Source organism: Alkaliphilus crotonatoxidans (assembly GCF_054658015.1).
In genome coordinates this window covers 1211104-1268774 of the sequence record NZ_BAAHXS010000004.1, presented here as the reverse complement: position 1 = coordinate 1268774, position 57671 = coordinate 1211104, and the positions used below count along the sequence as shown (strand labels likewise).

The 57671-nt window shown below is 41.9% G+C and carries 50 protein-coding genes and 1 riboswitch (2 of these 51 only partly in view); of the genes, 2 read left to right on the top strand and 48 right to left on the bottom strand.

Annotation, left to right across the window (positions count from 1 at the left end):
* From ACYQ1I_RS08510 to ACYQ1I_RS08430, 17 genes are all read right to left on the bottom strand, one after another.
* Nucleotides 1–100: the 5' end (the start) of an ABC transporter ATP-binding protein gene (locus ACYQ1I_RS08510; RefSeq protein ID WP_459764292.1), read on the bottom strand. 587 nt of this gene lie to the left of the window's left edge; the window shows 100 of its 687 coding nt (coding positions 1–100); it begins with the start codon at nt 98–100; its stop codon lies off the left edge, out of view.
* A gap of 19 nt (nt 101–119) precedes the next feature.
* The gene (locus ACYQ1I_RS08505) at nt 120–1415 is read right to left on the bottom strand and encodes an ABC transporter permease (protein ID WP_459764290.1); all 1296 of its coding nucleotides are present in this window, start codon (nt 1413–1415) and stop codon (nt 120–122) included.
* Nucleotides 1354–2550 carry an ABC transporter permease gene (locus tag ACYQ1I_RS08500; protein WP_459764288.1) on the bottom strand — a complete coding sequence of 399 codons (1197 nt, stop codon included), beginning with the start codon at nt 2548–2550 and terminating at the stop codon, nt 1354–1356. Before ACYQ1I_RS08500 ends, ACYQ1I_RS08505 begins: the two co-directional genes overlap by 62 nt.
* Before the next feature lie 22 nt (nt 2551–2572).
* Nucleotides 2573–3796, bottom strand: a complete 1224-nt coding sequence (locus ACYQ1I_RS08495; RefSeq protein ID WP_459764286.1) for an efflux RND transporter periplasmic adaptor subunit — start codon at nt 3794–3796, stop codon at nt 2573–2575.
* A gap of 82 nt (nt 3797–3878) precedes the next feature.
* Nucleotides 3879–4331 carry a ribosomal protein S18-alanine N-acetyltransferase gene (gene rimI, locus ACYQ1I_RS08490; RefSeq protein WP_459764284.1) on the bottom strand — a complete coding sequence of 151 codons (453 nt, stop codon included), beginning with the start codon at nt 4329–4331 and terminating at the stop codon, nt 3879–3881.
* Nucleotides 4332–5048: a tRNA (adenosine(37)-N6)-threonylcarbamoyltransferase complex dimerization subunit type 1 TsaB gene (gene tsaB / locus ACYQ1I_RS08485; protein ID WP_459764282.1), complete on the bottom strand. Its 717-nt coding sequence runs from the start codon at nt 5046–5048 to the stop codon at nt 4332–4334.
* Complete coding sequence (tsaE, locus tag ACYQ1I_RS08480; protein ID WP_459764280.1) at nt 5045–5503, bottom strand: tRNA (adenosine(37)-N6)-threonylcarbamoyltransferase complex ATPase subunit type 1 TsaE; 459 nt, start codon at nt 5501–5503, stop codon at nt 5045–5047. The genes tsaB and tsaE overlap by 4 nt, the downstream gene beginning before the upstream one ends.
* A gap of 155 nt (nt 5504–5658) precedes the next feature.
* Nucleotides 5659–6273, bottom strand: coding sequence for an ECF transporter S component (locus tag ACYQ1I_RS08475; protein WP_459764278.1), 615 nt, complete (start codon nt 6271–6273; stop codon nt 5659–5661).
* A gap of 121 nt (nt 6274–6394) precedes the next feature.
* Nucleotides 6395–6518, bottom strand: a riboswitch (FMN riboswitch).
* 86 nt (nt 6519–6604) lie between these two features.
* The gene (locus ACYQ1I_RS08470; RefSeq protein WP_459764276.1) at nt 6605–7087 is read right to left on the bottom strand and encodes a hypothetical protein; all 483 of its coding nucleotides are present in this window, start codon (nt 7085–7087) and stop codon (nt 6605–6607) included.
* Between the two features lie 35 nt (nt 7088–7122).
* Entirely contained in the window at nt 7123–8280 is a 1158-nt protein-coding gene (locus tag ACYQ1I_RS08465; RefSeq protein ID WP_459764274.1) for an amidohydrolase, read from the bottom strand.
* A gap of 235 nt (nt 8281–8515) precedes the next feature.
* A complete protein-coding gene (locus ACYQ1I_RS08460; protein ID WP_459764272.1) occupies nt 8516–8935 on the bottom strand; it encodes a hypothetical protein in 420 nt (139 codons plus the stop codon).
* Nucleotides 8936–9194: 259 nt separating this feature from the next.
* Complete coding sequence (locus ACYQ1I_RS08455) at nt 9195–10499, bottom strand: MFS transporter (RefSeq protein ID WP_459764271.1); 1305 nt, start codon at nt 10497–10499, stop codon at nt 9195–9197.
* A 21-nt stretch (nt 10500–10520) separates the two neighbouring features.
* Complete coding sequence (locus tag ACYQ1I_RS08450) at nt 10521–12680, bottom strand: Tex family protein (protein ID WP_459764269.1); 2160 nt, start codon at nt 12678–12680, stop codon at nt 10521–10523.
* Nucleotides 12681–12822: 142 nt separating this feature from the next.
* Nucleotides 12823–13287, bottom strand: a complete 465-nt coding sequence (fliS, locus tag ACYQ1I_RS08445; protein WP_459764267.1) for a flagellar export chaperone FliS — start codon at nt 13285–13287, stop codon at nt 12823–12825.
* An 11-nt stretch (nt 13288–13298) separates the two neighbouring features.
* Nucleotides 13299–14114 carry a flagellin N-terminal helical domain-containing protein gene (locus ACYQ1I_RS08440; protein WP_459764265.1) on the bottom strand — a complete coding sequence of 272 codons (816 nt, stop codon included), beginning with the start codon at nt 14112–14114 and terminating at the stop codon, nt 13299–13301.
* Between the two features lie 32 nt (nt 14115–14146).
* The gene (locus ACYQ1I_RS08435) at nt 14147–14452 is read right to left on the bottom strand and encodes an EscU/YscU/HrcU family type III secretion system export apparatus switch protein (protein ID WP_459764263.1); all 306 of its coding nucleotides are present in this window, start codon (nt 14450–14452) and stop codon (nt 14147–14149) included.
* A 10-nt stretch (nt 14453–14462) separates the two neighbouring features.
* Entirely contained in the window at nt 14463–17090 is a 2628-nt protein-coding gene (locus ACYQ1I_RS08430; RefSeq protein WP_459764261.1) for a DUF6240 domain-containing protein, read from the bottom strand.
* A 137-nt stretch (nt 17091–17227) separates the two neighbouring features.
* On the opposite strand from ACYQ1I_RS08430, the gene ACYQ1I_RS08425 reads away from it, so the two are divergent.
* Nucleotides 17228–17677, top strand: coding sequence for a YaaR family protein (locus tag ACYQ1I_RS08425; protein WP_459764259.1), 450 nt, complete (start codon nt 17228–17230; stop codon nt 17675–17677).
* A 39-nt stretch (nt 17678–17716) separates the two neighbouring features.
* Here ACYQ1I_RS08425 and ACYQ1I_RS08420 read toward each other — a convergent pair whose 3' ends face one another.
* The 15 genes from ACYQ1I_RS08420 to ACYQ1I_RS08350 all read right to left on the bottom strand — a co-directional run bounded on the left by ACYQ1I_RS08420 (nt 17717) and on the right by ACYQ1I_RS08350 (nt 38502).
* Nucleotides 17717–20086, bottom strand: a complete 2370-nt coding sequence (locus tag ACYQ1I_RS08420) for a methyl-accepting chemotaxis protein (RefSeq protein WP_459764257.1) — start codon at nt 20084–20086, stop codon at nt 17717–17719.
* A 201-nt stretch (nt 20087–20287) separates the two neighbouring features.
* Nucleotides 20288–21392 (bottom strand): peptide chain release factor 2 gene (gene prfB / locus ACYQ1I_RS08415; protein WP_459764255.1). Its coding sequence is split into 2 segments (ribosomal slippage): nt 20288–21316 and nt 21318–21392, totalling 1104 coding nucleotides; the frame shifts between segments, so codons are not numbered across the junction.
* 12 nt (nt 21393–21404) lie between these two features.
* Nucleotides 21405–24077, bottom strand: a complete 2673-nt coding sequence (gene secA, locus ACYQ1I_RS08410; protein ID WP_459764253.1) for a preprotein translocase subunit SecA — start codon at nt 24075–24077, stop codon at nt 21405–21407.
* 268 nt (nt 24078–24345) lie between these two features.
* A complete protein-coding gene (locus ACYQ1I_RS08405) occupies nt 24346–24978 on the bottom strand; it encodes a DUF5317 domain-containing protein (protein WP_459764251.1) in 633 nt (210 codons plus the stop codon).
* Nucleotides 24979–25228: 250 nt separating this feature from the next.
* A complete protein-coding gene (locus ACYQ1I_RS08400) occupies nt 25229–27304 on the bottom strand; it encodes a methyl-accepting chemotaxis protein (RefSeq protein ID WP_459764249.1) in 2076 nt (691 codons plus the stop codon).
* A 513-nt stretch (nt 27305–27817) separates the two neighbouring features.
* Nucleotides 27818–29113: a TRAP transporter large permease gene (locus tag ACYQ1I_RS08395; protein WP_459764247.1), complete on the bottom strand. Its 1296-nt coding sequence runs from the start codon at nt 29111–29113 to the stop codon at nt 27818–27820.
* Between the two features lie 16 nt (nt 29114–29129).
* Nucleotides 29130–29627, bottom strand: coding sequence for a TRAP transporter small permease (locus tag ACYQ1I_RS08390; protein ID WP_459764245.1), 498 nt, complete (start codon nt 29625–29627; stop codon nt 29130–29132).
* Nucleotides 29628–29767: 140 nt separating this feature from the next.
* The gene (locus tag ACYQ1I_RS08385) at nt 29768–30787 is read right to left on the bottom strand and encodes a TRAP transporter substrate-binding protein (RefSeq protein ID WP_459764243.1); all 1020 of its coding nucleotides are present in this window, start codon (nt 30785–30787) and stop codon (nt 29768–29770) included.
* 96 nt (nt 30788–30883) lie between these two features.
* Complete coding sequence (locus ACYQ1I_RS08380; protein ID WP_459764241.1) at nt 30884–32419, bottom strand: response regulator; 1536 nt, start codon at nt 32417–32419, stop codon at nt 30884–30886.
* Nucleotides 32412–33905 carry a sensor histidine kinase gene (locus ACYQ1I_RS08375; protein ID WP_459764239.1) on the bottom strand — a complete coding sequence of 498 codons (1494 nt, stop codon included), beginning with the start codon at nt 33903–33905 and terminating at the stop codon, nt 32412–32414. Before ACYQ1I_RS08375 ends, ACYQ1I_RS08380 begins: the two co-directional genes overlap by 8 nt.
* A gap of 367 nt (nt 33906–34272) precedes the next feature.
* The gene (gene hpf, locus ACYQ1I_RS08370; protein ID WP_459764237.1) at nt 34273–34809 is read right to left on the bottom strand and encodes a ribosome hibernation-promoting factor, HPF/YfiA family; all 537 of its coding nucleotides are present in this window, start codon (nt 34807–34809) and stop codon (nt 34273–34275) included.
* Nucleotides 34810–35552: 743 nt separating this feature from the next.
* Nucleotides 35553–36041, bottom strand: a complete 489-nt coding sequence (locus ACYQ1I_RS08365; RefSeq protein ID WP_459764235.1) for a flagellar protein FlgN — start codon at nt 36039–36041, stop codon at nt 35553–35555.
* A gap of 4 nt (nt 36042–36045) precedes the next feature.
* The gene (gene fliS / locus ACYQ1I_RS08360; RefSeq protein WP_459764233.1) at nt 36046–36429 is read right to left on the bottom strand and encodes a flagellar export chaperone FliS; all 384 of its coding nucleotides are present in this window, start codon (nt 36427–36429) and stop codon (nt 36046–36048) included.
* A gap of 27 nt (nt 36430–36456) precedes the next feature.
* Complete coding sequence (gene fliD, locus ACYQ1I_RS08355) at nt 36457–38070, bottom strand: flagellar filament capping protein FliD (protein WP_459764231.1); 1614 nt, start codon at nt 38068–38070, stop codon at nt 36457–36459.
* 78 nt (nt 38071–38148) lie between these two features.
* Nucleotides 38149–38502 carry a flagellar protein FlaG gene (locus ACYQ1I_RS08350; RefSeq protein WP_459764229.1) on the bottom strand — a complete coding sequence of 118 codons (354 nt, stop codon included), beginning with the start codon at nt 38500–38502 and terminating at the stop codon, nt 38149–38151.
* Between the two features lie 134 nt (nt 38503–38636).
* Between ACYQ1I_RS08350 and ACYQ1I_RS08345 the strand changes: the two genes are divergently transcribed.
* Nucleotides 38637–39485: an aminotransferase class IV gene (locus ACYQ1I_RS08345; protein WP_459764227.1), complete on the top strand. Its 849-nt coding sequence runs from the start codon at nt 38637–38639 to the stop codon at nt 39483–39485.
* A 376-nt stretch (nt 39486–39861) separates the two neighbouring features.
* Here ACYQ1I_RS08345 and ACYQ1I_RS08340 read toward each other — a convergent pair whose 3' ends face one another.
* From ACYQ1I_RS08340 to ACYQ1I_RS08265, 16 genes are all read right to left on the bottom strand, one after another.
* Entirely contained in the window at nt 39862–40494 is a 633-nt protein-coding gene (locus ACYQ1I_RS08340) for a hypothetical protein (RefSeq protein ID WP_459764225.1), read from the bottom strand.
* Nucleotides 40495–40766: 272 nt separating this feature from the next.
* Nucleotides 40767–41321 carry an O-acetyl-ADP-ribose deacetylase gene (locus tag ACYQ1I_RS08335; RefSeq protein ID WP_459764223.1) on the bottom strand — a complete coding sequence of 185 codons (555 nt, stop codon included), beginning with the start codon at nt 41319–41321 and terminating at the stop codon, nt 40767–40769.
* Between the two features lie 614 nt (nt 41322–41935).
* Entirely contained in the window at nt 41936–42814 is an 879-nt protein-coding gene (gene speE / locus ACYQ1I_RS08330) for a polyamine aminopropyltransferase (RefSeq protein WP_459764221.1), read from the bottom strand.
* A 254-nt stretch (nt 42815–43068) separates the two neighbouring features.
* Complete coding sequence (locus tag ACYQ1I_RS08325) at nt 43069–44151, bottom strand: DUF871 domain-containing protein (RefSeq protein ID WP_459764219.1); 1083 nt, start codon at nt 44149–44151, stop codon at nt 43069–43071.
* 51 nt (nt 44152–44202) lie between these two features.
* The gene (locus tag ACYQ1I_RS08320) at nt 44203–44508 is read right to left on the bottom strand and encodes a PTS sugar transporter subunit IIA (protein ID WP_459764217.1); all 306 of its coding nucleotides are present in this window, start codon (nt 44506–44508) and stop codon (nt 44203–44205) included.
* 23 nt (nt 44509–44531) lie between these two features.
* Nucleotides 44532–45842, bottom strand: a complete 1311-nt coding sequence (locus ACYQ1I_RS08315; RefSeq protein WP_459764215.1) for a 6-phospho-beta-glucosidase — start codon at nt 45840–45842, stop codon at nt 44532–44534.
* Between the two features lie 63 nt (nt 45843–45905).
* The gene (locus ACYQ1I_RS08310; RefSeq protein WP_459764213.1) at nt 45906–47189 is read right to left on the bottom strand and encodes a PTS sugar transporter subunit IIC; all 1284 of its coding nucleotides are present in this window, start codon (nt 47187–47189) and stop codon (nt 45906–45908) included.
* A 58-nt stretch (nt 47190–47247) separates the two neighbouring features.
* The gene (locus ACYQ1I_RS08305; RefSeq protein WP_459764211.1) at nt 47248–47556 is read right to left on the bottom strand and encodes a PTS sugar transporter subunit IIB; all 309 of its coding nucleotides are present in this window, start codon (nt 47554–47556) and stop codon (nt 47248–47250) included.
* A gap of 32 nt (nt 47557–47588) precedes the next feature.
* Nucleotides 47589–47852 carry an HPr family phosphocarrier protein gene (locus ACYQ1I_RS08300; protein WP_459764209.1) on the bottom strand — a complete coding sequence of 88 codons (264 nt, stop codon included), beginning with the start codon at nt 47850–47852 and terminating at the stop codon, nt 47589–47591.
* Between the two features lie 197 nt (nt 47853–48049).
* Nucleotides 48050–50749, bottom strand: coding sequence for a sigma-54-dependent transcriptional regulator (locus tag ACYQ1I_RS08295; RefSeq protein WP_459764207.1), 2700 nt, complete (start codon nt 50747–50749; stop codon nt 48050–48052).
* 243 nt (nt 50750–50992) lie between these two features.
* The gene (locus ACYQ1I_RS08290; RefSeq protein ID WP_459764205.1) at nt 50993–51706 is read right to left on the bottom strand and encodes an ABC transporter ATP-binding protein; all 714 of its coding nucleotides are present in this window, start codon (nt 51704–51706) and stop codon (nt 50993–50995) included.
* On the bottom strand, nt 51699–52469 hold the full coding sequence (locus ACYQ1I_RS08285; RefSeq protein ID WP_459764203.1) for an ABC transporter ATP-binding protein: 771 nt from the start codon (nt 52467–52469) through the stop codon (nt 51699–51701). The genes ACYQ1I_RS08290 and ACYQ1I_RS08285 overlap by 8 nt, the downstream gene beginning before the upstream one ends.
* Nucleotides 52469–53530, bottom strand: a complete 1062-nt coding sequence (locus ACYQ1I_RS08280) for a branched-chain amino acid ABC transporter permease (protein WP_459764201.1) — start codon at nt 53528–53530, stop codon at nt 52469–52471. Before ACYQ1I_RS08280 ends, ACYQ1I_RS08285 begins: the two co-directional genes overlap by 1 nt.
* 2 nt (nt 53531–53532) lie before the next feature.
* Nucleotides 53533–54426 (bottom strand): branched-chain amino acid ABC transporter permease, encoded by an 894-nt coding sequence (locus tag ACYQ1I_RS08275; RefSeq protein WP_459764199.1) that lies wholly within the window; start codon nt 54424–54426, stop codon nt 53533–53535.
* A gap of 76 nt (nt 54427–54502) precedes the next feature.
* On the bottom strand, nt 54503–55687 hold the full coding sequence (locus tag ACYQ1I_RS08270) for an ABC transporter substrate-binding protein (protein WP_459764197.1): 1185 nt from the start codon (nt 55685–55687) through the stop codon (nt 54503–54505).
* A 418-nt stretch (nt 55688–56105) separates the two neighbouring features.
* Nucleotides 56106–57671 carry the final stretch of a right-handed parallel beta-helix repeat-containing protein gene (locus ACYQ1I_RS08265; protein ID WP_459764195.1) on the bottom strand. The gene runs 3240 nt beyond the window's last position, so 1566 of the gene's 4806 nt are visible here — the last part of the coding sequence; its start codon lies beyond the right edge, outside the window — the gene reads right to left on this strand; its stop codon occupies nt 56106–56108.

The following is a 57671-nucleotide window of genomic DNA, read 5'->3' as shown; positions in this document are numbered from 1 at the left end:
CAAATTCACCTTTACCAATGGTCAAATTGACATTTTTTAATGCCTGAACAGATATACTTCCATTTTGATAGGTTTTATTAAGATTTTCTATTTGAATCATTTTATCGCTCCCTTTTCCTTTATTCGTAACGCAGGGCCTCTATTGGATCAAGCTTTGATGCCTTCTTAGCCGGATATACCCCAAAGAAAACCCCCACCAGCACAGAAAAGATAAAGGCAAGTAAGATGGCGTTGCTGGAGATAATAAAGGGTAGATTTAACAGCTTAACGATTAACATCCCAATTCCCCCGCCCAGGGTCAACCCAATGAAGCCGCCTAAAACCGAAAGGGTAACCGCTTCAAATAGAAATTGAAGTAAAATAACAGCAGGCTTAGCGCCAATGGCCTTTCGAATACCAATTTCACGGGTACGCTCCGTTACTGACACCAGCATGATATTCATAATGCCAATGCCCCCCACCAGCAGCGATATACCGGCAATCCCTGAAATGATTCCAGTAAGTATTCCCAGGGTGGAATCAATTTGACTTAAATCACTTTCCATAGTATAAACCCTTAATACCTCTTGATTTTTGTTTCTTCTTCCCATCAAGCTTAAAATCCTGGTACCCACTTCATTGACGTCGAAGGCTTCCCTGGCCTGTACCAGAACCCGTGGGTAGCGATCGATATAAAACATTTGCTCGGCAACGCTAATAGGTATGTAACCAGAAAAATAACTACCCCTAGTCATTTTCATAATGGTTGAATCGGCCAATTTATCGACGCCAATTATCATCATTTCCACCGTTCGATAGCCGGCGTTGACGGTAACAATCTCCCCCAGACAATCGGTGGTGCCGAAAAGATCCGTGGCGGCATTTTCATCTATAATGATTACATTCCTTCTTCCCTGAATATCCTCTTGTGAAATGAATCTGCCATTCAATAAATTAACGCTTTGTACCTGATCATAATTATTGTCCACTCCATACAGATCCACCATTAAACTTTTACCCTGATATTTGATATCTACATATATGCTAATCTCGGGGGAGGCCGCCTGGATATCATCTAAATTGGAGATGGAGCCTATATCCTCCTCTGTAAAATAATCTCTTAACAGGGCGGTTTGCTCTGAGTTTGACCGGACATTAATGGCGAGCTTTCCTTTACTTTGCTCTCCGAAGGCCTTAGTCATATCTGCCTTGGCGGCATTTCCCAGGGTGGTAATCACCACCACAGCTGTAATCCCAATTATCAGCCCCAGCATGGTTAAGCACGATCTCATTTTATTGACCCAAATATTTTGAAGGGATACCTTCAGTATTTCAAAGATTATCATTGAAAAATCATCCTTTTTATTGTTTTCCTTATTCATACCGCAAAGCTTCGATTGGGTCAAGCTTTGCAGCCCTGTTTGCAGGGTAAACACCAAATATGATACCGACTGATATGGCCAAAATACTGGAGGTTGTAATTTCCTTGACACTGATCAGCAATGGCATATCCAATAAAACAGAGGCAGCCAAGCCAAATAAGAAGCCGAAGGCAATTCCCAACAGACCCCCGGCCAGGGAAATCAAAGCCGATTCTGTTAGAAATTGAGAAAGAATAACCCTTTTCTTGGCTCCAATGGCCTTCTTGACCCCTATTTCTCTGATTCGCTCTGTTACGGTAACCAGCATGATATTCATAATACCAATGCCCCCTACCAACAGGGCTATACCAGCAATTAATGCCAGCACCAGGATAATGGTACTAAGTACACTGTCTACGGTTTCCAAAGCCTCTTCCAGATTGTAGACCGTATACATATCCTGATTATTATGAATTCGCTCTAGAACAGTCACAACCTGCTGTCCGATTTGGTCCATCTGCTGCCGGTCCGTTACCTTTAAATTAACACCATAATATACATCCAGATTATAGTGGCGCATAATGGTGGTCATGGGGACATAAACACTGCCATACATGCCGCTTCCAGTAAACTGGCTTTCCTCCAGCCTGCTTATTCCCACCACCTGGAAATCCAGGTCACCTCGAGGTGTTTTTAAAGTAACCACCTCGCCAATTACATCTAATCGGCCGAAGAGCTCCCGGGCATCCTTTTCTGAAATAACAATGGCCCTTCGAAATTGATTCAAATCTTCTTCATTAATGAATCTTCCCATTAGAAGCTCCACATTACTAATAATTTCACTGTCGGCATTGGCACCATAGAGCAATACTTCATGTTTTTTATCCTTGAGAGCAATTTCGTTATATTCCTCATAAAGGGGAGCCATTGCCTCAATTCCTTCAATGGATTTTAAGGCCTCCAGGTCTCGATCCGTCAGATAATCTCTTCTTCTTAAATCTTCATTGCTCCAATTCATATAAATCATCAATCGATTGGTACCAAACTGCTCCAGACTTTTTTGTATTTGATACTTTCCGCCATTTCCGATTACAGAAATAGCAACCACAGCCGAAATACCAATAATCATCCCAAGCATTGTTAAAAAGGTTCTCATTTTATTGGCTCTGATGGAGCTGAGGGCAAGTCGTATATTTTCCAGTAAATTCATGGCAATCCATCCTTTTATTTTCCTATCGAATAATTACTCTATCTCCATCCTTCAGAGAAGCACCAGGCCTTAATATGATTGTTTGCCCGGCTTCAATTCCCTGGGTGATCTCTACTTCAAAGTCTGATTCAATTCCGGTTTGTACCTCTTTGGCTGCAGCAGTACCATCTTCTTTAACAATATAGACTAGCTTTTTACCATCGGGCTGGATTTGAATGGAATCAAAGGGTACCACCAGGGTATTTTCCCTTTTGTCACTGATGATTCTGGTCTTGACAGAAAAGCCTGGCTTCAGCATTTCGTGTCTTTCCATCACCTTTATTGTCACCTCTACAGCAGTTTCAGTGGTTTGTCCTGTAGACAACTTACTGGCTACAGGTGCAATTTTTTCTACAGTTCCTTCAAAAACAGTTCCCGTCAGGGCATCTGTTTCAATTTCCACCTGCTGTCCCACCTCTACCCTGGCAATATCATATTCGTTTACATTAATTTTAATTTCCAGCTGGTCTAAATTTGAAACCACAAAGCATGGTGAGGTGGGGCTGACAACAGTTCCTCTATCAATGTTAACGGCAGTAATCACACCATCTATGGGGCTGGTAATGATCCCTCCCAGGCGGGTCTGCTCCTTGGTTAAATCGTCAATATTTAATTGAGACACTTCTATTTGCTTCTTGGTATGCTGGATTTCAAAATATAAAGAATCCTCATTATTTTGATATTGCTGATATGTAGTTTGAAGTTCCTCCAGGGCATCTTGGCTCTTTTCCAGCTCTGCCTGAGAAAGACCTCCGCTTTCAAATAAGGCCATATTTCTTTCATGCTGCAGCTGAGTACTTTCTAACGATTTTCTTGCCTTCTCCATTGCTTCCTTCCTGGACTTTTCAAGCTTCGCAAGATTAAGGCGTTCCATTTCAAGCTGGGTACTGGCAATGTTAAGCTTATTGCCAAATTCAGATTCATCCAAGCTGGCCAGGATTTCACCCTTCTTCACAAATTGGCCAACCTCTACTTTAATTTCAGCAACCTTTCCCGTACCCTCATAGAAAATGGATGCCTTCTCTAATTCTTCAAGGGTACCCGTGGCCGGTATCTTGACAGCAATATCCTTCTTCTCAACCGTCATGACCTCTGCAAAAACACCCTGATTGGATGCCTTTGATGAGCGAACCGCCATAAAGGAAAGGCTCGCCAAAACTACTACTGCAATTAACAGAACTATCATTTTCTTCTTTTTATTTTTCACGCTTGAATCCTCCTTAGACTGGTACTAAACTTTTTTTGCTCTATTATTGATACGTAAATAAATAGAAAAGGTCTGACTTTTTTTATTCAGTCAGCTCCTTCCACATAATTAAAGCATCTTCACCGTTGTCTTCATAATAGCCTGGTCTTACACCACAGCAGGCGAAACCCAGGGATTGATATAAATTTTGTGCCACTAAATTAGACCGCCTAACCTCCAGGGTCATCCTTAACATACCCAGCTCCCTTGCCCCTTGAATCATGCCCTGAACCAGCTGCCTGCCTAGGCCTAATCCTCGATAATTGGGGTCTACTGCTATGTTGGTGACATGGGCCTCATCAATAATCAACCACATTCCGCCAAAGGCCAGTAATTGATTTTCCCGTTCCAATACGATATATTTGGCCAGACGATTTTTTTTAATTTCCTTTTCAAAGGCCCCCCGGCTCCAGGGAACAGGGAAGGAGCGATTTTCAATATCGGCCACCTGCTTAATATCCCTTAATTCCATAGGCCTGATCATTAACCCTTCCATTTATCCTGATACCTGTCCTTTCATTTTCTCTTCATACTGTTTTTCGGCCTGGGATTTCCTCATATATATTGGCAGCAGCTCACTGGCAGTCTGAAGTTTTCCCTCCTTGGCCCTTATTCTGGCCAGTTCACCCACCATTGCTGCCCTAATCATAGACATGGGCTCTGGTGCAAAGGTAGCCGCCTGACCAAGGGAATCAGCCAATGTACCTTTAAATTTAGCCTGGGCATCTCCTGTAAATAAGACTCCTTCTTGATAGGACTTTAGTATTTCCACCAATTCCTTTATCTCAATAACCCTTGGTTCCATTAGCTGAACCAGCCCTTCTTCCTGGCGCCTATAAAGGGCTGTATAAACCGATTCCCGCTGTGCATCGATGATGGGGCATATCATACTGCTGCAAAAGGGAAATTGGTAGGCCAGGGCCTGAAGGGTAGAAATACCCACTACAGGTTTATCAAGGGCCTGGGCCATGGCTTTAATGGTAGTAAGGCCAATTCGTAAACCCGTGAAGGAGCCAGGTCCCAGGGTTGATGTAAAGATATCAATATCTGACGGCGTCAGGCTGCAATGTTCCAGGGCAGCCTTAATCATGGGTACCAGCTTTTCTGAATGGGTTCTTTGATGATTAATTACGATTTCTGTCAACAGCCTTTCTTCCTCCAATATCGCCACAGAGGCGGCTATAGAGGATGAATCCAGCGCTAATATTTTCATTCCTTAAACAACTCCTCAATCATATTCTGATAATAATCATTGGTTCCCCTTACACATAAATTTCTTTCTGATTCATCAACTACGGTTAAATCAATCCAGAGATAGTCTTCAGGAAGCAAAGGCTCAATTTGGGTGGGCCATTCTATGATGCACACCCCATCGCCATAAAAATATTCCTCATAGCCGATATCTTCCATTTCAAAGGGATTGCTAATGCGATAAACATCAAAATGATACAATGGAAGCCTGCCATCATATTCCTGGATAATGGTAAAGGTAGGACTGGTAACAGCCTCTGATATTTGAAGCCCCCTGGCAAAGTATTGGGTAAAAGTGGTTTTTCCAGCCCCTAAATCTCCCGATAGACAAATGATGTCTCCGGGATTCACCATTTCAGCCAGTCTTATCGCCACTGCCGCTGTGGCCTCTTCGTTATAGATTTTTTTACAGATCATACTACATCTACACCTACTTATCGTCATTTTTTAACTTTATTATAATACTATCCATACTATACACTATTTTAGTATATTTTATTTTCTCATAACAGAAAAGCATAAGTAGACAAAAAAAATTCCAGTAGGGTTAAACACTACCGGATTTTTTTACCCTACCTTCTTAGCAGGGGAGAGATTCTTTTATAGATTAATGATGTCACCAGGGCAATCAACAGGCCTTTAAAGAGATTAAAGGGGGTGATCCCGTAGATCACCAGGGTTTTTAAGTCTACTATATGACGATTAACGGCTGTACCCATACTGATAATCCCTTCAAAGGGCATAAAATTGGCATAAAAGGGAATTAAAAGATACAGGTTTGCCAGTACCCCCACTGCACACATAGCCACTGTTCCTGCAAAAACCCCCATTAGGGCATGTAATTTATCTTTTTTCAAATGATAAATTAAAGTGGCTGGCAAAACATAGGAAACACCAATTATAAAGTTTGCCAGTTCTCCTACACCACCGGTTTGGGTCTTTGTGATAAAATGTAGAAATACCTTAACCAGTTGGATTAGTACACCCGCCATTGGTCCCAGGGCAAAGCCTCCTACCAGGGCCGGAACATCACTTAGGTCAATTTTCAAAAATCCCGGAAAAATGGGCAGGGGAAAATCCATCGCCATTAATAAGTAGCCCATTACCGCTAAAATTGAGATCTTAACTAAACTGCTGGTTGATAGCTTATTCTTAGTTATGCCATAGGTTCCTTCTACTTTTTGCATACTGCTGCCTCCTTGTCTCACCTATTCTTCTTTATTTTGTAGTCAGGAGAAAACCACATAAAAAACACCCGAAGGATTTTCTTCAGGTGTTGAATAGACATAGTTTTCATACTAAAACAAAACTAATCTTCTCCCATCCAGACTTTACTGTCGATACTGGAATTTCACCAGTTCAATCGATTTTAACAATCGACTCGCGGATTTTAACCGCCGGTCGGGAATTTCACCCTGCCCTGAAGAATAGATATCTTTTATTTATTTTTAATATTATTATAACCCCAACAGAGGAATTTTGCAAGAAAATTACATTTGTTTAATTAAAAAACTTAAATTAGTTAGACGCCCTTTTCATATAGGATATTTCCTCTTCAAGGGTAAAGTTATATCGCTTCAATAAAAAAAGAATTCCCAATAGGATCATCAGCTTAGGCGTAAAGTATAAAATTCTAAGCCAGCTTCTTGACATAATTTCGCCAATTGACCAACCCGTGAGCTTTAAAGCCACCAGGGAATAGGGTGTTTCCACCAGGGCGTTAATCACCAGACCGATTAAACAAGAAAAGAAGCTGGCTCGAATACTAATCCTCAGTACAATTAAAGTAAGAATAACCAGTGTAAGGGCCTGACATAGCATGTGGATTCCAAAGCTCATGTATTTTCTAATGAAATAAGAGGCAATCCCCTGAAGAATACCGATCAGTATGATTCTTTTAGGGGGAATCTCCTTCCCCAATAAATGCAAGCCTAAGGTAACAATTAATATTGCCTCTGGTATAGAACCCAATAGAACAAAATTCCAAGGCATCGTATCCATTATTGATCTCCTTTACACTTCCTTTTCCCCATGTACTATTTCTGATAAACAACCTCTCCGTTGATAATGGTATATTCTACAGAAGCCTGAATATCAAAGGGGTGTTTATCCCAAATGACAATATCAGCATCCTTACCGATCTCAAGGCTGCCGATTCGATCTGCCAGACCAAGAATTTCTGCCGGGTAAATTGTGATCGCCTTTAGGGCCTCCTCCTCGGCCATTCCGGCCCCCACCGCCAAAGCGGCGCACATTGGCAAGTGCTGCAATGGAATAACCGGATGATCTGTCATGATTGCCACTTTCACTCCAGCTTTATTTAAAATACCTGGGGTTTCAAAGGTTTTATTTTTCAATTCAAATTTTGAGCGTTCACCAAAGCTGGGCCCCACCACAGCAGGATAGCCTTCCTTTGCCAGCTCATCAACAATTAAGTGCCCCTCCGTGCAATGCTCTAGGGTTAGCTTCAGGCCAAATTCCTTGGCAATTCTTATGGATGTAAAAATATCATCGGCTCGATGGGCATGGGCCTTTAAGGGTATTTTCCCCTCTAAAACAGGAAGCATTGCCTCCAACTTCATATCAAAGCCAGGATACTTTGTTAAGTCTCCCTTGGCCTCTTGAATTTTTTCCTGATAGCGTTTGGCCTTCATTAGGGTTTCCCTTAAAATGGCGGCCGTTGCCATTCTTGTCATGGGAGACTTTTTCTTTTCATGATAAACCCGTTTTGGATTTTCACCAAAGGCCACCTTCATTGCAATACTTTCATCAATTATCATGTCATCAATTCGTTTACCGTAGGTTTTAATGGCAGCAAATTGACCACCAATAACATTGGCACTTCCTGGGCCTGTGGCAACGGTTGTAATACCACCCTGATAAGCTTCTTCAAAGGTTCTATCCATAGGATTAATTCCATCAATTCCTCTAAGCTGAGGTGTTACAGGATCAGCCATTTCATTGCCGTCGGCCCCCTCAAAGCCTATGGCATCCTCCCACATCCCCAAGTGGCAGTGGGCATCAATCATCCCAGGAAATACCAGTTTACCCATGGCATCGATGATCCGAGCATCTTCAGGTGCCTCTACATTTGGGCCAAGGGCTTTAATTTTACCCTCTGCCACCAAAATATTTCCCTTCTCAATTCTTTCCCCCACAATCGTATAGATTTCTGCATTTTTTATTAGTAACATTTCATCCCCTCCTAGTATATGTCATTAAATACATATTCAACAAATGTTCCTATAAACCTTTCGGGAATAAAAATATTTTTATATGTCAACCTATTTGATAGACGAATGAATCCAAAAAAAGGTTCCTTAGATCATGGATAAATATGGAATAATGAAAAAGGCCTCAACTAGAATAATGCCACTGAATACTTTTCCTCAAAATATATTTCTGGCAAAATAATAACATAGAGTTTGTTTATTCTTTAAAAATCAATTTAATTTCTACTTCACGGGCCATTTTAGAGCTTAGCTTTAGCTCATAGGTACCTGCCTTAAAGTCATCTTCAAATGTATCTATATACGATTCCCCTTCCCTCAGGGTTTTCTCAAATATTGGCTGATCATTAACATCAAAAAATGTTATTTCAATATCGCCCTGTTCAATCTTCATCTCAACCTGTAATATCTTCGCTTCTTCAAATTTAATGGAATTGTTCAGGGTTCCCTTAAATTTCCCAATGGTAATCAATCGCTGCTGAGGGTCATTGTTAAGAACCATGCTTAAATATTTTGTAGCCTGATATCGATTAGAATTACAACCACCCATAATACTGCCGATTAAAATCATGATTACTAAAATTAAAGAATAACTGCTGCTTTTTTTCATATTATCCACTACCCTTCCTTCCTTTTTACACCCTTATTCATACTGTTTGCTCCAGATAGTAATTATACAACCACAACCATTTTTTATTTTGTCATAAATCTTCTATTAATTATGTCGTAATTTGTATAGCTTACAATATATTTATATTTCAATTAAGATAAAATTATATTACCGTTAAGTATCAATGCCTCCTTTATCAATTAACTTGATAGAATACCTATTTTAATATACAAAAACACCCCTTAAGCCTTCTCAAGGGGTGCTTCATCTAAGCAAGCTCTTTGTATATATTTTTACAACGGGTTTCCTTAACGGTGAAGGTAAAGAGATAACCTACAATAACAAAGATAAAACAATATAAAAAGGCTTTTTGATACAACTGTACCGGATCCAACTGACCGCTGTAGGTATCGAAGACCCGACCTAAAAGGGGCGGAAGAATGGCACCTCCTAAAAAACCTCCTATATTTACAATGGATGTACTGATTCCTGCAATAGCTGGGTGATTCACTTCTTTCCCGCAGGCCCACCCCACTACAAAGGCTGGGCAGCTAAAGCCAAGGATGAAAAATAACGGATATAGTATTCCCAGGGGCGGCTTACCACCACCTGCAAAGACAATAATGGCCCAGCAAAGGGTATAGATTCCGCCAAATAAAATCATTGGCAGCTTTCTTTTTTGAAGGCTGTCTGACAGCTTACCGATAGCAATACTGCCGATGGCCATCCCCAATACCGCCATACTCAGGTAATTGGGAGCTACTCCGGGATCTAGGCCGTATACCTCCACTAAATAGCTTTGGCCCCAGGTACCGGTTAGGGTCACATAGGCACCGAAAAATCCAGTAAATACAATGAAGCTAGGCCAGGTATACCAGTTTGTGAGGGCCTGTATCAACCCTTTCACCAGCGGGGGCCTTTCCATCATCTGGCCCGTCTTTGTTTTCCCTTCAATTTCCTCAATGGTGGGCAGCCCCATTTCTGCCGGTGTATTTCTTACCACCAAATAGCATAAAACGGCTAAAAATATACTGACGATTCCAATGGCGGCAAAGGTGCTGCGCCATGTAAAATAACCTACCATCAGGGCTAAAGGGGTTTGGGCAATAATTCCCCCCATATTGCCAACGAAGGAGGTAATGCCGGACATGGTGCCAAATTCACTTTCTTTAAACCATTGGGATTGAACCTTTAGAATAGCTATAAAAACAACCGATACCCCAATTCCCACCATTAGACGCCCCAGGAAAACCATGGGTAAATTGGGAGCCAGACCAAAGACAATAGAACCCAGGCCCGCCAGAAGGGTTCCAAGGGTAACGGTTTTTCTGGCTCCGAGGGAATCAGCCAAAATTCCCGATGGAATTTGCATTAGCATATAGGCATAAAAATAGGTTGAACCGATATTGGCAAAGGTGGTACCCGAAATATTAAAGGCATTTACCAGATCCTCCCGAACGACTCCGATTGCCAGCCGGTGAAAGAAAACAATGATATAGGCCAGGGCCAGTACACCCCATACGACCCAACGGTAGGTCATCATTTTGTTTATACGCTGCTGATTTTCCTTCATTGTCCTGCTTCTCCTTTATCATCACTTATTTTGTTGTATTCCCTTCATACTTAAGGATACTCTACCCTTTTTAATATCAATTCCAATCACCTTTACATTCACAATATCACCGATGGAGACCACATCCATGGGATTTCTGATATACCGGTCGCTTAACTCAGAAATATGAACTAACCCATCATTTTTGATTCCAATATCCACAAAGGCGCCGAAGTCAATGACATTTCTTACGGTACCGATTAAAATCATATCAGGCTTAAGGTCTTCGATCTTTAACACATCGGTTCTGAATATAGGCTTGGGCAGCTCTTCTCTTGGGTCTCTACCGGGCTTTCTCAGTTCCCTGACCATGTCTCTCAAGGTTGGCAGGCCAATCCCCAGCTTTTCAGCAGCCTTGGCTTCATTAAGTCCCTTCAAGGCTTCCCCAAGGGCCTTCAATTCCCTTGTAGTCAGCTGAGCCCTGTTAAAGCCCATCAGCTCAATTAATTTTTCGCAAGCTTCATAGGATTCAGGGTGAACACCGGTGTTATCGAGAATATTATCACCATCGGTGATTCTTAAAAAGCCTGCACACTGGACAAAGGCCGCCGGCCCCAGCCGCTTGACTTTTTGAAGCTCTCTGCGATTTTTAAATTTCCCATGTTCTTCTCGATGTTTAACAATGTTCTCTGCCGTTGTCTTGGTGATTCCAGCAATATATTGAAGCAGAGCGGCTGAGGCTGTATTTAAATCAACCCCTACGCTATTAACGCAATCCTCCACTACACCTCTTAGGGCTTCATCCAGACGTTTTTGATTGACATCATGCTGATACTGGCCCACACCTACATGCTTGGGATCAATTTTTACCAGTTCCGGCAGGGGGTCTTGCAGACGGCGGCCAATGGAGATGGCTCCCCTTAGGGAAACATTAATATCGGGATACTCCTTGGCAGCCAGCTCTGAGGCTGAATAGACCGACGCTCCGGCTTCACTGACGATAACATAATAGACACTGCGGTCAATTTCCTTTATAAGCTCTGCCACAAAGGCCTCTGATTCCCTGGAGGCTGTACCGTTTCCAATGGCAATCACCTCAACGCCATACTTTTCAATCATGGCCTTTAGCTTCTGCTTACTGCCATCAATGTCATTTTGGGGCTTGGTTGGATATACCGTAGCAGTTTCCAGCAGCTTTCCCGTTCCATCCACTACGGCAATTTTACACCCTGTTCGATAAGCAGGGTCAAAGCCCATTACCACTTTGTCTTTAATCGGCGGCTGCAGCAGGAGCTTCTTGAGGTTTTCACCAAATACCTTAATGGCTTTTTCCTCTGCCCTTTCTGTCAGCTGTGACCTGATTTCCCTTTCTATAGAGGGGGCAATCAATCTTTTATAGCTGTCCTCTATGGCCGCTGTCAGGTATTCATTTTCATTGGCCTCGGCCTTGGTAATTTTTCTTTTTAGATAATAATGCACCTTGTCTACTGCAATATCTACCTTTAACTTTAGGAAGCCCTCCTTTTCACCACGGTTAATGGCCAAAATTCGATGATCGGGAATAGATTTGACCGCTTCCTGATAATCATAATACATTTCATAGACCGATTCAGCTTCCTCCTTGACTGCCTTTGATATTATCAGTCCTTCAAGGTAGGTAATTTTCCTGATTTCCCTTCGATAATCACCATTATCTGAAATCATTTCAGCTACAATATCCATGGCACCATTAATAGCTTCTTCAAGGGAAGAAACGCCATCGGAGGTGATAAAGCCCTCGGCCATGGAGATAAATTCTGATTTTGTACAGTTTTGCTGAATCAGGGCCATGGCCAGGGGCTCCAGCCCCTTCTCCTTGGCAATAGTTGCCCTGGTCCTGCGTTTTGGCCTAAAGGGCAAGTAAATATCTTCAACCTCCTGCAGTGTTACAGCCCCTTGTATTTTCAATTCCAATTCAGGTGTTAATTTTTCTTGCTCCTGAATAAGGCGTAAAACCTCTTCCTTTCGCCCCTCCAGGTTTCTAAGATATGTAAGCCGCTCACTCAGCTCCCTTAATACGGTGTCACTCAGTTCCCCAGTCTGTTCCTTTCGATACCTGGCAATAAAGGGAATGGTGTTGCCTTCATCAATTAGCTGAAGGGTGTTGACCACCTGATGCTCCCTCAACTGAAATTCCTTCATCAGCTGCTGAACAATATTCATATTTTTTCCTCCCTTATTTTTCATAAGGCTATTATACCACAGGCATAATTAAATCATAATATTAAATTTGCCATTATTTTTGAAGGGTAAAAAAAAATATGTAAGGAGCGATCCCTACATATTTCTGATTTTTAAGTTATTCTCAACCCTTTTTCCAACGCTCATCCTGATTGACCACATGGTCGGTAAGCTGTCCCTTTCCATAGGTAAAGCCCGAAACAATGGCAGGGCCCTGATTGCCTCCCTCGCAATTTAAGGATTCTCCCAATTGGCACCAGCCCTCATACAGGGGCCTTAGAACGGCCTGGGCATCTTGAAGCCTGAGGGGCTCCTTTTTGTTAACTGCCTCTGTGATCAGTTGATTTACGTATAGATAGAGGCCCCTGAGCTGATTGGCTATTTCTTCATTTCCCCTGAGGGTTGCCAAGAGCTCAGCCAATATATTTCTACTTTTATCAATTTCCTGCATAAGAGCCTGTGAATTGTCATCGGTTAAAGCTTCCTGGGCATCCGCCAAAGACTCCATTAACCCTTCATATAGGATTGCCACCAATTGGGCACCGTTGGCTGTGGCCACACGATTGGCCAAATAATCCTTTACTCCCATTACGGCCACCTCTAGCTACCTAACAGCTGAAGAACTGACTGGGGCCGTTGGTTGGCCTGGGCAAGCATGGCGGTACCGGCCTGGGTTAATATGTTCAGCTTGGTAAAGGTGGACATCTCAAGGGCCATATCAAGGTCTTCAATTCTTGAAAGGGCCGCAGTGATGTTTTCTGCTGTATTATCGACGTTGGCAATGGTATGCTCAAGACGATTTTGAATGGCCCCCAGTTTGGAACGGGTGGCAGACACCTTGGCGATTGCATCATCCAAGTCTGAAATAGCCGCCGAAGGTGCTGTTGATAGATTAATATTATTAATGCTCAGGGAAGAGGTACATAGCCTTTCGATGGTAAAGACCATTGTATTACCTGCATTGGCCCCAATTTGAAGTTGAATTCCTGTAACGGCCAATGAGCCGTCTAAGATCATTTTATTATTAAAGTTGGCTGATTCCACAATATTATCAATTTCAGCCAATAGCTGGGCAACCTCACTTTGGGTGTTTTCTCTGTCTTCGTCCTCATAGGTGCCATTGCTGGCTTGAACCGCCAGCTCTCTCATTCTTTGCAGCATGGCATGAATCTCGTTCATGGCCCCTTCTGCAGTTTGAATGAGAGAAATACCATCCAGGGCATTTCGAGAAGCCACTTGAAGTCCCTTCACCTGGGCCCTCATCTTTTCTGATATGGCTAAACCGGCTGCATCATCGGCGGCACGATTGATTCTTTTTCCTGAAGATAACCTTTCCAGAGTTTTAGCAGTTAAATTAGAATTATGACTTAGTAGCCTATGAGCATTGAGTGCTGGTATATTATGATTAATTCGCATTGTTTTTCCCCCTCATCGTTTTCAATTTGCTATTATTTATATCGGTCGATTCTCGGCATTACTTTAGCATTGTTTAGCTTTTCATCAATTCCTTCAACAAAAATTAATATTTGCGAGACGATTTCATAAAGCTCTGGCGGAATTTCAGTACCTACCTTAAATTGAATTAGCTCCTTGACAAGCTTTTCATCGAAATGAATTGGTACCTGGCTCTCTTCTGCCACCTTCAGCATGTTATCTGCCGTAATCCCTTGGCCAGTGGCAATAATTTTGGGGGCTTGGTCCTTTTCAACGTCATAATGCAAGGCTACGGCCTGCTTCTTTTTCTCCTGTTTCATGGCTTCACTCCTAAATCATCATGTCAATAAAATGTCTGGCTCCTGTTTGTTTTTCTTCAGCCCCGTCGATGGTCGTTAAAAGGTTTACTTCTTCTTCTACTCTGAAGGTCAGTTCCTTTACCCCATAGCCGATTTCCTCAAGGAGGCCTTTAATTTCAGATGCTCGGGCTTCTATCATTTCTTTATAGGCCTTCAAGGCTACCCCTACCTTGAGGGTGATCTGTCTTTGGGCTACCCCCACATAAACATTAACATTCCCTAAGTTGTTGGTGTCCATATTGAGCAAAATCGACATATTGCTAGGGTCAATCTTTTTACTGCCACGCTTTTCATTCATAACGTAGATTTGAAGGTTTTTAAGCTGATTATCCATTATAAATGGAAATTGCAGCATTACATCCCGGTGATTCAGGCTATTTTGGGTTTGAACTGACTGAAGCATTTTGTCAATTTCCTTGCTGACAGCCTCCCGATTGGCGTGACCATTGGATTCTAGCTTTTCCGTCAGTTTTCCCATTTCCTTCACCAATTGCTTTTCAAACTCCTCCAGGTTGATTTTTCCTTCCCTAAGCCCCTGGCTCAAGTCCTTTATCATTTGCTTCAGATCGTTAACCTCCCGCACATATGGCTGACCGTCAGCCTGCTCCAGCAGTTGAATAATTTCTCCTAGCTGGTGCCCAAGCTGCTGCTTGTTATGAATGAATGAGGATAATGCCTGAAGCTCCTTAAGATTTGGCGGAATTTGGTTTTTTAGCATCATAGCCAGCAGATCGCTTCCTCCTTGATTAATTTTAGGCAGCTGATCCACCAGGGTTTGGGCGGATACATGATTTTTTCTGAATTGGTTCATATGGGCCATCAGCTGGCCGATATCCATCTTTTCAAATTGAAGCCCTTGTTGCAGTCCCTTCTGAAGCAGTAGGCTGGTCATGTTAGTTCGAATGAATTGAAGCTTACCTTGAATATCAATTACACGCCTGACATTTCCCTCATTTAAATCCATTTCATTGGACACAATGGCCTGGGCCAGCTCCACATGACCGGGATTTTCTGAGGATAATCCGGCGGCCTTCATTTGGAATTGACTCAACCTCAATGCAATTGGGTTTGTCTGATTCCCTTGATTCATGGCCAGGCTTTCCAGGGTAATAGGCTGATTTTGGCTTAAATGCTGGGCAATGTTGTTGAAATTAACCGTCTTAATGTCATTTAACAGATTGATCATTTTAATGGTGGGGCCATATCCTTCATCGATGGATTGCCGGGCCTCCCCAAAGAGGATTCTTTCTATATCCGATAGCTTTAAATCAATATTTCTGTTAAGTAATAGCAATAGATCCTTGTCTTGAATTTCACCGGTACGCTCAAGCTTTCCCAGGATATCCTCGATCTTAGCGGAATCCATCTGTAAGTTTGCAGCTGTCAATTGGCTGTTTTCAAGGTTGTCCAATTCCCTTACCATTTTAATCAGATCAGCTATTTTGGTCTTTTCTACATCTGTTCCTGACTTTAACAGATGCGTTATTTTTTCATGGCTTAGTTTTTCTGCCAGCTCCTTAAGCTGACCCTTCAGGGCTTCGATCTTTTCAATATAGTCCTTGCTTACATCAATGCCGCCCTTAATCATTTCCTTAGCTAATTGTACCCTTTCATCGGTGACCTCAAGGTCTTCCCTTACCAGAAGCTCCTTAATATCTCCTTCCATGCGCTCCAATTCCTTATTGGTTACCGGCTGCCCCTTCGACTGAAATTGATCGTAGGCCCTGGCAGCCAATTGACTTACCTTTTCTTCTACAGCGATAACACCCCTTTTAATTGAGTTCTTGATTCGATACAGCTGATCAATATTGGCTTCGGGATTCTCCTTTAGGGCCTCTATCATCCCCTCACTGCTGATTTCCTTTGCCTGATGGAGCTTTGTAAATACTTCATTAACCCGGTTGATATTTTTTCTGGTTATATCCATGCCGGCCCGGTGCAGGGCTTTAATAATATCGGTAATGTCCTTTCCCATTTTGCTGCCGAATATTTTTTCAGCTATTTTTTCAGCTTCTTCTGTACTAATGCTTTTAAATTTAGCTATAATTTTGGCAATGGAAAAGCCCCCTTCTTCCTGCTTCGCCTCTTCTACTGCCTGGTTAACCTTTTCCAGGGGCTCCTTGTCGATATCAACCTCTTGATCCATGATCTGTATGGCTGTATCGTAATCCAACCCCTCCACCAGAGTATTCAATTGACCTTTTAAGGAGACAAAATTTAATAAAGTATCCTTTGATAATTGTATTCCATGTAAATCAAGGGTCTTGAGGGCCTCCATCAGATCATTACGCTGGGGAAGCTCCATGTTTTTCAGAAGCTGTGAATATTTCCCCTCTTCCTCTGGCAATATGGGGGCAGCTGTGGTATCCTCTACCCTTGAATGGAGGATATTTTTTTTATCAATCACTACTGTATCTCCCAGCTTGGCATTCAGCTCTCCCTTTAGGCTGATACTCAATATTTTTTGATCGCCTACATCCAGCTTAATATCGGTACCATTTTTAAACACCAGGGTTCCCCTTATTTTAAAAGAGTTCATTTGCTTGCTGTAGGCCTGATTAACACCGGTATAGTAGGGTTTTTGTATTCCATGATACATAATGACACCACCTTTTATGTCTTCCTGATCTTATATTTATATCGACACAAATTCAGCTTGTCTTTAATCATTTAGCCCTAATGACTTTCGATAACTTTGACGATATAATATATATAAGCTGAAAGGAGGAATACTCCATGAAGAGAATTGAGAATCTAACTCCAATAGAGTTTCGGGAAATGGTCAATGCCACCACCACAAAAAGAACCCCCGCCAAGCAGGCCGAGTTTATTTCCAGGTTTCAAGAGGTTAAATCTGAACAGGTCAGAGACCATCTTAAGGGCCTGTACGAAGAGATTGTAAAGCAGTCTGATCGAATTGGCGACAAGCTGCACCTTAGCGAAGTGATTAAATATAAAAAACTGGTACGGGAGTTTTTAGATGTGGCGGTGAAAAATTCTCATCAATTTTCCAAGCAAAACTTTTTAGATCGCCGAGGCCGGCATCGAGTTTATAGTATTGTGAAAAATGTTGACCGGGAGCTGGAAGCCTTAACGAAGGAATTTTTAAAGGATGAGGTGGACCGTCTGTCAATCATTAAGCGTTTAGATGACATACGTGGTATGCTTTTCGATGTTTTCATGTAAAAATCCCCCTTCCTAAGGGAATAGGACGGGGGATTTTTTTTATTCAGCTTCCTTTTTTTCCAGATCGATCTCTGAATCGGTCTCTTCCTCTGGAATTTCCTGACCCTCTGCTTCTTCTATATCATCATATGTTGGAGCATCAGGATTTGGAGGTTCTATTTCACTGGTATCTGTCCTTTGTTCTTCCTCCTCCACTTCATCAGGAATAAATTCCTCATAAGCTGCAGCTAAAGTGGATGCTTGTGTATCTTCTTTGATTACTTCATCAATAGCATCATCATCAGTTGGCTTGATTTCATGGTCTATCTCATTAAACTCCTGGGGCCCTTCTACTGGCTCTTGAAGGTCAGCAAGCTTAAATTGTGTAGTAATCTCCTTCAGCTCCTGAATCATCTGCTCAAGGGTTAAGGCCGAGGTAGTCATATATTGAATAGCCGAATCCTGCTCTTCGACGCTGGCCAATACTTCCTCTGCTCCTGCGGCAGTTGACTGGGAAACCCCAGCAACCTCCTGCATTGCTTCCTCCACTGACATCACCTCTTGGGCCATTTCCTGAATGACGGTGGATAGTTCCTTCATGGATTCAGCCACTGCATCGGTTTCTTCTTTAATGGATACAAAGGAATCGGCGGTTTGATTAATCACTTCATTTCCTGCCTCAACTCCCTTGATTCCTTCCTCCATCGAGACCACGGCCCGGTTTGTTTCTTTTTGAATTTTTTCAATTAAGCTAATGATTTCCTTGGAAGCATTTCGGGATTGCTCCGCCAGCTTCCTGACCTCTTCAGCCACTACGGTAAAGCCCCTGCCGTGCTCTCCGGCCCGGGCGGCCTCAATGGCTGCATTCAAGGCCAATAGATTTGTTTGGTCTGAAATCTGTGTAATTAACTGACCAGCCCTGTCAATCTCACTGATATGCCGGTTCAAATCCATAATCAGGGTGGAGGTATTTCCCACCAGATTAGAGATGGTTCCCATGGTTTCTTTAATTGCTTCAATTCCCTTGACCCCTCCGGCTGCCAATTGTGAGGTATGCTCGGTGGAGGCAACAATGACATTGGCATTTTCCGTAACCTGTTTTACGTTATTTACCATTACCACCATGGCATTGGCTGATTTTTCAACACTGGTCATCTGTTCAGATGTTCCTGCCGCCACGTGCTCAATGGTCTTGGAAATTTCTGAGGCGGCCATGGCTGTCAGCTCAGAGTTTTTCCACAAATCTTCAATGCTCTTGGCTACCTCACCGGTGGTGATAATAATTTGCCTTACAATCCCGGCCAGGGAGGATGCCATATCATTAAAGGCCATTTGGAGCTGTCCAATTTCACTTTTGCTTTTTATCGTACCCTTTACTTCGATTTGCTCTGTTAAATCACCATCTTTGATTTTATTTGCGCTCTCAACCAGCTTGGCAATAGGTTTCACAAAAACACTGGCAAAGCCTGCTAAAAACACCAGGGAACCAAGGGTGAATAAAACGGCAATTGTCAAGCTTCGGTTAAGGGATGAACGGGTCATGGCCAGTACCTCTCGTTTTTGCTGCTCAACGATTACCCGCCAGCCCAGGTCCCCTACGGTAGCCCCGGAAAACAGCATGTTAACATCTTCATGATTTAACCCCTCGGCTATATTTTGCTGTCCTTCAAGCACTGAAGCAAGGGCCCCGGAAGAATTTTCAATCATATTATAGCGATTCATTACATATTGCGAGGCAATTCGGTGCCCGATTACATAGCCGTCGGAATCAACAACATAAGCATGGCCGGTTTCTCCGATGGAAACCTCTCTAACAATACGATTAATGCTGTCAAAACCCATTACTGCCATTAATACCCCGGAACGATTGTTCATATGATCTCTATAGGGCAGGGCAATTTTAATACCATAGGTATTGATTTGCTCTTCAAACCCCGACTGGGTAATCACCGTTTCACCGGCCATGGCCCTTTGAAACCATTCCTCATTGGCAACACTGTAGTTTCTTTGCCTGGTGGTTGAAATCTTCACCGTTCCCTGGGCATCAACCAGATAAAAGGCCTTAAAATCTTTATTTTGAAATATGTAGCTGTTAAAAAGATTATTAGCCCTATACTCGTCGATTGTTGAAAAATCCTGACCCGCTGGCATCAGCCGCACCATGTTTAACACTGAATCCATATAAATACCAATTTGGGAAGCGACTGAATCGGCCATATTTTGATTGGTGACTTCCGTATTTTTCATGATGTTTTTAGAGTCGTAAAAATAAGATATACTTGTAATGGTAACAATGGGAATCAGTATTAGTAAGCAGCTAACAAAAACCAGCTGCCTTTTTATACTTTTCTTCTTTCCAATGGTACTATTAATAAAGCTCCATTTTTGTTCATCTCGATTGGGTGTCCTTTTTTGAAAAAACTTCCCCATCAGTCTTCCCCCTTCACTATCATTTTGCAGCCCCATAATTTCAAGACTATTTTGTTTTTGGGTTTATATGTATAAATAAATTCATATATACAGCTTAACTTTGGTGTTGTACTATTTATTCGACAACAATAGCAAAATACCTTTAGAATTATCAAAAATTTTGGCAAATTTTTCATTGATATTTAAAAGAAAATCCAGGCTTTAATCACCTGGATTCTGCTTTAAATATTCATTGATAAAAATGTCAATTTCCCCGTCCATAACGCTTTGAATATTCCCTACCTCTACGTTGGTTCGGTGATCCTTCACAAGATTATAGGGATTAAACACGTAGGATCGAATTTGACTTCCCCAGGCAATTTGGCTATACTCTCCCTGCAGGTCCTCAATCCTTTCCTTATGCTCCCGTTCTTTAAGCTCCACCAGCTTAGCCCTTAGCAGGGCCATGGCAGTGTCTTTATTACTGTGCTGAGACCGCTCATTTTGACACTGTACCACAATCCCTGTAGGTAAATGGGTAATCCTTACCGCCGAGTCAGTTTTATTGACATGCTGTCCGCCGGCTCCGCTGGCCCGAAAGGTGTCAATCTTTAAATCAGTAGGCTTGATATCAACCTCTACCTGGTCGTCAATTTCCGGCATGACATCCACCGAAGCAAAGGAGGTATGCCGCTTTCCGGAAGAATCGAAGGGGGAAATTCTCACCAACCGGTGTACACCCTTTTCTGGTTTTAAAAAGCCGTAGGCATTTTCCCCCTCCACCATCATGGTGACACTTTTAATTCCTGCCTCCGGGTCTTGAAGCAAATCCAGATGCCGCACCTTAAAGCCTTTAGCCTCTGCCCAACGGGTATACATCCTTAAGAGCATCTTGGCCCAATCCTGGGCATCCAGGCCCCCTGTGCCTGCATGGATGGAAATAATGGCATTATTACTGTCATAGGGTCCCCTCAGGAGGGTAGCCAATTTCAGCTCCTCCAGATTGGCTTCCAGCTTTTTGAGTCCATTTATCAAATCTTCTTCAAAGCTCGACTCTCCCTCTTCAATAAAAAGAATGGCGGTTTCCAGCTCGTCGTAGATCTTTAACAGCCCTTCATAGCTCTCGATTCGATCCTTCAAAGCTTTGGCCTTTTTCAATAACTCCTGGGCCCCTTGGGGGTCATCCCACAGATTTTCGGAGGCCATTTGGGCCTCGTAATCCTCCAATAGAATCATCGCCTGATCGATGTCAAAGAGAAGCCCTCATTTCGTTGATTTCTTCCTTTGACCTCAGTAATTGTTGTCGATATAGATCTAAGTTAATCATCTTTTCACCCCATTATTGCCCACAGCATTTTTTATATTTTTTACCGCTGCCACAGGGGCAGGGGTCATTTCTGCCGACAGTATCTTCCTTTACCACTGTTGATGGTTTGCTGCCTTCCCCATGGGAGGCCTCAACGGGCTTTGCCACCTGTTTTCGTTCCACCACGGTTTCCTTCTGAATATTGAAAAGGTACCGGATCGTTTCCTCCTGAATACTTTTTATCATCTCCTGGAACATATCAAAACCTTCCATCTGATAGGCCCGCACCGGGTCCACCTGACCAATGGCCCTCAAGTTAATTCCCTGTCGCAGCTGATCCATGGCATCGATATGGTCCATCCATTTGGTATCAATTACCTGAAGCAATATAATTCTTTCAATTTCTCGCATTCTTTCAGAGGTAAATTCCTCTTCCTTGGCCTGATAAATTGCCTGGGCTGTTTCCATGACCTTAGCCTTTAAATCCTCCTCGGTCATTTCGGTTAAATTATCCAGCTTGAGGGAATCTTTGGGCAGGAAGATTTTTTGCAGATAATCCTCTAATCCTGGAATATCCCAGTCCTCAGGATACTTGGCTTCGGCCGTATATAGCTTAACAGCATCATCTATAATATTACTTAACAGATTCATTATATGCTCATACATGTTTTCTCCGGAAAGAACCTTTTTACGTTCTCCGTAGATGATTTCCCGCTGTTTGTTCATAACGTCATCGTATTGCAATACATGCTTACGGATTCCAAAGTTACGGCCTTCCACCTTCTTCTGGGCATTTTCGATGGATTTGGTCAGCAGGTTATGCTCAATGGCTTCATCCTCCTGAAGACCCATTTTTTCAACAAGGCCCTGCATCCTGTCGCCACCGAACAGCCGCATTAAATCATCCTCCAGGGAAATATAAAAACGACTTGAACCGGGGTCACCCTGACGTCCTGCCCGGCCCCGAAGCTGATTGTCAATTCGCCTTGATTCATGCCTTTCGGTACCGATAATTTGCAAGCCTCCCAGGGCCACCACCTCATCATGCTCCCGGTCGGTTTCCATTTTGAATTGATCATGAAGCTGCTGATATTCCCTTCTTGCTTCTATCAGCTCCTGGTCATCGGTATCGGCATGGCTGGTAACAAAGGTCAGCTGTTCGTCGGTATAGCCCCGCTTTTTCATCTCCCGCTTTGCCAAAAATTCAGGATTTCCCCCCAGTGTAATGTCAGTACCCCGACCTGCCATATTGGTGGCAATGGTTACGGCGCCCTTCCTTCCTGCCTGGGCTACAATTTCTGCCTCTCGTTCATGCTGCTTTGCATTCAATACCTCATGGGGAATTCCTCTTTTTTTCAGCAGCCTGGAAAGCTCCTCTGACTTTTCAATGGAAATGGTACCCACCAGGATCGGCTGCTGCTTCTTGTGCTTTTCTTCAATATCCTTAACCAGGGCGCTGAATTTCCCCGCCTCGGTTTGATAGATGCTATCGGATAAATCCTGCCGGATAACGGGTTTATTAGTTGGTACTTCAATAACATCCATACCATAAATGGAAATAAACTCTTCTTCTTCAGTTTTGGCGGTACCGGTCATCCCCGCCAGTTTTTGATACATTCTAAAGTAGTTTTGGAAGGTAATGGTGGCCAGGGTTTTAGATTCCCGTTGAACATTTAAGCCTTCCTTTGCTTCAATTGCCTGGTGAAGTCCGTCACTGTACCGTCTACCAAACATTAAACGACCGGTAAACTCATCAACAATGACCACCTCTCCATCCTTTACCACATAGTCCTTGTCCCGCTTCATAAGGGTATTGGCCTTCAGGGCCTGGTTTACATGGTGTGAAAGCTCCATATTGGCTACATCTGACAGGTTTTCTATGCCAAAGTACTTTTCTACCCGCTCAACCCCTTCTTCCGTAAGGGCTACGGTATTGGCCTTCTCATCAATATTATAGTCTTCCTCTGCCTTAAGGGTTTTAACAAAATGATTGACAGTGGAATACATTTGCGTTGACTTTTCCCCCTGCCCGGAAATGATCAGGGGAGTTCTGGCCTCATCAATTAAAATACTGTCAACCTCATCGACAATGGCATAATTCAATTCCCGCTGTGTCATGTTATGCCGATGAATAACCATATTATCCCTTAAATAATCAAATCCAAATTCATTGTTGGTACCATAGGTAATATCAGCATCATAGGCCCTTTTACGGTCCTGTGGTGTAATACCATGAACAATGACTCCAACGCTTAGGCCCAGGAACTGGTAAACCTTTCCCATCCATTCCATATCCCGCTTTGCCAGGTAGTCGTTGACAGTCACCACATGGACTCCCTTGCCTGTCAGGGCATTCAAGTACACAGGCAGGGTCGCCATCAAGGTTTTACCTTCACCTGTTTTCATTTCGGCAATTCTGCCCTGATGCAGCACAATTCCACCATAGAGCTGAACAGGATAATGCTTTAGCCCCAATACCCTCCAGGCCGCCTCCCTCACTGTAGCAAAGGCTTCTGGCAATAATTGCTCAAGGGTTTCACTATTTTTTAATCTTTCCTTAAACTGTCTGGTTTTATCCTTTAATTCATTATCTGTCAATTTTGCATAATCCGCTTCAAGGGCCAATACTGCGTCTACGTCCTTTTTCATTTTCTTTAATTCTCTATCACTATGACTTCCAAAAAGCTTTTCAAATACCTTTTTCACCTTTATCACCTCTGTTGATAAATTTCTTCATTTACCTATCCTTTCATTTTAACACTAAAAAATAATCAAGACAATAAATGGTTTATGGTTCGCTATCTATCTTTCCAGTAAGCCCCTTGGCCGATTCCTTCCTTAAAAAGAAACCCTGGTAATTTATGTATGGCTAGTCCCCTCAATCCTTGTTTTTTCAAAGGTCATAAAGAAAGCCGAGATTTTGATCTCAGCTTATTTTCCCATGTTTTTCATAAAATATAAACAAAACTTAATATTATGCTCTAATTCCTTTTTGTTGATCAAATCGAATCACCCCAGCCGCCCTATGGTGACTTCTGGAGCACATCAGGGCCTGAACATAAATTAGCAGACCCAGTGAAATGAAGATGTCACCGACGCTCATAATCTGTTTTAAAGGATAAAAGGCGGGGGTTACCAGGCGTTTCCCCAAATAGGCAGTGAAGCCCAGGGCATTTTCCAGTGAAATATAATTTGGTAGGGCCCCTATATTAATAGATTGCAGCATGTTCTGAAAACCTGCCCGTGCCAGAAGGTTTAAATCAACCGGCATGCTGCCCTGATTCAATACAATGGCGGCAAAATTTAAGATGGCTCCAACTAAAATTAACCAAAGGGCCCGATTATGCAGGTTAAAGAACAGTACAATAAAGAGCAGGCAGTAAGCGCCAATATAAAGAAACATTCTGTACTGAATTGCCACAGGATTTCCCAATTGAATCAAAATAGAGGTTCCCAACAGCAGGATAAAGGATATGATAATCAGAATGGGAAAATCCAGGGTTCGATAGCCCAATCGTTTCAATTGACCTCCCCGAAGCTTTCCAAATATAAGACCTAAAATCAACGCTTCAAAAATCATGCTACCACTGCTCCTATCAATCATCATTAAAAGCCTACAAATGTAAATAGAAAGCTAAATCACCCATAGTGAAATGACAATTTCCTTAATAAAATCTTTATAACAATGAATGAGTCATTGAACACTAAAACAGGGTTTTCTATTTTACATAGCATTAACTTAGCTTAAACAGCGGGATTTGACATATTCAGCAACCTAATAATTAAAGGGTTCTTCAACATTCTCCCGTTAATATAGATATTGTTCTATATTCTTTTACAAATTCCTCCTTTTTATTTCATGAATTTATAATTTTAAACTGAGCAATGGAATCCTTCAAATGATCGCTTTCATTTCTTAAATGTTTAACATGCTCTGCCAGCCGATGAATTTGCTCCATTTCTTCTGCTGAGCAGGCTGTAATCTCCTGTACAATGGCCGTATTTTCACCAGAGATCATCAAAATATCAGAAAATACCTTTAAAATCGCCTCGTATTGCTTTTCCATGGTAAAAACGCCGGCTTCCATTTCCTTTACCCGCTCTAATAGAGTATCGACAAAGGCATTGATGTTCTCAAAGGCCCTGCTGGTCTCTTGAACCCGCTCATTTTGCCGGTTAATTTTATATACCGCATTTTCCACAATAGCCTCTACACTTGCTGTTTTTTCTAAGGTCCGCTGTATAATTGATTGTATCCCTTCACTGGTTTCCTTGGAATGGGCTGCCAGATTCCGAATTTCCGCCGCCACCACAGCAAAGCCCCGGCCGCTCTCACCGGCCCTGGCGGCTTCGATTGAAGCATTAAGGGCCAATAAATTCGTCTCCTTTGAGATACTTTGAATGTCTGCTATCATTTCTTCAATTTCTCTGGAGTTATGAGCCAGCAGCTTCATTTCTCCGGCGATTTGATCCATTGCCTCGGCTGACTCCCTGGAATCTGCCTGGAGCTTCGTCACCTCTCCCCGGCCCCTTTGACTGAGGCCTAGCATTTTTTCAGAGTCCTGCTTTAAGGCGTCGGTTACCTGAACCACGTTTCCTACCTCCTTATTTAGCCGATCCAGGGCCTCTGTTCCCCCCTTTACATCCTCAGACTGGTTTGATATGCCTACACTGATTTCTTCCAGGGCTTCGTTATGCTTTTCGGTAGACAAGACAATGGACTCACTGGCCTCATCCAGGGTGGCGGCTGTCTTGACCAGGGTTTCGTTGGTATTAATAATATTGCTGATTAATAGCTTTAGCCTTTCAACCATGGTATTGAAGCTGCGGGAGAGCTGACCAATTTCGTCGCTGGTTTCAAGATCAACAGAAACAGTCAGGTCTCCCTCCTCCACCACCTTCATGTGCTTCATTAAAGCCTTGAGGGGACCAATCACGGCATATTTGAGAATCAACATGACAAACAGACACGAAATTCCTATAAACAACAAACTTAACTGGTTTGTTCTGTTTTTTAAGCTGCGAAGGGGGGCATACAACTCTCCCTCTGAGATGGCCGTAATGACCATCCACCCATTATCTAAAAAGGTCATACGACCCAGATAATGATTTTGCTGATCCATGTAATCAAAGGAATCAATTCCTTCCTTTGATTCCATCGCCGGGAATATTGGCTCTGAGGGTCTGTTCTCTGTGGTTAATATGTATTCCAGGTTTTCATCCATCAACATCACCTGGGCCGTTTCGCCATAGGCAGATTGATTTAAGAAATCCATCATAATTTCATTTTTCAGCAGCAGTACCACCACTCCCATTGGCTCCATGGTGCTGAAGTCGACAATGGCCCTGACCATGGCAATATTCCTTTCTCCCTGTTGATCTTGAAATACCTTCCACAGTGGGGCTCCCTTGGCCTCAAGGGCCCCTTGAAACCACCCTGCCTCTGAAATAGAATTGATTTCTGCTGTCCACTGATTAAAGAGGGAAGAATTGCCGTGATAGGTTATGGTGTCGCTTGCCGGCGCAATAATGCCGATGGAATCGAAATACTTCGAGGTTAATGAAGCATTTCTTAACTGGTCACTTAAACTATTGGTCAGTAAATATTTTTCATAGGAATTATCTGCGTATTGTAAATCTGTCAGAGCCTTTGGTATTTGATTATTGGCAAAAAACTGCAATGTAAGGTTTTCCAGGTCTTCAGTAATTTGATTGTAGGAGCTTGTTACCATTTCCAGCTTGGCATCCATAATAGCTTCAAGATTTTGTACAATTACTTCCTCTGTGATTCGATTTGCCGTTATACCAAGGGTTAGCATAGAAACCGCCAGCAAAGCAATGATTAAAACCTGTAGTTTAAAGCTTAAGCTGCTGAAGATGTACCTGTTAACATTCCTTAGGCGATGGGCCTTTTCCCGCTTTTTTAAACCCATGATCAATACCCCCTTTTTCCATTCGGGTTTTTAACCCGTGGATACGTTTTCAACCATTATCCAATTATTAGCCTTTCCCTAAAAAAGGCCTTAAAAATTGAGCAAAAAACCTGTTATTATTCTGAAATAACAGGTTTTTAATTAGGGTGTGGCTGAATACTCCGAAGGGTGCAGATTTTACTGAATTTTTGTTCCAAGCAAGGCGCTTTTTTGAAGGCATACCAGGAGTACGTCAAGGAAAAGCAACGCTGCGTGGGACAAAAAAGCGGTGAAAGAGCCCTTGAGTGGGTTTTCAGACACGCCCTAAACAGCCCTTATGGTATTTAACTATTTATCTTTTACCATAGTTTCATTATATGAAATATAGTTTCATAGTTCAAAAATTCCTCGGGGTCACTATTCAGAATTTTTCACATCTTTTCACGCTTTTTCTCCAGATTTCTCCTTTTTTTATAGAAAATTAAAATTGAAAAGCCATGTTATTCTAGTTTTGCGGCCCTTTGGCGTATTCCGTCAGCCTCCCATAATTAAATTGGGAATAAAGAGTGTAAACTGGGGTACGAAGGTCAGTAAAATTAATACCACAAACATTACTGCATAAAAGGGAAGTAAAGACTTAATTACATCCTCAATCCGACATTTAGCGATACTGCACCCTACAAACAGGGTTGAGCCCACCGGCGGCGTAATTAATCCAATGCCCAGGTTCAGCATTAATACAATTCCAAATTGAATGGGATCCATACCGACACTGGTGACTACAGGCAGTAAAATTGGGGTTGTTATCAGAATAAGGGGTGCCATATCCATAATCATCCCCAGGGCCAGCAGCAGAAGATTAACGATAAACAGAATAACGTATCGATTATCTGAGATTGAAATCAGGGCTTCCGCCACCAGGGCGGGAATTCTCAAGTATGCCATCATGTATCCGAAGGCACTGGAGGTGGCGATAATAGCCAACACCATGGCCAAGGTCCGCAATGATTTGTTTAAAATGTCACCCATTTTAGAAAGAGGGATTTCCCGGTAGACAAAGAAGGTAATGATGAAGGCATAGATGGCGGCAATTGCTGCCGATTCTGTGGCTGTAAAGTAGCCTAAGGTGACGCCAACAATGATAATAACGGCGGTTAATAGGCCTAAAATACTCTCGGCAGTAATCTTCAAGGCATTTTTTAGACTGACCCGTTCACCCTTGGGATAATTTCTTTTTACAGCAATAATATAGCTTAAGACCATTAGGGCCAATCCCAATATAATTCCCGGTAAAATTCCTCCTAAAAACAATCGCCCTACCGATAATCCGCCGGCGGCCAGTGAATAGATAATAACATTATGACTGGGGGGGATGATTACCCCCTGGGTAGAGGAGGCGACGGTTACGTTGACAGCATAGTCCTTATCATAGCCCTGCTTTTCCATCATGGGGATTAAAATTGAACCGATGGAGGAGGTATCAGCCACCGAGGACCCAGAAATACCGCCAAAAAACATACTGGCCAGTATATTCACCATGGCTAGGCCCCCCCGGATTCGACCGATAATGACATTGGAAAAATCAATTAGCCGACGGGAAATTCCCCCTTCTCCCATGATTTCGCCGGCGACTATAAAAAAGGGAATCGCCAGTAGAGAAAAGGAATTAACGCCCTTTACCATTTGCTGCGCCACCACCATGGGTGGAATTCCCAGATAAAGGGCTGTGGCCATGGATGAAAGGCCCAGTGCAAAGGCTACGGGTATTTTAAGAAACAACAGTACAAATAAGGTTCCAACTAAAATGATGATTGCAAGTGTATCAATCATAGCTCCACCTCCCTTTCTATTGATAATCCTGCTCGATTGAAGCTTCTTTCATATCATTGGAAAACAACTTTTCCAAACTATAGAGTATAATCATGACTCCTGTTACAGGCACCATCAGATAAATTGTTGACGATGACCATTGGGTAGCCGGTAGGGTTGATGTACTTGTATAGCTTACCAAGCGGCTTCCATAAATCATAAAAAACACCCCAAAGGAGCATATCAATAGATTTTCTAGCTTTGATATGACCTTTTTAACCCCTTGGGGCATTAATCCCACAAAATATTCAATGCTTATATGAATTCCCCGCTTCACTCCCAGGGCAATGCCGATAAAGCCAAACCAGATCATAAGAATTAAAGCCACCTCTTCTGACCAATGGGGAGTAAAGCTCAACAGCTGCCTGGTGGCCACCTGAAGGGAAATAATCAATATCATTGCAACCAGAAATACCATACCTATCACTTCAAATACTTTATCTGTCAGATTCAAAAACTTTTTGAAGGCCCGCATTGTTCCCCTCCTCTTCTATGAATTAAATAACCTGAAGGACAAGGCCAAGACTTCTACAATGTTGCAGCCGGGAGGATACAAATTGCCAAGAGTCTATTTATCACCTCAAATGCCATGCCTTCAGGATATTGCTCAATTTATTATTTTGTATCAATAATTTCCTGAATTAATTCCTCATAACCCTTTCCAAACTCTTCGTAAATGGATTGTACAGCGGCTTGAAATTCTTCATTGCTTTCCAGGCGAGTAATAATATTACCATTGGCAATAATTTTTTCTTCAGCTTCCTTTTCTACCTTTTCCCATTCTTCTCTTTGATAGATGGCTGCCTCCCTGGCCGCCTCCTTAATTATTTCCTGATCTGACGGCGACAGCTTATCATAGGTCATCTTGCTAATCAAGATCAGCTCCGGAGCCCGGGTATGCTCATCTATGGTATAGTATTTCGCCACTTCATAGTGACTGGTGGAAAGATAGCTGGGGGAATTGTTCTCTGCCCCGTCAATAACACCTGTTTGAATGGCACTGTAGACCTCGCCGAAGGCCATGGGGGTGGGGGAAGCGCCAAGGGCCTTGACCAGGTCCATCATCAGCTTGCTTTCCTGTACCCTTATTTTCATTCCCCTTAAATCTTCAACGGTTTTGATTTCTTTTTGACCATTATAAAAGTTTCTTGCACCGCCATCGAACCAGTTGAGGCCTAGTAGATTATTTTGCTCCAGCTTTGTTAGAAACTGTTCTCCGATGGGGCCATCCAGTACTTTAAACATATGATCCCGATCACGATAAAGATAGGGAAGCATAAGAATGCCAAAATCCTGATTAAATTCACTTAGGGGTGAAATACTGGTTCTGACAAAGTCGATTGCTCCAAACTGAGCCTGCTCAATGGTGGTTTTTTCATCTCCCAATTGGGCTCCGGGATACACCTCGACTTTAATTCTACCTTCACTTTTTTCCTCCACCAATCGGGCAAACTCTCGGTCTGCCAATACGGTTACATATCCCTCATTATGGGTGTCGGCCAGTCTCAAGGTAATTGATTCAGCTTTAGATGGTGTATTGTTGTCTGTTTGAACCTGATTGGTGCCGGAACATCCAGCCAGAATTCCCATCATCAATATGGATATTAACAATACAGCTAATGTTTTTTTATGCATATATCCTGCTCCCTTCCTTGTTTTCTACAGTCTATCGTTTTCAGAAAACGTTTTCTATAGACTTTTTTGCTATTTTCTTTCATTATTTGTCATCTATTACAATTTAGTAAATTCAGTGGCTGAAAGTCCAGTGTGCTTTTTAAAGGCCCTGCTGAAATAATTGGGGTCTGTATAGCCAACCTCCAGGGCAGTCTCTTTAATTGACTTTTTCTTTCTCAGAAGCTCCTTGGCCCTTTCCATTCTGATTCGTATCACATAGTCTTTATAGTTTTCTCCTTCTATCTTTTTGAAGAGCTTGCTGAGGTAGTAGGGGCTTAAACCAATGTGCTGGGCCACCTCATTAAGGGATACCTCCTTTTGATAATGTTCCATTACATATTCCTTAATGGTCTCAATCAGCTGGGTACCATGATCCCTTTTATAATTCTTTATTTCATTAATAATTCCCTGAAATCGCCGTTCCATAAGGCCCATGATCTTTTCCACATTATCAATGCATTTCATATCTGTCTGAAGCCGTAAATCCTCAAATCCCTCCAGGGCCTTCCCATAAAACTGAACCACATTTCGTTTCATGACAACATTTAGCTCTTCTATGTAGGCCTTAATGGAAGGAATCCTTTGCTTTTGCTCTATAAGTACCTTTAAAAGGGAATCAAGCTCCTTTAAGGCCTGGGATAAATTTTCATTAATCAAGCTGTTGAAGATTTTCTTTTCAAGCTGATAAATAATTACTAAATGATCCACCTGCTGAAGGGGTTGTTTTTGCTTTTGCTGGGTCTCTGCCATAGCTTTGGCCTCCCGATAGGCTTCGTGGGCCATGGAAGAAGGCTGATGAATCGTACTCAAACCCCCAAAGAGCTCTATACCATATCGTTCCTTCACCTGAAGCACCAGCTCCGCCATTAGTCCCTTTAGTCTCTGATATAAATCGGATTGGGGCAGCCCTTTATGGAAAACAAGCAATATCATTTCATCCAATATCACATTGCCGATTATAATTGTGCTAAGGAATTGAAGCTTGGTTTTGGTAAGACCAATGATTTTCTCAATTTTTTCTTCCCATTGTCCCTTAAAGACCATGCAGGTATAATCATGGCCTTCTATATCTAATAGCCTGCGGCAGGCGTAAAAATTGTCTAACCAGCTGGCATTGCCCATTGCTAAATGATAAATGACTTCCCTTTCGTAAAAGGGCAGCATTTGCTTAATTCCTGCCCGAAGAATATCCACCCTGCGCAGATTTGTCTGCTTTTCCTCTACTTTTTTAATAACGGAATCAAGGGTATTAAACAGGTCTTCATTGCCAATGGGCTTTAACAAATAATCCTTTACACCAATCTGAATTGCCTTCTGGGCATATTTAAATTGGCTGAAGGCAGTTAAAATAATAATCTCGACTTCGGGGCACTGGGCCTTAATGATTTCCGACGCCTTCAATCCATCAATTACAGGCATATTAATATCAATCAGAAGGATTTCGGGCATCCTTTCCAGGGCCAATTCCACCGCTGCCCTTCCATTGGCAGCCTCATACAGTTCAATAGCCTGCCCCCGATAATGCTCGGTAATTAGGTATTTCAATGCCCTCCTTTCCAGGGCTTCATCTTCAGCGATTAACAGCTTAAGCATTTTCCTCACCTGCCTTTAGGGGTATTGTGATAGTTACAAGGGTTCCTTGGGCTATCTTGCTTTGTATCTGAATTAAATTTTCCTGGCCAAAATGCAGTTCAAGCCTTCTTTTAACATTGGCAAGGCCTAACCCAGTGGTGTCTCCCTTTCCTTGATGAATAGACTGTTCCCTGAATATGTCCTTTAGCTGCTGGCCCCCCATACCAACCCCATTATCTGATATTTTGATATAAAGGGTATTATCCCCACTGGAAATGGAAACAGATACCTGGCCCCCGGTTTCCTTATCCTTCAACCCATGGATTATGGCATTTTCTACAATGGGCTGTAGTGTCATGGGCGGAATTTCGATATGATCCAGCCCCGGTTCAACCGAAAGGGTAAAGCTCATTTGATCCTGAAACCGGACTTGCTGAATAAAAACGTAAGATTTCAGTATCTCCACCTCCTCTGCAAGGGGTACCCTTTCCTTGCCATGGTACAGGTTATAACGCAGGATTTTAGCGGTTGCTTCAATAAGCCTTACGGTATCACGGGCCCGTTCAAACAGGGCAATCCGGCCGATGATATTAAGGGTGTTAAATAAAAAATGGGGATTCATTTGGTTTTGAAGGGCTAGTAGCTGTGATTCCTTAAGCAGCCGGTCCTTTTCCAGGCTATTCAACCGTTCCTGATTAAGGCTTCTTTCCAGTTCAACCTTTCGAGCCATTTCTTCAATATAATATCGAATATTATTTTTCATATTGTTAAAGGCAATGGTCATATTGTTTAACTCTACATATTGACTTTCCTTCATGTCTTCCACCTCCCACTGGCCCTTTGAAAGCTTTTCAGACAGCTTCGACAGACTATTAATATGCTTTAAAATATCGTTGGAAAAGGCCCAGGCGAATAGAAAGCTCATCATAATAAAAATAAAAATCACTGTGTAGACATTATTTTCGATTCGTTTGTAATCATTGACTAGTTCCCCATAGGCCTGGTCTGTAAAGCTTAAATAGTTGGTAGTAAGCAGTTGACTATGGTTACCCATATACATTGTTAGGGTTCTCAGTTCACCCAGTTGCTGATAAAGCTCTAGATTAAAGGTGTTGTACTGAAGAATTTCAGTAACAAGCCTTTGTTGGTACTCAACCATATTTTCTAAATTTCTGTAAAAGATACTGCTGGTGGCATCTTTAGCTATATCAGCTCTGATATTATTTAGAATGTCATCAATATGTGTCTCAGCAGTACGGTAGACTTCTAGCACCTCTTCATCCTTTGACTGAACATAATTTTCAATCAGACTATTTACTTGATTAATTTCCATTGAGAGCTGGCTTAGGGCAATGCTGGTTTGAATTGTTTGATTATATTCCTTGGTAATGGTATTGCTCATGGAAAAGGTAATATAAAATCCCACCAGCATTAAAAGGGGGATCAAAATAAAAATTAACAGGAATCTTCTTCCAATTGACTCTTGATGGGAAATGACAGGCAACATGGGAGGGCTCCTTTCTAAAACGGTATAGAACTATTTTATGATAATTTGGCAGACCAAGCCAAGAGCCTGTTATTGATTAACAATAACAGGCTCTTGGGAGGATTAAAGAAAAAAGCGTTTAAGTACTGGTTGACTCTAATATGGACAAAGGTCTATGCAGTTTCATTATATGAAAATATGTTTTATAATTCAAAACTACTTATATCTCATTTACCTTCATTTAATCTAACTACCTCTTATTTTCTATTCCTAACTTCTGTTTTCTAAATATTTTAATAATTACGGTGTTTTATACTAACTTTATTCAAAAGAAGCAGCTTTTTTACTTTCAACACCTAAAAAGGGCAGCCCTCCGGCTGCCCTTAATTTATTCGTAATCAGGCTCTATTAATCCATAATTTCCATCTTTCCGTTTATAAACAACATTTACCTCCTCGGTATCTGCGTTGGTATAGACAAAGAAGTTATGTCCAATGAGCTCCATCTGTAATACAGCCTCTTCTGCACTCATGGGTTTAACAGGGAATCTTTTGGTTTTAACAATTTTTGGCTCTATGGTATCTTCGTCGTCCTGCGGATATGGTATATTTTCAAATCGAATTGTGCTAATCTTTCCATTACGATTTTCCAGCTTTGTTTTGTGCTTTCTTAACTGTCGGGTCAATTTGTCAACCACCTTGTCAAGAGAAGTGTACATGTCCTCTGTGGTTTCCTCAGCCCTTAGGATCGTTCCGTTAATTGGAATGGTTACTTCAATAATTTGCCTGGACTTTTCCACAGATAAGGTGGCCTTTGCCTCCACATCCTTGTTAAAATACTTATCCATCTTAGAAATTTTTGATTCGACTGAGCTCCTTAAGGCATCTGTTACTTCAACATTTTTTCCGCTTACAATTACTCTCATATGTTCAGCTCCCTTCCCATCTATCAATTTAAGTTGAGCTTTGTCAACTTAAAATTGTAACAGCTTAATCAATATTTCCTATGGGTTATCAAAATTATTACCCATAATACAAGCCCTCAAACATAGGTTGTACATTTTCAAATTTTCTATAATGCTGTTTTAGCTGTTTAAACTAATATATTCAATCATCAGCTAGGCCATGATTACTATTTTTCTTTTTAGACAGTCCCTTACAAAAGCTATGAATTTTCAGTGTTTTTTGCCATTTTCCCTGTGGATAATCCACGCTTTGTATGTGAATATGTTTATAGCACATCTGTGGATAATGTGGGTATGTTTGTTGATAACTTATATTTCAATGGGATAAGCCTGTGTATATAGTGTGAATAATTTCTCTTAGAACATATCATAACAAAGATCCCTGGATCTTAAGTAAAAAAAAATTACTCCTGCTTCCCTCGCCATTAAAATAAAGTCTGAACATGCAAAAAAGCCTTTGAAATATCAAAGACTTTTTTTGTTACATGAAGCTGACCTGGTTTTTTCCCCCACACTCGCCTGCTGGGAATTTTGCTACGGGTTCACTTTCACTACTTTTCCTCTCGGTTTGATACCGGCAGGTCTTACTTCTAAGCCGCACCATGATCGATAGCTAATTTTAGCCATCTTACGTGGGTCCTTTTGCCTGCGACTGGCTTGGACTTTCAACCACAGACCTCCATGTATATATCATTATAACTGATTTATTTCTTCTTATCAAACAATATAGGTTCATTAACTACGTATTTTTTACCATAGTTTTTATTCACCTGTTTACCAATCTTTACTGTTTGAAGTTCTTGCTTGATGGCAGCCATATGCATTTGGGCTTTTTCAGTATTGGCCTTGTCAACTGCTTCAATCTCATTTCTAACATCAACAATTTTTTCAATTGTCTCCTTTAGATTTTTAAAACCAACTACGGGCTCCTTTGACATATCAGCAAAGCTATCGATTCCCAAAAGCTCCTTCAAGCCTTCAAATTTTCCGACGAACTCCTTGTCCAGAAGGTCCACCTTTTCAATCACCTGCTGTTTCTCTTCAATTACTTGATTTAATTCTGCAAGGTTCTCATCGGTAATATCCTTCAAAACAACGCTTTGCTGTTTCGTTAACTTCAATAGCTGCTCCATTAATTGCAGCTTTCCTTCACTAATTCTATATAAATAGTCAACCACTACCTCTGGCTTCATTTCATCACCTATTTCCCTGCTTAGAAAGCTTCATGGCTTCCTTCCAGGTATCCCTTAATTCCGTTACCATTTCAATTGACTCGTCTAAATAAACACAATCCTTAGATATATTAGCATCCACCAGTTTTTCCAAAATATAGAGATAAATGGAACGAAGATTTTGAGAAATTTCATATTTCATATCCAGGGTAATGTTTAGCTCTTGAATAATGTCCTGTGCCCGTTTTAAAGCCTCATTTGCCCCCTCAACATTTTTTTGCTGTATATGCAGCTTTCCCTGATTCATAAATTTAATTGCACCATTATAGAGCATTAGGGTTAATTCCTGTGGGCTAGCTGTTTTAATACTGCTTTCCTTGTACTGGTTATAGGGGTTATGCATTGCCATTTAGCTTCCTCCTTCTAAAAATCTATATTAGCTTAATCCCAATTGTGACATGAGCCAATTGCTTTGTTGATTCATTTGAGACAGCGCCTTTTCCATGGCAGTAAACTTTTGCCAATAGCGATTTTCCTTTTGCATCAACAGCCTTTCCTCCCGAAGAATATTGGTTGACAGGGTTCTTAAATCCTTATCAATTTTACTCAGGGAGCTATGGTCGGAAACAAATTCCACCAGCATATTGGACTGCACATTCCTTAAAAGATTTTCATCGGCCCCGGTTCCTGACTGTTTGACAATATCCTTCATGCCAGTAACCAGACCATCATATACCCGCTGAATAATTCCAGAGGTGGCCGTTCTTTCCTCACCGGTGGAATCCATCTCAGGGGTCTTGAAGAATACATCCATTACTCCATTGGGGTCTTCTGTAATGGCCTTCCTTAATTTTTCTTCATCAATCACCAGCTTGCCGCCATCCTTATAATTGCCTGTGGTGATTCCTAATTGATGCAAATAATCATAGGTACCGGTTACCCCATCAATTGGTTGATAAAAGCTGCCTCGGATGCTTTGCAGGGTTCTTGAAAGGCTTTCATTGTTCTTTAAAAGCCCACTCTTGGCCTTTTTCTCCCAGGCTTCGATTTCCTTGTCAGAAAGGGCAGCCTTTTCCTCCTGGGTTAAAGGCTTATAATCCCGGTAGGTTTTTTCATTCAAGGTACCATTGATGGTATCTACTAATTCGTTATAGCTGTCTACAAATCCTTTAATCTTTTCAAAAATTCCATCAACATTAGTATCTACTTTAATGGTAACTTCCGCCGATGTTATTTTTTTAGCAGTAATATCAATACCAAATACGCTGAAATTATTGGTCGATGAAGTAATTTCATCTCCATTAAATGTAATGGAAGCATCTGCACCGGTTACACCAGCCCCCAGGATATCACCAGTGAACATTTTCCCAGCTGTATCTCCATTGGAGCTAACTTGGATAAACTTATTCGCACCAGAATCTCTGGTGGTCACAATCAATTTACCCAGGCTTCTATCATAGGAAGCCTGTATTCCCAGACTCTTGCCATCTCCGTCTACTGCTCTGTTAAGGGCTGACACAAAGCCGTTTATATCCTTTACATCACCATCTGGGCCGACATTAATTTCAATTGACCCTACATCAGTTGTAACGGTAATTGTATCATTCCCCTTAAATTTCAGGTTGCTGTCTAAAACAAAGTTTTCACCATCAGCTTCGTTACTGCCGGCCGCCAGCTGTTGGCTTGTGGCTGCTGCGTTTTCAGCCAGTGCATTGACCTTCACCTGGTAGCTTCCATTGATGGCATTGGTTTTACCAACAGCGGAAACCGAAGATTCGTCACTGCTGAAGGCCCGCTTTACCCAGGTAAAATTATTGGTAGCATTACTTCGAATGGTACCATTGTACATAATTTCACTTAATCCCAAATCCTTTCTGGTATTTAAAATGAAATTGGCCATGGTACGATTGGTAGTATTATAGGCTTCCTGCCGCCATTTAAGTGTTTGCTCCTGCTGATAATATCTGTTGATTCTTAGTCGTTCAGCATTCATCAGCTCTTTTATCATGGTTTCTGTATCAAAACCCGATGCAATTCCGCTGATTCTCATATAGACACCCCTTTTCTTTATTCATTAACTAACAAACTTTTTTGATTAAATTTAGTTTTGGTTAGCAGCCCCTATTGGTTAGATTTTTTTGTCTATTATAATTCCCGCCACCTCTAGCATATGGGCTGCCATGTCCAGTATTTTTTCAGGGGGAATTTCCCGAATCACCTGGTCATTGGTTGAATCAATTACCTTTACCATAATGGTATTGGTTTTTTCATGGATCGATACTTCTAACTTTCGGTCGAAGGCCTGAAAGCTCTTATTGGCTTTATCTAGGGCCTTATTCAATTCTTCTTGGGATATTTGTTTTTCTCCCGATAACGGTTCCTTTAATCCAAAGGTTCGCAGTCCCTGTTCACGGCTTCCTTGCCCAGGGCCATTTACCTGCGAAGTCTGCGGATTTATGGCTTGTACACCATCTAGCTTCATTGAGGTTCCCTCCTATAAAATTATTTAATTGTATTTTTATATAAACTATATCGGTTATTGTTGAAAAAAAGTTTAATATATTATCATAAAATCCCTTTCATGGTAAAATAGTAATATAATTGGAGGTGTTTGCCTTGAACAATATAAACAGGGTAGAAATAGAAGGAAGCGTTTTTATTAAAAATGGGCATCCCTTGCCTGTATCTGAATTTTCCTTAGACCAGGCCGACCAAGGCCCAAGGGTTTATGAAGTGATTCGGGTGCTCAGGGGGGTACCGCTGTTTCTTGAAGAGCATCTGACCAGGCTTCAGGATTCAATTTCACTTTTAGGTCATAGCCATTTTGTCGATGTGGCAAAACTAAAGAATCAAATTTCTGAGCTAATTACCTTAAATCAAATGGGTGAAATGAATTTTAAAATTTTGGTGACTGACCTGGACTCATCGCAGTCTAATTTTTATATGTTTTTTATTCCAAGTCATTATCCCGCTGAAGCCCAATACCAGCAAGGGGTCGCAACAATATTATACAAGGCTGTCAGAAAGAACCCCAATATAAAGGCAATTGCCCAGTCCCAGCGGGACGAGCTGAATCGTGCCATTTATCAGGCCGGTGTTTATGAGGCCCTTTTGGTAAACGAAAACAATGAAATTACCGAGGGGAGCCGTTCCAACCTGTTTTTTATTAAATCAGATATTTTATATACCGCTCCTTCAAAGGATGTATTGGTGGGTATAACAAGAAGCAGAGTCATGAAGCTATGTAATGATTTGGGAATTGAAGTGAAGGAGAAACCCATTTCCATCGACTTTTTGAAAAAGATAGACGGACTGTTTTTAACAGGTACGTCTCCCAAGGTATTGCCAATTTCCTCTGTAGATGAACAACCCTTTACCTCTGTTGAAAATCCCATGGTTCAAGCTATTCAAAGGGCCTACAATGAATTAATCGAACAATATATTATGTCTTCGGCTCATTCTTAAGCCTAAGAAATAAATAAGATACCCTATATTATTAATGTTTAATGATATCTGGGTATCTTTTTTAGACCTCATTCCTCCATAGGAGACTTGTGTCCGATGGAATAAAACTACGCCACTTCCCAAAAATAGATAGTTTATTTCTACATTACTTCGCCTCTACGTTAATACTTATATCACCATTATTATCAATAAAGTCTATGTAAATATAAATGTTTGTATAGAATTTTTCCACATATTCAATAACATTGTAGTTTTTACTGTACTATCTTCATTGAGTGCTTCTTATTAACCTCATGTTTACTCACATGCTAAGAAGAAAGGTCACATAGCCGTAACTGTGTAACCACTTTAATATTTCAATTATTCAATAGTTTTTCTATATCCCTAAGATAAGCTTTACAACTTCTTGATAATCCAAGTTATCTTTATTTATTGTAGAAAACCATTCCAAAGTTAATCTATCGAGCAAATGTAAATACCATGCAAAATTATATAAAATATTTAGCCCATCAGCAAATTCTTCATTATCATCACTGATGATATAGGAAAAGTTGTTTAAATCAATATACGAAACAAGGTAGAAACCATCTTCTTTATATAGATTAACAGCATTGATTTTATGTTGATAAATCGAATAGTAATTATTTTTTAATACAGTATTTAATTCCATTGTAATTCTAAAAATATCGTTATCATTATAAGTATATATTCTATCCGGTAAATCTGGTTTAATGATTTTCGGTGATGTAGTATATTTAATAATGATCACAGCCAAAGCAAAATAGCCAAAGTTTTTATCATAAAATGACTTTAATAATCTTTTATCTGTTCTGGCAATGGAATAGACATTCCATTTTTCTTTTAAGACATCATATTCTAAAGTATAGAAATTCTCTTGATTAGGATAATTGTTTATTACTTCATGGACTTTTACTATTCCTTCATTATCAATAACATGGTATTCACTATTACTAAACATAGAAATAAAATTTTTTAACTTGCTAAACACCTAAACCTCCCCCCTATTTTTTATTTTATACTCATTAAATCAGCAAATGTTCCATCTTTAGCTCCACTGTGCCGATTTCCATTGTTTTGAGTATTAGAGAACTTTCTGCTGAACTATTTCAAAAAGAAAGGCCACATGAGCCGAAACTGTGTGTCCTTTTAAGTAATCTATACAAGAAATTCAATTTTAATTCCGCCAACCCTTGTTTCAACGGTTTTACCATCCGTAGGCAGAATCACTAAAATCAAAAGTATTTTAATCAAATATAATCTTTATTCCTCCAGTGGTTTTATCCCGTTCTTTAGATACTCCAGATAATTAATATCATCAAAACAGACAAATATAACCTTCTGAATACTAATATATTTTAACAATAATTTGGAAACTTTATTTACTGCTATATTTGCTGCAATATCTTTGGGAAAACAATATACACCTGTGCTTATACAAGGATATGCAATACTCTTTACACCATTTTCATAGGCTAATCGTAATGAGTTTGAATAACATCCTTCCAATAATTCAATTTCTCCTTTAGTACCTCCATTCCATACAGGTCCAACCGTATGTATAACATACCTTGCTTTCAAATCACCAGCACTGGTTATAACTGCCTCACCTACAGCACACCCTCCCTGCTTATTTCTTATCTTTTTACATTCTTCTAAAATACCTCTCCCACCTGCTTTATGAATAGCTCCATCAACACCTCCACCACCAAGTAAACTACTATTGGCCGCATTAACAATAGCATCAACTTCCATCTTTGTAATATCACCTTTAATTACAAAAATTTTCTTATTAATAGGTTGAAACATAATCTTCATCCTTTTCTAAAGTTCTGAAAAATAATTCAAATCCATTATAATCTGCTTAAATAAATCATCTTTTTCCTTTAAAAATAAAGTATTACTTAGTTTGATTTTTTCACTATATATTTCCACAATTAACTCCTCAAATAGAGGACGGTATCTAGTCAGGTATATCCTTTCGTACTTCATATAGCTAATACTACATTCTCTAGACAACATCATTATTTTAGATTATAAGTAAGAAGTAAAGGAGCTATCCTTTGCTTTATAAAAAAGTTCTAGAATCAGTAGTAGTTATGTTTTTGCAAAGAATACTACTAAACTACAGAACCATTCTTAATTAAAAAGGTCATCACCATCATCACATTTAATAAACAATTTATCATCACGAACATAGTAATCAACAATAATGTCTCTAAATCCAACAGACCATAATATCTCTCCACATAATATTCCCATCACCACCCATTCAGATCCTAAACCTACACCGGAATAAGCACCAAAAAAGCACCTCTAACACCTAGAAAAGAAGGTGGCCGGAATTGCAGGGCTGCTGGTAATGATTGATAGGTGTCAACGGAATACCTTTGACACCTGTTATTTAGCTTATCTATTTAATTCCATAACACCTAAGTTGTCAGGTCTTTCTGCATAAAATTAGGAAGACTAAAGGATGAATGGAATATCTCTTTATTAATGTATTTTGTATTGGGAGCAAGTCTCTCAAGATTTGCCTTTATTGGCTCATATTTAAAGGAAGCCAGGGTAAAGCTCCACATTCCCCCGGGGTAGCTTGGTACAACAGCCTTATAGGTTTCAACAATAGAAAAATGTTTTTTTAATTTACGTCGGGTCTCTTTTAATATATCCCTGTGAAAAATTGGCGACTGACTTTGGCAGACCATGAGTCCATCCTGCTTCAAGGAATTTTTTAAATCTACATAAAAGCCCTCTGAAAACAATACCTCAGCCGGACCAATCGGATCGGAAGAGTCTACTATTGCTATATCATAAACACCCTTTTTACCCTGTACAAATTTTACACCATCATCAAAGATAAAATTAATCCGCTGATCATTACAAACATCGCCAGATATTTTGGGGAGCTTATTAATGGACTCCCTTACCACCAGTTCATCTATTTCTACCATGTCTATTTCTTCCAACCCGCTATATTTTGACAGTTCGTTGGCTACTCCGCAATCTCCCCCACCAATAATCAGGGCTCTTTTGGGGTTGTGGTGGCATACTACAGGAATATGAGAAATCATCTCATTATATATATATCCGTCTAATTCCGTGGTCTGTATGACACCATCTAATACAAGACAGCGGCCGAAATCATAGGAATCAACTATATTGACCTGTTGAAAGGGAGACTGGCCTGTATAAAGAATTTCCTTAATTCTATAATACAGCTTCATATTGTCCCTTTCATCTTCAACCAGCCATATTTCACCATTAATCCTCTCAAAATATTTTGGAAGCTTATTACCGTAATTTTGCATTCCTCATCCTCACCAATTTAATTTTGGTGAGTTTCTCACCACCTTTCCATTTTTCAACTCCTCAAGGGAGGTTCAAATACTAGTCTAGCCCATTGTACCATTCAATATGAAATTCGTAAAGAAAACAGGGTATAACCATGACCCTTATTAAGATGGGGGATCAAAGCAATAAAAAAGTATGTCTGCTTAGGATAGACATACTTTTTCATACTTAGATTGAAGATGAAAAGCGACAGAAAAACGCCCTCTGGCACCTATAAAGAAAAGCTAAAGCGCTGCCAGGGCTGAATGGTGTCTAACAGAAAATGTTCTTCCTCCACCACCCTTCCCACTACATTGGTTTTACCGCTATTCTCCATATCCTTCAGGGCCACCTGCAGCTCTCCGGCATAATGACCGTATTGGGAGCTATCAATTAAAATATCCCCCCGTTTAATGGGCTTTGGATTAAAAACGGCAAAGTGGTGACCTTGATATTTTACTCGGCTTTGGGTTGAACGAAGCATATAATCTGATATGTCACCCCGATTAAAGTGGGGTTCTTCAAAAATAATTTTCCTTTCCAGCTCTGGCAGGTCTTCATAAAGCGCTACCCTGAGGGTCAATAGCTGGCGATTAAGCTTCGACAGGGATCTTAGCTCAGTCTCATGGGCCAAGGCATTGGCGATAATGACATCATCGATTAAATTGGTATTAAACAGATCCTTTGCCTGTACCTCAATGGGAAGTCCTCGATGCTCCTCTAGGGTACAAAGCCCTTCCATCACCGGCCAGGGCCCATGGGTGGCATGATTGGATGAAACAAAGGCCGCTGTTCGAATCCCCTGTTTTTTAAATTCTTGGGAGGTTTCCATAAAATGCTTCCTGGATAAACCCGTATACCGATGGGGATAAAAATTATGGCAGCCTAAAAGATTCATTCGATTAGGGCAGTAGGATAGTATGTTTTCCAGCCCCTTTGTCCCCCCACTGATGTTTAGTTCAATTTTTAAATCAAAGGCATTGTAGCTCATCATACTCTCCTCCGGTCCACCAAAGCCCAAATCCAGCCGAATGCCATAGAGGCCCAGCTCCTTAAAAAAGCTTAAATCCCTGGGCGAGAGGTCTAATTCCTGAAAAACCTTGGGTGAAACATCAGCTACAACCTTCATCCCCAAGGAGGCGCCGTAAAGTACGGTTTCTTTAAAGTCATTAAATATTTTTTCCTTTCCGTCCTTCAGAGACAATAGACAGGTAAATATTCTACTGAAGCCTAATTCACTGGCTAACTGTATATATTGTTTGTTTTCATCAATATTGATTTTACCAGGGTAGATGGAAATTCCCAATCCTCTCATTCCGGCTCCTCCTTTATCCTTAATGGAAAAAAGGGCATTTTACAGCTTGCCCTATTCTAGTCTTTGATACAATTCTATAAATTCATTGGCCATTTCTTTAAGGGTAATGGCATTCATTAGGTGGTCCTGGGCATGGATCAACAACAGCGAAACCTCTGTTTTATCACCCTGGGCCTCATTTTGAATGAGCTTTGTCTGCTCCTTGTGGGCCTCTCCCAGTTTTTCCGCTACCATTTCCATTGCTTCCCGGGCCTTAGAAAACTCTTTTTGCTTTGCAAATTGAATTGCCTCCATGGCAAAGCTTTTTGCATCCCCGCTCTGGGTAATAATTTTCAAAATAATTTCTTCAAAGTTCATATTGATCGCTCCTTAGTCTACTGTCAAATATCGAATTGTGGTAAATAATCATGGTGGGCCTTTAGAATATCCTTAAGAATTTTCTTAGCTATACCAATTGATGGAATCAACGGATGGGCTAAAAGGGCCTGAAGTGCCTTGTCATAGCTGCCCGTTACTGCTGCCTCTATGGTTAAGGCTTCATAGGCCTTTACCGCCTGCACCAGCCCCACCACCTCCTGGGGCAGCTTTCCCCCAGCAATGGGTACGGCACCGCTGCGATTTACCACTGCATTGGTTTCTACCACCGAATTAGGTGGTAAATCAGCAATGGCCCCCTGGTTCAAAACATTAACCACATGAATTTCACCTGTATCATTGTAGATGGAATTAACCAATGATACCGCTGCATCGGAATAATAGGCTCCTCCTCTTTTTTCAAGCTCCGGCGGCTTGATATCCAGATCACGATCCTGATATCGCTTGAATAGCTCCTGTTCCAGAGCCGCCACCTGTCTTCCCCTTGTCCCCTTTCCCTGGGTCCATTGATCAAGCTCATCCTTAAGCATTTCATCCTGCATATAATAATACCGGTGATATGGACAGGGAATGACACCCAAGGATTTTATCAGGGCAGGGTCCCATTTCATATCGGGTATATTTTCCATGGAATAGGTTTGACCCCCTATCAATGCCTCAATGAGCCTGTCGGTTATATTCATTCCGTCAAGATAAACGGCTTTGCCATAGACCAGATGATTTAACCCTGCTAAATCGATTCTGATTCTGCTACTGTCTACCTTCAGCAGCTTAGCAATATGGTGAATCATCCCTATGGGCACATTACAAAGGCCAATGGCCTTCACCGAAGTGTGCTTCAACACGAATTCTGTAACAATACCAGCGGGGTTGGTAAAATTAATCAGCCATGCCTCGGGGGCGAGCTTTTCTATATCATAACAGATTTCACTGATCACCGGTATGGTTCTAATGGCCTTGGCAAAGCCGCCGGCTCCTGTGGTCTCCTGACCAATAACCTGATATTTAAGGGGAATTTCTTCATCCTTGATTCTCGCCTGAAGTCCTCCGACACGAAGCTGTGTTAGAACAAAATCTGCCCCGCTAATGGCTTCTTGACGGTTTAGGGTTGTATAGACCGGGATGTTTAACCCTGCCCTTTTCAACATCCTTCTGGCCAAGGCTCCAACAATCGCAAGCTTTTCTGCCCCCATTTCAATATCGGCCAAATAGATGGAGCCAACGGGTAAAGTATCTGCCCGCTTAATAAAGCCCTCTATCAGCTCCGGCGTATAGCTGCTGCCACCTCCAATAACGGCTATCTTGATGTCACCCATGATTTTCGCCTCCCGCATTTTGGAAAGGAGGGAGGCAGGAAGACCTGCTCCCTCACATTATGATTAATTGCTGCTCTTTTGTGCTGTTTTTTTATCCTCTAACTTTTCCGACATGATAATAAAGGGCATGTAAAGAATGACTCCAATGACAATATTGACCAGCGACAATACTCCCCCTCGCCATGACCCGGTGGCCAGAATGCCACTGATAATGGGCGGTGTTGTCCAGGGAACCATGGCAATAGTCTTGGGAATAATTCCGGCTGCTATGGTCAGATAACTGAAAATTGTCAATACCAGGGGTGTTAAAATAAATGGAATAAGGAACACAGGATTCAGCACAATGGGCAGACCAAATATAATAGGTTCATTAATATTAAATAGTCCAGTTGGCGCAGCCATATTGGCTAAATACCGATGGTGCTTTCTCTTTGAAGCAATGTAGATGGCAATGATTAAGCATATGGTGGTTCCTGAGCCGCCCATATACACAAAGGCATCGAAGAAGGGCTTGGTAACGATATTGGGTACCACTTGACCACTGGCAAAGGCCGCAATATTGGCTTGTAAAGCCGGCAGATACATTGTCTGCATAACCGGTTCTAAAATATTGGGGCCATGGAGCCCAAAGAACCACAGCAGGTGATTGAGTATTGCGATGGCTGAGGCGGCTCCCAGGGTATTGGCCATGGAAGATAACGGTCTTTGGATTAGATCATAGATTGTTGCATGGATGTCTACAATGCCTACTGCTGTAGAAATAATTTTAATAAAGGCAAATACTAAGATGGTAATCATCGCTGGAAACAATGCAGCAAAGGATTTTGCCACGGCGGGCGGTACACCCTCTGGCATTTTCAGTACAAGCTTTGGATTTCCTAAAAGTCTAACAAATATTTCTGTTGAAATGATAGCAACAATAATCGAAACAAATAGTCCCAGGGCCCCTAGCCAGGAGTAGGGAACTGCCGAAACCCCTTCGGCCGACTGCATAATGGCCATTAGCGAGGCAACACTGACAACCCCTGCTGCCAAGGGGTCAGAGTTATATCCCTTAGCCAAGCTGTAGCTGATGGAGAAGTTAACCAGTAGTGCCATGACGGCTAAGCTTCCATTGGATACGTTGTTTCCCAGCCCTTTCCATACGTCAGAGCCGAAGATAGCATTTAATGCATTTTGAAAGGCATTGACGGGCAGGTTATTAATTAAGACTGCCAATGAACCGGCAATAATTAATGGCATAATTGCAACAAAGCCGTCTCTAATGGCCACCAGGTGCCTTTGGGCTCCGATTTTACCTGCCACAGGTACAAAATACTTCTCTAGAAATTCCAACAATTTCTTCATACAGATCCCCCTTCAATTTTCTCTCGGTTCTCAATTCCTTTTGTTACCCGGGTGTTTTTCAAGCCTTCATAAGATTTATGGCTTGTTCAAGCACCGCTTCACCATTCATGGTGCCATAGTTTACACTGTCGATTACGGCTACCGGAACCCCCCTTTCCTCCAGGTTTTTTTGCAGCTTGCCTAGTAAATATCTAACCTGAGGCCCCAATAGCAGTACATCAATCTCATCAAAATGCTTGTTGGCCTCGGTTTCTGAAACTGCAAATATTTTAGCCTCTAGTCCTTTTTTCGCTGCTGCATCATTCATTTTGGTAACCAGTAGGCTGGTAGACATTCCAGAACAGCATACTAAAAGAATTTTTTTCATCATTGCAACCTCCCTTTTCTATAAATGTCCGACTACTTTTCTAACCCCTTTGTGAGCAATGCTTCTATTGCGTCAATTGCCTCTAACTCGTCGCTGCCCTCAGCAATGATTGTTAATTCCTCTCGATCCCCTACGGCCATACTAAGGATTCCCATAAGACTTTTACCGTTTACCCTCTTTCCCCCCTTTTCAAAGGTGATGCTTGACTGAAATTGCTGAGTCAGATTCACCAGTATACTTGCAGGCCTGGCATGGAGCCCAGATTGGCTTCTTATCAAAACACTTCTTTTTTTCATAGCCATCCCCCCTGCTATTTAATATGCATTTTTAATGCCAACTTTGAAAACGTTGTATAGTTTTTTTGCTTTTTGTATTCTAGTTTAAATTTATTGATTTAAAGCCAATTATATAATAAAAAATTAATTTTTTCTTAAAAAAAAGTGTGTAAATTAATTACACACTTTTCAACACACTACTGCACACTATTTTATTTTTACACCCTTCCCTCTGGTTGATTGGCCAAAAACATATGGCAGATATAGGCAGTTTCATTTTCTCCAATGCGTATTTTATATTGCTTCTCTAAAGCTCCCAGGGCTTTTTTTACCAGGGTCAGCTCTCTAACATGCTCCTTTTCATAAGCCGCTAAATTGTGGTATAGGGTCTCTTGATCTCCCCTGCATAGTTTATCAATCAAAAAGCAAATATGAAGTAATATCCCTGTTTTTACCTCATAGGCTACCGGGGCCCCAAGGATCACCTCCAGCGCTTCAACGGTTTCCAGGGAATCCTTGACCAGCTGATTGACTTCAACACAGCCGATATGATCCTTTAACGAGTCGGCAATATTCATATAGGTCTTTTCCTGCTCAATCAGCCCCTTAAGCTGTTGAATACCTTTTCCTGTTAATATATCCCCGGCAGAAATGAAGGGAACTTGGCTTTTTATCTCTAGGGTTCCCACCACTGCCACAATTCGATGCTGACGTCGCAATTGATTCAGCTTTCTGGTAAAGGCCCCCTTGTCAAGAAGATTCAAGGGAATAATTTCAAAATTAGGTGTATTACCTACGGTATCAGCAATCATTTCTTTAAGTCTGGCTGCTGCCCCTTCACCGGTGAAGCAGGCAGTAATGATGATTCTTTTTATTGTATTGGAGACAGCCTTTTCACGATGCTCGTGGGGAATATGATCCCTCAAGGAGTCACAAATTTCCCCCAGGGTTTGGCCCAGGGCAGCCTTTCGGCAGGCATCAATGACCACCGGGGTACTGACCATATCAATTGTCTCTGTTTCAATACCGGTCTCCTCCTGAATCATGGCGCCAAAATTTGTTAAGGAGCCCATATCCACCAGCATTAAAACCCCCTTCCCCTGATCCAGAGCTATCACTTCTTTTTTAGCCAGCTCATACATCACAGCAGGCTTCATTTTCAGCGGCATATCCAGGGCCTTGGCATGATTGGCCCCTACCAATTGATTTGCCACCTCCACCATACTGCTGGCCGTAGCACTACCATGCATTAACACCAAAATTCCTACCTGGGCCGGCTCCTCTTCATGAATATCGTAGGGATCAGAGGCAAAAAACATTGCCAAATAGCCAATCTCATCTAATGGCGTCTCAATTTCAAAACGTTGATCAATTAGCTTGGTTGCCTCCATGGCCACTAAAAATTCCTCTACATAATTTACTCTGATAAAATTCAGTTTTGGATGGTATATTTTATGGCCTCCTTTAATTCGCTTAATACTGCCGCTTAAATGTAGCGCCAGGCCATAATATATCTTCTCATCGTAAACCCGATTCAACCGTTCCCTGGCCAAGGCAAAAATAGCCTCCACCACCTCAACAATACTTTCGTCCACCACCTTTGAAAGCTCTTCCCGGTTAAAATTGGTGGTTAATTTGCCCAAGTATTTCTGAAAGTGGCTTTCAATATCTATGTTTAATATCTGATTAATTTCATTTTCCTCTAAACCGGTACGCTTTAAGGTCTCCAGCTTTTTCTCGATTACCTCATAGAAGTCTCCGTCTCCCTGGGGCTTTTCCTTAATCTCCATGTCTAACCCCTGCTGATGATGGAAGCGTAGCATGTCTCCCTGTCCGGTCATGATATTTTCAATTTCTCTTCTATATTCTTGAATTTTCATTAGCCCCTTTTTTACGTGATGGGGCAGATCAACTTGATTGATGATAATATAGTCTTTATTTTGGGTTTTATAGGTTAAAAATGCCTTTGCACAGGCCAATTGAATATCGCTTCTCAGCTGACCGATATTGCCGCTGCATTCATAGAGCAGGAAGGAGGCCATGACATTTTTATTAATGTAAATACTCTTTCCAATTCGTTCAGATTCTTCCTTAATAAAGACCTCTGTCAACTGGTACCTTTCAATGAGGCTTCGTTCAGCCAGGGAAGGCAGGGTAATGGTCATGGGAATTCTCCGTAAAAAGGTCTTTAATAGGCTTGACCTGGGGTCTTCGGTGGTGGCAGCAATTAACTGCACCTCTACCCTGATGGCCTCAGTTGTGTCGCCAAGGGGCCTGAAGCAGCCCTTGTCAATGTACATAAATAGAATCTCCTGCCCTTGGGGAGGAAGGCGATGGACCTCATCTAAGAACAGAATCCCGCCATGGGCCTTTTTCATCAGCCCCTCTCGATCCCGGTCAGCCCCCGTAAAGGTTCCCTTTTTAACACCAAATATTTGAGCTGTCAAAAGCTGCGGATTCTCACTATAGTCTGCACAGTTGAATTGGATAAAGGGGGCGTCCTGCTTCAATACACCTGATTCCAGTGCAAAGCGGTACATCAGCTCTGCAAACATGGATTTACCGACTCCAGTTTCTCCCAATAGGATGGTATGAAGGCCCCTGGGAGGATACATCATGGCTGCCTTTGCCTGCTGTATGGCAACCTGTAGGCTTTGCCGGGCCCCGACGATACTTTCCAGGCTATTGCCAATATCCTTTCCTTCGGCAACCTGACTTTCCCCCTCCCTGGCCAAAAATCGAACCGGCCTGCCCTCTTGCTTTTCCACCTTACCTTCTTCATGAAGCCGGTTAAGGTAGCGACTTACATTGGCCCGGTCAAGGCCCAGGGCTTGGCTGAGCTCCATGGCAGAAATGCCCCTGTCCCGTTTTTTCTGAAGGAAAAGTAATTTATTGAATATCATCTCTATCTTTTTCATGCCCTCACCTCATTGCTCCTGGCTTTTTATCTATGATTCTACTAAATGATTCAACATTTCCCCCCAGTATCCTCTTTTTAGCTTGTTGATATATCTAATTATATTTTAAATGTTAGTTCCAATCAAAGGCCCCTGATCCTTCGGGGTGGAAACAATTTTCCACTCCTGAAATCAGGGGCCTTTGATATTAAGCTAACATAATATATTCTATTCCTCTTTATCAAATGATACCTGGAAAAAGAACTAGCTCTTTGCTTCTCCCAGATAGGCCTTTTTCACCTCTTCATTGGCTAATAAATCCCTTCCTGTGCCCTCCATTGTTATCTGGCCGGTCTCCATAACATAGGCCCTGTCTGCAATTCGCAGGGCGGCATTGGCATTTTGCTCAATCAAAAGTACCGTAACCCCTTGTCGATGGATTTCTTTGATAATGTTGAAAATTTCCTTTACAATTAAGGGGGCCAGCCCCAGGGAGGGCTCGTCCATCATCAATAATTTGGGCCTCGCCATCAGGGCCCTGCCTACAGCCAGCATCTGCTGCTCGCCGCCGGAAAGGGTGCCGGAAGGCTGCCAGCTGCGCTCCTTTAGTTTGGGAAATAACTGGTATACCCACTCCAAATCCCTTTCAATCTCTTTATGGTCATTCCGGTAAAAGGCACCGATTTTAAGATTTTCAAGGACGGTTAGATTGGAAAAAACCCTTCTACCTTCAGGAACCAGGGTAATACCGTACCTCACCATATTTTTGGTATCCTCCTTCAGTAAATCCCTTTCGTGGTAGGTGATCTTCCCATTTTTAGGCTTTACCAAGCCTACGATGGATTTTAAGGTGGTGCTTTTCCCTGCCCCATTGGCCCCAATCAGGGTAACTATTTCTCCCTCTTTCACCTCTAAATCTATTCCCTTGATGGCCTCAATGGCATGATAGGCCACCACTAAATTTTCTATTTTAAGCATCTTCACTCACCCCCAGGTAGGCTTCTATGACTTTTTCATTGTTTTGAATTTCGTAAGGGCTTCCCTGGGCAATGGTGACCCCGTGGTCAAAAACATAAATTCTGTCTGATATCCCCATAACCACCTGCATATGATGCTCTATCATAAATATAGTCAAATGAAATTCCTCTCTGATTTGCTGAATAAATTCGGTTAGATCATCGGTTTCCTTGGGGTTCATCCCTGCAGCCGGCTCATCTAAAAGCAATATTTGGGGCTCGGTGGCCAGGGCCCTGGCAATTTCCAGCCTTCGCTGCAGCCCGTAGGAAAGGCTTGTGGCCTTTTCATTTTTGTATTGAATCAAGCCCACCTTATCCAACAGATTATGGGATTTTTCAAGCATAATCCTTTCTTCCCTACGGTACCGGGGCAGCCCCAGGGTTGCCCCTAATAAACCTGCCTTTAAATGCAGATGATTTCCTATTAACACATTGTCTAGTACTGTAAGCTCTTTAAAGAGCCTAATGTTTTGAAAGGTTCTGGCCAGCCCCTTTTTGGTAATTTGATCGGGTCTAAGGCCTGTTATGTCATCCTCCCCCAATAGAACCTTCCCCTCGGTGGGGCGGTAAACCCCTGTAATGGTATTGAAGGCTGTGGTTTTTCCTGCGCCATTGGGCCCTATCAGGGCGACAATTTCTCCTTGATTTAATTCCAGGTTGAAATCCTTAACGGCTGTTAATCCCCCGAATTTCATGGTTACCTTTTCTGTCTTAAGAAAGCTCATTATTGTCCAACCCTCCTTTTGGCAAGGGGTCTTCCTTTAAATAGCCCCAACAGCTTATTCCAGCTAAATTCATTGGTGCCCATCAGCCCATTTTTAAAGAAAAGCACCACCAGCATTAACAGGGTTGAAAACACCACCATCCTTAAGCCTGAAATACCTGGCAGCTTAACGAAGCCCAGGTTTATAGATTCATCAAGAAATCGTAAATATTCCATTCCAGCAGTAATAATAAAGGCTGAAATCACGGTTCCTGTCAAGCTTCCCATGCCTCCCAGAACGATAATCAGTAAAACATTAAAGGTTAAGACTGATCTAAACATGGTTGGATTAATGGCACCTAAAAGGTTGGCCAATAACCCCCCGCCAATTCCTGCAAAGAAAGCACCGATCATAAAGGCCAGCATTTTATGCTTAAAAAGGCTGATCCCCATACTTTCTGCGGCAATTTCATCCTCTCGAATGGCTTTAAAGGCCTTTCCGTAGCTGCTATTGATCAGGCAGATCATAAAAACCAGTGTCAAGACTGCCAACCCAAAGCTCCATCCCAGATTAGTGGTATTGGGGATAGATTTTAAACCCAGGGCTCCATTGGTGATCCGCTGGGTATTGGTAAAGACAATACGAATAATTTCTGAAAACCCCAGGGTGGCAATGGCCAGGTAGTCGCCCTTGAGCCTTAATACCGGCGCACCAATTAAGAAGGCCACAGCTGCTGCAAGAAGGCCTCCTATCAGCAATGCCGCCAAAAAGGGCAGTGAAATTTGATCAAGGGGCGAAATCATGGGCGATAAAAAGAAATTTTGCTTCTTTACGGCCTCTGACATGGTTAAGAGGGCAGTGGTATAGGCGCCAATGGCCATAAAGCCAGCATGACCCAGAGAAAAAAGCCCGGTGAATCCGTTAATCAGATTCATACTTAAGCCAAGGATTGTATAGATGGCACATAGGTTCAAAATCCGGATCTGATAGGAATCAAAACGGTGATTGGCATATATTAAAAAGGCAGCTAATAATAGCATTGAACCAGTTGTTAATAGGGTATTTCTTTTTTTTGTATCCATGTCTACACCTTCTCTGAAATTTTTTCTCCCATTATACCTGTGGGCTTAAATAATAAAATGATAATCAATAGAATAAAGGCAAAGGCATCTCGGTAGCCCGTTAATTGGGGCAGCATGGCAACCAGCATAATTTCCCCTATGCCCAGGATAAACCCGCCCATGACTGCACCGGTAATGTTGCCGATTCCCCCGATAACTGCGGCAATAAAGCATTTTAACCCGGGAATTACCCCCAGGGTGGGCTGAATTTGAGGAAACTTCATTCCCCACATGATTCCTCCCACTGCGGCCAATGCCGAACCGATACCAAAGGTAATCGTAATGGTTCGGTTAACGTCAACCCCCATCAGCCTGGCTGTTTCATGATCCTTTGAAACAGCCCTCATGGCCATACCGGTTTTGGTTTGATTGACAAGATAAAGCAGTCCAAAGAGTAAGACAAGGGTTGTTACGGGAATAATCAAGGTTAATCTTTGCAGGGAAACCGCTCCGATTTGTATGACATCGGTAAAGAGCTTCACCGTAGGAAAGGCCTTGGGCCTTCCCCCGAATAGCACCACCGATAGATTTTGTAAAAAGAAGGAGGCCCCGATGGCCGATACCATTACGGTAATTCGGGGGGAATCCCGAAGGGTTTTGTAGGCGGCCCGCTCCACCGCCATCCCCAAAATACAGGTTAAAATAACTGATATGATGAAGGCCACGTACCAGGGCAGGGTAAATACTGCAACACCATAAAACACAAAATATAGAGACATCATGAAGATCTCACCATGGGCAAAGTTAATTAATCTTAATATACCATAAACCATGGTATAGCCTATTGCCACCAGGGCGTACAGGCTTCCCAGGGATATTCCGTTGGTAAGGTGCTGCAAAAATAGCTCCCATGTCATTTCCTACCACCTCATTTTAATTATTATTGAATCAGGAGAGCTCCCTTCTCTTATGGGAAGGAAGCTCCTCATGATCCTATTGAATTGGTTCAATTGTATCCATATAGACAAATTTGCCGTCCTTCACCACTTTGATAACGGCGCTTTTGACTGCATCGCCATTTTCATCCAGGGTAATGACCCCTGCCGCCCCTTCAAAGCCTGTTGTTTTTGAAATTTCTTCCCTAATCTTAACGGGATCGGCAGAACCTGCCCTTTCAATGGCATCCAGTATTAAAATATAGGCATCGTAGCCCAGGGCCGTAACGGCGGCCGGTTCCTTTCCGTATTTCTCACGATAGGCCTTAAGAAACACCTCTGATTCTGCTGTTATGGGCACCTCTGAGGTAAAGAAGGTTGACAAAACAGTACCTTCTACATCCTCCTGGCCAATTTCGATGAATTCAGGAGTCTCCCAGGTATCGCCACCGATAATGGGTGTCTGAATTCCTAATTGTCTCGCCTGCTTGATCAGCAGGGCCGATTCGGTAAAGTTGCCAGGTGCAAAGATCACATCAGGTTTCTGGGAGCTGATATTTAACAGCTGAGAGGAAAAATCCTGGTCGCCAGTATTATAGTTGGTTACAGCAACAATAGCATTCTGATCGCCAGTTAGTTGGATAAAAGAGTCCTCAAAAAACTTTGCAAGTCCAACGGCGTAATCATTGTTGACTTCCCTGACAATGGCCACCTTTTTGGCCCCCAGGCTATTATAGGCATAGTTGGCCATTACAGTTCCCTGAAAGGGGTCTAGAAAGCAAACCCGGAAGTAATAATCATTATCCAGGGTTACCAGAGGATTGGTGGCCGATGCCGCCACTGCAGGTACCTGGGCATTTCGTACAATATCTCCGGCCGCCATGGAATAGGAGCTCCCCCAGCTTCCTATGATAGCTGACACCTTTTCTTTTTCTACCAACCTGTTGGCAGCATTGGCAGCTTCTACCACATCAGACTTATTGTCTACAACTACAATTTCTACTTTTTTTCCCAATACCTCAGGATACAGCTCATTGGCTAATTGTATCCCCTCCACCTCCAGGGCTCCACCAGCCGCATTGGCCCCGGTAACCGGTTCAAATACTCCAATTCTAATCACATCGTCAGAAGGCCCATTGGCATTACCGGGATTTTCGACAGGTTGCCCTTCCCCTGCACAACCACTTAACCCCAGTGATAATACCAACAGCACCGAAACTAAAGCCAGCAATTTTCTTTTCATTTCACTTCCCCCTTATGCATTTTTCTTTTAGGTAAAAATTATATAAATGAACTCCCCTCCTCCCTGAAGGAATTCAAATATACCTGATTGATAGAATTGTGTTCTTCCCACATGGTCAGTTTTATTAATTTAATGCATTAAATCAATAAAAGTTATGGCCTGCCAATCAATATATAATTTGCCAGCTCTTTCATTAAGGCCATTCATTCTTTATCCAGACACTTTTACAGTATCAACAGCTATGTCCTTGTTATATATACATTTGTATTCTGCAAGGTTACAATAAAATCATTATAATACACCAGCACGATTTTGACAAAGGTTTTTTTATTTTTTTTACAAAAAAATAAAGCCAGCAACCATGGCCGGCATCATAGCCGCCAGGGTTGCTGACTTTACCATCTCTAATTTATTAAATTTATCTTCCTACAGCCTCCATTATTTCATAATAGGCCCAATGATCGGGCGATAAATCACTGAAGGCTGCCCCTGTTTGATCTATGTAAGGATAATCAGGTATTCGATTCAAAATACGATTCATCATTGTGATGGCTTCTGCCCGGGTAATCCCTTGGTTTGGTCTGAAGGTACCGTCACCATAGCCTTGAATCCAACCGGCGGCGGCAGCCCTTTCGACCAATTCCCTTGACCAGCTTCCTTGTATATCCGTAAAGCTGACAATGCCTGCGGTGGCATCATCAGGAATAAAGCTGGCCATCATAGCAATAAATTCTGCCCTAGTAATATCTTTCTTTGGTTTTAAAGTGCCATCGGCATAACCCTTTATCATGCCCTGGTTAAACAAATAGGCAACGGCTTCTGTCGACCAGCTGCTTCGGTCAACATCCGTCAGTACCCCCTGGGGTAGTTGGTAATTTCCCTTATCTTCGTTGATAATCAGTTGATAGATTAGGGCTATGGCCTCTTCCCTAGTCATGGAATGATTTGGCTTAATGGTACCATCGGGGTAGCCGCTAATATAGGGTACTTTTTCTCTGGTTAATTGAACCCCCTGGGCGTTTTCCAGGATTGAGGTTTTTTCTGTTGCAGGGCTGGTATCCTCCTGGGAATCTGAAGGGGTAGTGGCTCTAGGCCTTGGTCTGGTTGTATCCCGATCCTCGCTGCCATCCCGTGAATCTCCCCTTCCTGAATCATCGGTCTGGTTTTGCCTAGGGGCAATAAATTTAAGGAAATCACCCCATATAATATTCCCTGCTTCATCACGTTCATAGGGAATTGTCGGCATCAGGCTTTCAAAATTTTGATCTGTCAAGACAACCCCTGTCTGGTTTTTGGAGCTTGTACCGTCAAACATAAAGTTGTCATTGGAGCTTAAATGGGCTGGATACTGATCCTTTGCCCTATAGTCTTTTTGGTAGGATACAAAGCCCTTAATTGTAAAATCTGTAGGAATATTGGTATAGGTCGTAAAGCTCAAATTTGCCCCTTCATTATTAAAGCCGATATTATTTTCTGCAATCACCCCGGGATTGCTGTTGCTGGTAAAGCCATAGGCTCCATTACCAAAGGCCATGCTGTTTCTAATGATATGGGGAACATGGATTCCTTCCCCGCCCAGCTTAAAGCCGTTCTTGTCACCGGCACCAACGGTACCGTCGGTTAAAAACCCGTTATGATAGGCAATACTGTCTTCAATGATGACCGGCCCGATGGCGCCAGTACCGGCCTTGGTATAAAGATCCCATCCGTCATCAATATTATTGTGGGCAATACAGCCCCTGAATACATTCCCCACACCGGCGGTAAGCTTGGCAGCAAAGCCGTCGGCATTGTTGTCGGAGGGGTCACGGTTGTCGAAGGCCGTACTGTTGAGAATCAAGTTGTAGGAGGGCCATTGGCTGATATCATTGGAAAGATCTGTTCTGCTGATTTGCAGCCCTGTATCGCCATTTTCGTAAAACCTGCATAGCTCAACAATATTATGGCTTCCACCAATGGTAAATCCCTTGGTGTTTCCTGCTGA

What these genes read in the sequence shown, in the direction of transcription:
- ACYQ1I_RS08335 (WP_459764223.1), bottom strand. Translation starts at nt 41,321, where the DNA reads ATGAAGATTATGTTTCAACCTATTAATAAGAAAATTTTTGTAATTAAA.
- ACYQ1I_RS08420 (WP_459764257.1), bottom strand. Translation starts at nt 20,086, where the DNA reads ATGGGGAAGTTTTTTCAAAAAAGGACACCCAATCGAGATGAACAAAAA.
- ACYQ1I_RS08435 (WP_459764263.1), bottom strand. Translation starts at nt 14,452, where the DNA reads ATGAAACAGGAGAAAAAGAAGCAGGCCGTAGCCTTGCATTATGACGTT.
- fliS (WP_459764267.1), bottom strand. Translation starts at nt 13,287, where the DNA reads ATGGGAGTAAAGGATTATTTGGCCAATCGTGTGGCCACAGCCAACGGT.
- ACYQ1I_RS08395 (WP_459764247.1), bottom strand. Translation starts at nt 29,113, where the DNA reads ATGATTGATACACTTGCAATCATCATTTTAGTTGGAACCTTATTTGTA.
- ACYQ1I_RS08465 (WP_459764274.1), bottom strand. Translation starts at nt 8,280, where the DNA reads ATGTTACTAATAAAAAATGCAGAAATCTATACGATTGTGGGGGAAAGA.
- ACYQ1I_RS08500 (WP_459764288.1), bottom strand. Translation starts at nt 2,550, where the DNA reads ATGAATTTACTGGAAAATATACGACTTGCCCTCAGCTCCATCAGAGCC.
- ACYQ1I_RS08350 (WP_459764229.1), bottom strand. Translation starts at nt 38,502, where the DNA reads ATGAAGCTAGATGGTGTACAAGCCATAAATCCGCAGACTTCGCAGGTA.
- ACYQ1I_RS08300 (WP_459764209.1), bottom strand. Translation starts at nt 47,852, where the DNA reads ATGAAAAAAAGAAGTGTTTTGATAAGAAGCCAATCTGGGCTCCATGCC.
- ACYQ1I_RS08405 (WP_459764251.1), bottom strand. Translation starts at nt 24,978, where the DNA reads ATGATGATTGATAGGAGCAGTGGTAGCATGATTTTTGAAGCGTTGATT.
- ACYQ1I_RS08430 (WP_459764261.1), bottom strand. Translation starts at nt 17,090, where the DNA reads ATGTATCATGGAATACAAAAACCCTACTATACCGGTGTTAATCAGGCC.
- tsaE (WP_459764280.1), bottom strand. Translation starts at nt 5,503, where the DNA reads ATGATCTGTAAAAAAATCTATAACGAAGAGGCCACAGCGGCAGTGGCG.
- hpf (WP_459764237.1), bottom strand. Translation starts at nt 34,809, where the DNA reads ATGAGAGTAATTGTAAGCGGAAAAAATGTTGAAGTAACAGATGCCTTA.
- ACYQ1I_RS08470 (WP_459764276.1), bottom strand. Translation starts at nt 7,087, where the DNA reads ATGGATACGATGCCTTGGAATTTTGTTCTATTGGGTTCTATACCAGAG.
- tsaB (WP_459764282.1), bottom strand. Translation starts at nt 5,048, where the DNA reads ATGAAAATATTAGCGCTGGATTCATCCTCTATAGCCGCCTCTGTGGCG.
- ACYQ1I_RS08425 (WP_459764259.1), top strand. Translation starts at nt 17,228, where the DNA reads ATGAAGAGAATTGAGAATCTAACTCCAATAGAGTTTCGGGAAATGGTC.
- ACYQ1I_RS08325 (WP_459764219.1), bottom strand. Translation starts at nt 44,151, where the DNA reads ATGAGAGGATTGGGAATTTCCATCTACCCTGGTAAAATCAATATTGAT.
- ACYQ1I_RS08475 (WP_459764278.1), bottom strand. Translation starts at nt 6,273, where the DNA reads ATGCAAAAAGTAGAAGGAACCTATGGCATAACTAAGAATAAGCTATCA.
- ACYQ1I_RS08320 (WP_459764217.1), bottom strand. Translation starts at nt 44,508, where the DNA reads ATGAACTTTGAAGAAATTATTTTGAAAATTATTACCCAGAGCGGGGAT.
- ACYQ1I_RS08455 (WP_459764271.1), bottom strand. Translation starts at nt 10,499, where the DNA reads ATGAAGGAAAATCAGCAGCGTATAAACAAAATGATGACCTACCGTTGG.
- fliS (WP_459764233.1), bottom strand. Translation starts at nt 36,429, where the DNA reads ATGGCAATGCATAACCCCTATAACCAGTACAAGGAAAGCAGTATTAAA.
- ACYQ1I_RS08270 (WP_459764197.1), bottom strand. Translation starts at nt 55,687, where the DNA reads ATGAAAAGAAAATTGCTGGCTTTAGTTTCGGTGCTGTTGGTATTATCA.
- ACYQ1I_RS08290 (WP_459764205.1), bottom strand. Translation starts at nt 51,706, where the DNA reads ATGCTTAAAATAGAAAATTTAGTGGTGGCCTATCATGCCATTGAGGCC.
- ACYQ1I_RS08450 (WP_459764269.1), bottom strand. Translation starts at nt 12,680, where the DNA reads ATGAATATTGTTCAGCAGCTGATGAAGGAATTTCAGTTGAGGGAGCAT.
- ACYQ1I_RS08380 (WP_459764241.1), bottom strand. Translation starts at nt 32,419, where the DNA reads ATGCTTAAGCTGTTAATCGCTGAAGATGAAGCCCTGGAAAGGAGGGCA.
- ACYQ1I_RS08390 (WP_459764245.1), bottom strand. Translation starts at nt 29,627, where the DNA reads ATGCGGGCCTTCAAAAAGTTTTTGAATCTGACAGATAAAGTATTTGAA.
- ACYQ1I_RS08275 (WP_459764199.1), bottom strand. Translation starts at nt 54,426, where the DNA reads ATGACATGGGAGCTATTTTTGCAGCACCTTACCAACGGAATATCCCTG.
- ACYQ1I_RS08375 (WP_459764239.1), bottom strand. Translation starts at nt 33,905, where the DNA reads ATGTTGCCTGTCATTTCCCATCAAGAGTCAATTGGAAGAAGATTCCTG.
- ACYQ1I_RS08315 (WP_459764215.1), bottom strand. Translation starts at nt 45,842, where the DNA reads ATGGGTGACATCAAGATAGCCGTTATTGGAGGTGGCAGCAGCTATACG.
- ACYQ1I_RS08385 (WP_459764243.1), bottom strand. Translation starts at nt 30,787, where the DNA reads ATGCATAAAAAAACATTAGCTGTATTGTTAATATCCATATTGATGATG.
- speE (WP_459764221.1), bottom strand. Translation starts at nt 42,814, where the DNA reads ATGCAAAATTACGGTAATAAGCTTCCAAAATATTTTGAGAGGATTAAT.
- ACYQ1I_RS08400 (WP_459764249.1), bottom strand. Translation starts at nt 27,304, where the DNA reads ATGGGTTTAAAAAAGCGGGAAAAGGCCCATCGCCTAAGGAATGTTAAC.
- ACYQ1I_RS08280 (WP_459764201.1), bottom strand. Translation starts at nt 53,530, where the DNA reads ATGGATACAAAAAAAAGAAATACCCTATTAACAACTGGTTCAATGCTA.
- ACYQ1I_RS08440 (WP_459764265.1), bottom strand. Translation starts at nt 14,114, where the DNA reads ATGCGAATTAATCATAATATACCAGCACTCAATGCTCATAGGCTACTA.
- ACYQ1I_RS08305 (WP_459764211.1), bottom strand. Translation starts at nt 47,556, where the DNA reads ATGAAAAAAATTCTTTTAGTATGCTGTTCTGGAATGTCTACCAGCCTA.
- rimI (WP_459764284.1), bottom strand. Translation starts at nt 4,331, where the DNA reads ATGGAAGGGTTAATGATCAGGCCTATGGAATTAAGGGATATTAAGCAG.
- ACYQ1I_RS08295 (WP_459764207.1), bottom strand. Translation starts at nt 50,749, where the DNA reads ATGAAAAAGATAGAGATGATATTCAATAAATTACTTTTCCTTCAGAAA.
- ACYQ1I_RS08285 (WP_459764203.1), bottom strand. Translation starts at nt 52,469, where the DNA reads ATGAGCTTTCTTAAGACAGAAAAGGTAACCATGAAATTCGGGGGATTA.
- ACYQ1I_RS08365 (WP_459764235.1), bottom strand. Translation starts at nt 36,041, where the DNA reads ATGAAGCCAGAGGTAGTGGTTGACTATTTATATAGAATTAGTGAAGGA.
- ACYQ1I_RS08310 (WP_459764213.1), bottom strand. Translation starts at nt 47,189, where the DNA reads ATGAAGAAATTGTTGGAATTTCTAGAGAAGTATTTTGTACCTGTGGCA.
- fliD (WP_459764231.1), bottom strand. Translation starts at nt 38,070, where the DNA reads ATGAGAATCAGCGGAATTGCATCGGGTTTTGATACAGAAACCATGATA.